This window comes from Mycobacterium interjectum (assembly GCF_900078675.2).
Taxonomy (GTDB): Bacteria; Actinomycetota; Actinomycetes; order Mycobacteriales; family Mycobacteriaceae; genus Mycobacterium; species Mycobacterium interjectum.
On sequence record NZ_LT546237.1, the window covers coordinates 3,035,569 to 3,086,450 of the forward strand.

General features: G+C 68.6%; 47 protein-coding genes and 5 pseudogenes. 18 read left to right on the forward strand and 34 right to left on the reverse strand.

Annotated elements, in window-relative coordinates; all coding sequences use genetic code 11:
• Positions 1-168 precede the first annotated feature (168 nt).
• Complete coding sequence (locus BN4348_RS48920; RefSeq protein WP_066915111.1) at positions 169-1,167, reverse strand: 4-hydroxy-3-methylbut-2-enyl diphosphate reductase; 999 nt, start codon at positions 1,165-1,167, stop codon at positions 169-171.
• A gap of 65 nt (positions 1,168-1,232) precedes the next feature.
• On the opposite strand from BN4348_RS48920, the gene BN4348_RS48925 reads away from it, so the two are divergent.
• From BN4348_RS48925 to BN4348_RS48940, 4 genes are all read left to right on the forward strand, one after another.
• The gene (locus tag BN4348_RS48925; protein ID WP_066915113.1) at positions 1,233-1,835 is read left to right on the forward strand and encodes a lipid droplet-associated protein; all 603 of its coding nucleotides are present in this window, start codon (positions 1,233-1,235) and stop codon (positions 1,833-1,835) included.
• The gene (xseA, locus tag BN4348_RS48930; protein WP_066915115.1) at positions 1,832-3,079 is read left to right on the forward strand and encodes an exodeoxyribonuclease VII large subunit; all 1,248 of its coding nucleotides are present in this window, start codon (positions 1,832-1,834) and stop codon (positions 3,077-3,079) included. The genes BN4348_RS48925 and xseA overlap by 4 nt, the downstream gene beginning before the upstream one ends.
• Entirely contained in the window at positions 3,069-3,305 is a 237-nt protein-coding gene (locus BN4348_RS48935; protein ID WP_066915117.1) for an exodeoxyribonuclease VII small subunit, read from the forward strand. The genes xseA and BN4348_RS48935 overlap by 11 nt, the downstream gene beginning before the upstream one ends.
• 77 nt (positions 3,306-3,382) lie before the next feature.
• On the forward strand, positions 3,383-4,471 hold the full coding sequence (locus BN4348_RS48940) for a 3-beta-hydroxysteroid dehydrogenase (protein ID WP_066915119.1): 1,089 nt from the start codon (positions 3,383-3,385) through the stop codon (positions 4,469-4,471).
• 86 nt (positions 4,472-4,557) lie between these two features.
• Here the strand turns inward: BN4348_RS48940 and BN4348_RS48945 are convergent, their stop codons facing one another.
• From BN4348_RS48945 to BN4348_RS48955, 3 genes are read right to left on the reverse strand one after another with little or no spacing between them, the layout of a single operon-like run.
• Entirely contained in the window at positions 4,558-6,093 is a 1,536-nt protein-coding gene (locus BN4348_RS48945; protein WP_066915121.1) for a carboxylesterase/lipase family protein, read from the reverse strand.
• 14 nt (positions 6,094-6,107) lie between these two features.
• Positions 6,108-6,905: a dienelactone hydrolase family protein gene (locus BN4348_RS48950; protein WP_066915123.1), complete on the reverse strand. Its 798-nt coding sequence runs from the start codon at positions 6,903-6,905 to the stop codon at positions 6,108-6,110.
• Between the two features lie 11 nt (positions 6,906-6,916).
• Positions 6,917-7,591 (reverse strand): DUF4245 domain-containing protein, encoded by a 675-nt coding sequence (locus BN4348_RS48955; RefSeq protein ID WP_066915124.1) that lies wholly within the window; start codon positions 7,589-7,591, stop codon positions 6,917-6,919.
• Positions 7,592-7,600: 9 nt separating this feature from the next.
• Here BN4348_RS48955 and glpX point away from each other — a divergent pair.
• The 3 genes and pseudogenes from glpX (at position 7,601) to BN4348_RS48970 (ending at position 11,160) form a co-directional block, all read left to right on the forward strand.
• Positions 7,601-8,687 (forward strand): annotated as a pseudogene (gene glpX, locus BN4348_RS48960) (class II fructose-bisphosphatase).
• Between the two features lie 26 nt (positions 8,688-8,713).
• Complete coding sequence (locus BN4348_RS48965) at positions 8,714-10,126, forward strand: class II fumarate hydratase (RefSeq protein WP_066915127.1); 1,413 nt, start codon at positions 8,714-8,716, stop codon at positions 10,124-10,126.
• 17 nt (positions 10,127-10,143) lie between these two features.
• On the forward strand, positions 10,144-11,160 hold the full coding sequence (locus tag BN4348_RS48970; protein WP_066915129.1) for a hypothetical protein: 1,017 nt from the start codon (positions 10,144-10,146) through the stop codon (positions 11,158-11,160).
• On the opposite strand, the gene BN4348_RS48975 is transcribed toward BN4348_RS48970, so the two are convergent.
• The 5 genes from BN4348_RS48975 to glyA all read right to left on the reverse strand — a co-directional run bounded on the left by BN4348_RS48975 (position 11,123) and on the right by glyA (position 17,438).
• Entirely contained in the window at positions 11,123-12,607 is a 1,485-nt protein-coding gene (locus BN4348_RS48975) for an adenylate/guanylate cyclase domain-containing protein (protein ID WP_066915201.1), read from the reverse strand. The genes BN4348_RS48970 and BN4348_RS48975 overlap by 38 nt on opposite strands.
• Positions 12,608-12,673: 66 nt before the next feature.
• Positions 12,674-13,549, reverse strand: coding sequence for a polysaccharide deacetylase family protein (locus BN4348_RS48980; protein WP_066915130.1), 876 nt, complete (start codon positions 13,547-13,549; stop codon positions 12,674-12,676).
• A 130-nt stretch (positions 13,550-13,679) separates the two neighbouring features.
• The gene (locus BN4348_RS48985; RefSeq protein WP_066915203.1) at positions 13,680-14,981 is read right to left on the reverse strand and encodes a PhoH family protein; all 1,302 of its coding nucleotides are present in this window, start codon (positions 14,979-14,981) and stop codon (positions 13,680-13,682) included.
• A 263-nt stretch (positions 14,982-15,244) separates the two neighbouring features.
• On the reverse strand, positions 15,245-16,072 hold the full coding sequence (locus BN4348_RS48990) for an acyl-ACP desaturase (RefSeq protein WP_066915132.1): 828 nt from the start codon (positions 16,070-16,072) through the stop codon (positions 15,245-15,247).
• A gap of 85 nt (positions 16,073-16,157) precedes the next feature.
• Positions 16,158-17,438 (reverse strand): serine hydroxymethyltransferase, encoded by a 1,281-nt coding sequence (gene glyA / locus BN4348_RS48995; protein ID WP_066915134.1) that lies wholly within the window; start codon positions 17,436-17,438, stop codon positions 16,158-16,160.
• Between the two features lie 115 nt (positions 17,439-17,553).
• Between glyA and coaA the strand changes: the two genes are divergently transcribed.
• A complete protein-coding gene (coaA, locus tag BN4348_RS49000; protein WP_066915136.1) occupies positions 17,554-18,492 on the forward strand; it encodes a type I pantothenate kinase in 939 nt (312 codons plus the stop codon).
• A gap of 6 nt (positions 18,493-18,498) precedes the next feature.
• On the opposite strand, the gene BN4348_RS49005 is transcribed toward coaA, so the two are convergent.
• From BN4348_RS49005 to BN4348_RS49020, 4 genes are all read right to left on the reverse strand, one after another.
• A complete protein-coding gene (locus BN4348_RS49005) occupies positions 18,499-18,912 on the reverse strand; it encodes a hypothetical protein (RefSeq protein WP_066915139.1) in 414 nt (137 codons plus the stop codon).
• A gap of 202 nt (positions 18,913-19,114) precedes the next feature.
• Positions 19,115-20,206: a methyltransferase gene (locus BN4348_RS49010; protein ID WP_066915141.1), complete on the reverse strand. Its 1,092-nt coding sequence runs from the start codon at positions 20,204-20,206 to the stop codon at positions 19,115-19,117.
• Between the two features lie 48 nt (positions 20,207-20,254).
• Complete coding sequence (locus tag BN4348_RS49015; RefSeq protein ID WP_066915143.1) at positions 20,255-21,628, reverse strand: hypothetical protein; 1,374 nt, start codon at positions 21,626-21,628, stop codon at positions 20,255-20,257.
• Between the two features lie 158 nt (positions 21,629-21,786).
• Positions 21,787-22,575: a (2Z,6E)-farnesyl diphosphate synthase gene (locus tag BN4348_RS49020; protein WP_066915205.1), complete on the reverse strand. Its 789-nt coding sequence runs from the start codon at positions 22,573-22,575 to the stop codon at positions 21,787-21,789.
• A gap of 140 nt (positions 22,576-22,715) precedes the next feature.
• Between BN4348_RS49020 and trhA the strand changes: the two genes are divergently transcribed.
• Positions 22,716-23,462, forward strand: a complete 747-nt coding sequence (trhA, locus tag BN4348_RS49025) for a PAQR family membrane homeostasis protein TrhA (RefSeq protein WP_066915208.1) — start codon at positions 22,716-22,718, stop codon at positions 23,460-23,462.
• 1 nt (position 23,463) lies between these two features.
• On the opposite strand, the gene BN4348_RS49030 is transcribed toward trhA, so the two are convergent.
• The 4 genes and pseudogenes from BN4348_RS49030 to mca form a co-directional block, all read right to left on the reverse strand.
• Positions 23,464-23,847 carry a nuclear transport factor 2 family protein gene (locus tag BN4348_RS49030; protein WP_066915145.1) on the reverse strand — a complete coding sequence of 128 codons (384 nt, stop codon included), beginning with the start codon at positions 23,845-23,847 and terminating at the stop codon, positions 23,464-23,466.
• A gap of 163 nt (positions 23,848-24,010) precedes the next feature.
• Positions 24,011-24,553: pseudogene (locus tag BN4348_RS49035) on the reverse strand (thioredoxin domain-containing protein); the annotation flags it as partial.
• On the reverse strand, positions 24,540-24,833 hold the full coding sequence (locus BN4348_RS49040; protein ID WP_066915149.1) for a hypothetical protein: 294 nt from the start codon (positions 24,831-24,833) through the stop codon (positions 24,540-24,542). The gene BN4348_RS49040 and the pseudogene BN4348_RS49035, both read right to left, overlap by 14 nt.
• Positions 24,830-25,702 carry a mycothiol conjugate amidase Mca gene (gene mca / locus BN4348_RS49045; RefSeq protein WP_066915151.1) on the reverse strand — a complete coding sequence of 291 codons (873 nt, stop codon included), beginning with the start codon at positions 25,700-25,702 and terminating at the stop codon, positions 24,830-24,832. The genes BN4348_RS49040 and mca overlap by 4 nt, the downstream gene beginning before the upstream one ends.
• 143 nt (positions 25,703-25,845) lie before the next feature.
• Here mca and BN4348_RS49050 point away from each other — a divergent pair, with 143 nt between their 5' ends.
• Both BN4348_RS49050 and greA read left to right on the forward strand, forming a co-directional pair.
• Complete coding sequence (locus tag BN4348_RS49050; RefSeq protein WP_066915153.1) at positions 25,846-26,280, forward strand: DUF4307 domain-containing protein; 435 nt, start codon at positions 25,846-25,848, stop codon at positions 26,278-26,280.
• 199 nt (positions 26,281-26,479) lie between these two features.
• A complete protein-coding gene (gene greA, locus BN4348_RS49055; protein WP_066915156.1) occupies positions 26,480-26,974 on the forward strand; it encodes a transcription elongation factor GreA in 495 nt (164 codons plus the stop codon).
• Positions 26,975-27,050: 76 nt separating this feature from the next.
• On the opposite strand, the gene BN4348_RS49060 is transcribed toward greA, so the two are convergent.
• From BN4348_RS49060 to BN4348_RS49075, 4 genes are all read right to left on the reverse strand, one after another.
• A complete protein-coding gene (locus BN4348_RS49060; RefSeq protein WP_066915158.1) occupies positions 27,051-28,217 on the reverse strand; it encodes a cystathionine gamma-synthase in 1,167 nt (388 codons plus the stop codon).
• A gap of 59 nt (positions 28,218-28,276) precedes the next feature.
• The gene (locus BN4348_RS49065; RefSeq protein WP_066915160.1) at positions 28,277-29,062 is read right to left on the reverse strand and encodes an RDD family protein; all 786 of its coding nucleotides are present in this window, start codon (positions 29,060-29,062) and stop codon (positions 28,277-28,279) included.
• A gap of 107 nt (positions 29,063-29,169) precedes the next feature.
• Entirely contained in the window at positions 29,170-30,576 is a 1,407-nt protein-coding gene (locus BN4348_RS49070) for a cystathionine beta-synthase (RefSeq protein WP_066915162.1), read from the reverse strand.
• A 40-nt stretch (positions 30,577-30,616) separates the two neighbouring features.
• Positions 30,617-31,684, reverse strand: coding sequence for an alpha/beta hydrolase (locus BN4348_RS49075; protein WP_066915164.1), 1,068 nt, complete (start codon positions 31,682-31,684; stop codon positions 30,617-30,619).
• Positions 31,685-31,915: 231 nt separating this feature from the next.
• Between BN4348_RS49075 and BN4348_RS49080 the strand changes: the two genes are divergently transcribed.
• The 3 genes and pseudogenes from BN4348_RS49080 to BN4348_RS62905 all read left to right on the forward strand — a co-directional run bounded on the left by BN4348_RS49080 (position 31,916) and on the right by BN4348_RS62905 (position 35,296).
• Positions 31,916-32,884, forward strand: a complete 969-nt coding sequence (locus tag BN4348_RS49080; protein WP_066915166.1) for an SGNH/GDSL hydrolase family protein — start codon at positions 31,916-31,918, stop codon at positions 32,882-32,884.
• Positions 32,885-32,957: 73 nt separating this feature from the next.
• Positions 32,958-34,175 (forward strand): acetyl-CoA C-acetyltransferase, encoded by a 1,218-nt coding sequence (locus BN4348_RS49085; protein ID WP_066915168.1) that lies wholly within the window; start codon positions 32,958-32,960, stop codon positions 34,173-34,175.
• A 217-nt stretch (positions 34,176-34,392) separates the two neighbouring features.
• Positions 34,393-35,296 (forward strand): annotated as a pseudogene (locus tag BN4348_RS62905) (IS5 family transposase).
• Here the strand turns inward: BN4348_RS62905 and BN4348_RS49095 are convergent.
• The gene (locus BN4348_RS49095; RefSeq protein WP_066915170.1) at positions 35,293-36,132 is read right to left on the reverse strand and encodes a Bax inhibitor-1/YccA family protein; all 840 of its coding nucleotides are present in this window, start codon (positions 36,130-36,132) and stop codon (positions 35,293-35,295) included. The pseudogene BN4348_RS62905 and the gene BN4348_RS49095 sit on opposite strands and share 4 nt — an antisense overlap.
• A 232-nt stretch (positions 36,133-36,364) precedes the next feature.
• On the opposite strand from BN4348_RS49095, the gene BN4348_RS49100 reads away from it, so the two are divergent.
• Genes BN4348_RS49100 through BN4348_RS49110 form a run of 3 tightly spaced genes read left to right on the forward strand, consistent with a single transcriptional unit; the run spans position 36,365 to position 39,959 of the window.
• The gene (locus BN4348_RS49100) at positions 36,365-37,402 is read left to right on the forward strand and encodes an enoyl-CoA hydratase/isomerase family protein (protein WP_066915172.1); all 1,038 of its coding nucleotides are present in this window, start codon (positions 36,365-36,367) and stop codon (positions 37,400-37,402) included.
• A 13-nt stretch (positions 37,403-37,415) separates the two neighbouring features.
• On the forward strand, positions 37,416-38,195 hold the full coding sequence (locus tag BN4348_RS49105) for an enoyl-CoA hydratase (protein WP_066915174.1): 780 nt from the start codon (positions 37,416-37,418) through the stop codon (positions 38,193-38,195).
• A gap of 9 nt (positions 38,196-38,204) precedes the next feature.
• Entirely contained in the window at positions 38,205-39,959 is a 1,755-nt protein-coding gene (locus BN4348_RS49110; RefSeq protein WP_066915177.1) for an alpha/beta hydrolase, read from the forward strand.
• Here BN4348_RS49110 and BN4348_RS49115 read toward each other — a convergent pair whose 3' ends face one another.
• Together BN4348_RS49115 and BN4348_RS49120 are read right to left on the reverse strand one after the other, a co-directional pair.
• Positions 39,960-40,397 carry a rhodanese-like domain-containing protein gene (locus BN4348_RS49115; protein WP_066915179.1) on the reverse strand — a complete coding sequence of 146 codons (438 nt, stop codon included), beginning with the start codon at positions 40,395-40,397 and terminating at the stop codon, positions 39,960-39,962.
• The gene (locus BN4348_RS49120) at positions 40,397-40,975 is read right to left on the reverse strand and encodes a cysteine dioxygenase (protein ID WP_066915181.1); all 579 of its coding nucleotides are present in this window, start codon (positions 40,973-40,975) and stop codon (positions 40,397-40,399) included. The genes BN4348_RS49115 and BN4348_RS49120 overlap by 1 nt, the downstream gene beginning before the upstream one ends.
• 188 nt (positions 40,976-41,163) lie before the next feature.
• Here BN4348_RS49120 and BN4348_RS62560 point away from each other — a divergent pair.
• Positions 41,164-41,577, forward strand: a pseudogene (locus BN4348_RS62560) (patatin-like phospholipase family protein); the annotation flags it as partial.
• A gap of 3 nt (positions 41,578-41,580) precedes the next feature.
• Here the strand turns inward: BN4348_RS62560 and BN4348_RS62565 are convergent.
• The 10 genes and pseudogenes from BN4348_RS62565 to BN4348_RS49175 all read right to left on the reverse strand — a co-directional run.
• Positions 41,581-41,994, reverse strand: a pseudogene (locus BN4348_RS62565) (patatin-like phospholipase family protein); the annotation flags it as partial.
• 13 nt (positions 41,995-42,007) lie between these two features.
• Positions 42,008-42,877, reverse strand: a complete 870-nt coding sequence (locus BN4348_RS49135; protein ID WP_066915183.1) for a class II glutamine amidotransferase — start codon at positions 42,875-42,877, stop codon at positions 42,008-42,010.
• 100 nt (positions 42,878-42,977) lie between these two features.
• Positions 42,978-44,033, reverse strand: a complete 1,056-nt coding sequence (locus BN4348_RS49140) for an NAD(P)H-dependent amine dehydrogenase family protein (protein ID WP_066915185.1) — start codon at positions 44,031-44,033, stop codon at positions 42,978-42,980.
• Between the two features lie 97 nt (positions 44,034-44,130).
• The gene (locus BN4348_RS49145; protein WP_066915187.1) at positions 44,131-45,759 is read right to left on the reverse strand and encodes a long-chain fatty acid--CoA ligase; all 1,629 of its coding nucleotides are present in this window, start codon (positions 45,757-45,759) and stop codon (positions 44,131-44,133) included.
• A 143-nt stretch (positions 45,760-45,902) separates the two neighbouring features.
• On the reverse strand, positions 45,903-46,994 hold the full coding sequence (locus tag BN4348_RS49150) for a YncE family protein (protein WP_066915210.1): 1,092 nt from the start codon (positions 46,992-46,994) through the stop codon (positions 45,903-45,905).
• Between the two features lie 402 nt (positions 46,995-47,396).
• Complete coding sequence (locus tag BN4348_RS49155; RefSeq protein ID WP_066915190.1) at positions 47,397-47,735, reverse strand: P-II family nitrogen regulator; 339 nt, start codon at positions 47,733-47,735, stop codon at positions 47,397-47,399.
• Positions 47,736-47,749: 14 nt separating this feature from the next.
• Entirely contained in the window at positions 47,750-49,165 is a 1,416-nt protein-coding gene (locus tag BN4348_RS49160; protein ID WP_066915192.1) for an ammonium transporter, read from the reverse strand.
• Positions 49,166-49,320: 155 nt separating this feature from the next.
• Positions 49,321-50,061, reverse strand: coding sequence for a DUF427 domain-containing protein (locus BN4348_RS49165; RefSeq protein ID WP_084454346.1), 741 nt, complete (start codon positions 50,059-50,061; stop codon positions 49,321-49,323).
• A gap of 23 nt (positions 50,062-50,084) precedes the next feature.
• The gene (locus tag BN4348_RS49170) at positions 50,085-50,360 is read right to left on the reverse strand and encodes a DUF6295 family protein (protein ID WP_066915196.1); all 276 of its coding nucleotides are present in this window, start codon (positions 50,358-50,360) and stop codon (positions 50,085-50,087) included.
• Positions 50,361-50,372: 12 nt separating this feature from the next.
• Positions 50,373-50,882, reverse strand: a 510-nt coding sequence (locus BN4348_RS49175; protein WP_066915198.1) for a dienelactone hydrolase family protein, incomplete at its 5' end; no start/stop codon positions are given.

Sequence of the window (50,882 nt, forward strand, 5' to 3'; positions counted from 1 at the left end):
CGAGCCCCGCCGCCGCCGCGCCGCCCCAACCGGGACCGGCTCCAACACGACACACCACCCGATCTCACAGGTGCGGTACCGCGACTCGGGCCCGGCGGAAGACCCCGGCCCCGCTCGGCGCCGCCGCGCGCCACGCGGCTTTCCCGCGGAGTCCTGGGAGTACGAAGGTTAGCGAGCCGACCTGATCTCGCGGGGCAGCGCGAACACCAGGGTTTCCTGGGCCGTCGTCACCGGCTGCACCACGTCGAAGCCGCACTCGGCCAGCCGCTCCAGCACACCCCGCACCAGCACCTCGGGGACCGACGCGCCGGAGGTGACGCCCACCGTCGTGACGCCCTCCAACCACGCCGGGTCGATGTCGTCGGCCCAATCGACCAGGTAGGCGGCGGCGGCCCCACCGCCCAGTGCCACCTCGACCAGCCGCACCGAATTCGACGAGTTGCGGGACCCTACGACGATCACCAGCTCGCACTCGGGCGCCATCGCCTTGACCGCGACCTGCCTGTTCTGGGTGGCATAGCAGATGTCGTCGCTGGGCGGGTCCTGCAAATTCGGGAAACGCTGGCGCAGCCGCTCGACGATTTCCATCGTCTCGTCCACCGAAAGCGTGGTCTGCGACAGCCAAACCACCTTGTTCTCGTCGCGGACCGTCACGTTTGCCACCGCGCCGACCCCGTCGACCAGCTGCACGTGCTCGGGCGCCTCTCCCGCGGTCCCGATGACCTCCTCGTGGCCCTCGTGCCCGATCAGCAGGATGTCGTAGTCGTCCCTGGCGAACCGCCGGGCTTCGTTGTGCACCTTGGTCACCAGGGGGCAGGTGGCGTCGATGGTGTGCAGGTTGCGTTCGGCGGCCGCGGCGTACACGGTCGGCGCCACGCCGTGCGCGGAGAACACCACGATGGCCCCCTCGGGGACCTCGTCGGTCTCCTGGACAAAGACGGCGCCGGCCTTTTCCAGGGTGTCGACCACGTGCCGGTTGTGCACGATCTCGTGGCGCACGTAGACGGGGGCGCCGTGCTTCTCCAGCGCGCGCTCCACCGTCTCGACGGCCCGGTCCACCCCCGCGCAGTAGCCACGCGGCTCCGCCAGGAGCACCCTCCTGCGGGCTGGGTCGTTGACTACCGAGCTGGCTGCACCGGGAATTCCCATGTCGACAGTCGGTGGCATGACATTGAGGGTACCGGCCGGCGGCGGGCTTGGAGTTGGCCGCAGGTTAAGGCAGGCTTGGACTCATGGCTACTGCACCGTACGGAGTTCGGCTGATAGTCGGCGCGGCGACAGTCGCCGTCGAGGAGACGATGAAGCTGCCGAAGACGATCCTGATGTATCCCATGACGGTTGTCAGCACCGCGGCCCACCTGGTGATGCGGTTTCAGCAAAACCTCGCCGAGCTGGTGATCAAGGGCGACAGCACCCTGGAGTCGATCTTTCCGCCCAAGGACGAGAAGCCGGAGTGGGCGACCTTCGACGAGGACCTGCCCGAGGACGCGATCGACGGGCCCAATGCCGCCGCGCCGGACGGCGGCGACGGCGAGCGCAGGGCCGAGGGACGATTCGCGCTGTACTCGGTCGCCGAGGCGCACGAGGACGCCAGCGCGCTCGTCAAACCGGCCCGGCAGTCGAAGGCCGCCGCCGCGAAGGCGGCCGCGCCGGAACCGGCGGTGGCGACCGAACTCGACTACGCGAGCCTGACGCTGGCCCAACTGCGGGCCCGGCTGCAATCGCTGAGCGTCGACGAACTCGAAGCGTTGCTGGCGTACGAGCAGGCCACCAAGGCCCGCGCTCCGTTCCAGACGCTGCTGGCCAACAGGATCACCCGCGCGAACGCGAAGTGACCCGAGCCAATCCCGACGCGAACTCCGCGGAGAACCCCTTTCCGGTGCGCGCGGTGGCGATCCGGGTCGCGGGCTGGATCGACCGGCTGGGCACCGTCTGGGTCGAGGGCCAGCTGGCCCAGATCACGATGCGGCCCGACGCCAACACGGTGTTCATGGTGCTGCGGGACCCGGCCGCCGACATGTCGCTGACCGTGACGTGTTCGCGCGACCTGGTGGCCAACGCGCCGGTGAAACTCGACGAGGGCACCCAGGTGGTGGTCTGCGGCAAGCCCTCGTTCTACACCGGGCGGGGCACATTCTCGTTGCGGCTCAGCGAGATTCGCGCCGTCGGCGTCGGCGAGCTGCTGGCGCGCATCGACCGGCTACGCCGCCTGCTGGACGCCGAGGGCCTGTTCGACCCGCGGCTTAAACGGCCAATCCCCTTCCTGCCCAACGTGATCGGGCTGATCACCGGGCGGGCCAGCGCCGCCGAACACGACGTGACGACGGTGGCAAGCGCACGCTGGGCCGCGGTACGTTTCGCCGTGCGCAACACCGCCGTGCAGGGGCCCAACGCGGTGGTGCAGATCGTCGAGGCGCTGCATGAACTCGACCGCCACCCCGAGGTCGACGTGATCGTGCTGGCCCGCGGCGGCGGAAGCGTCGAGGACCTGCTGCCGTTCTCCGACGAGACCCTGTGCCGCGCGATCGCGGCGTGCCGCACCCCCGTCATCAGCGCGGTGGGCCACGAACCCGACAACCCGCTGTGCGATCTGGTCGCCGACCTGCGCGCCGCCACTCCCACCGACGCCGCCAAAAGGGTGGTGCCCGACACCGTCGCCGAGCGGCGGCTCATCGATGACCTGCGCCGGCGCAGCGCCCAGGCGCTGCGCAGCTGGGTGTCGCGCGAGCAACGCGCCCTGAACCAGCTGCGCAGCCGGCCGGTGCTGGCCGAACCGCTGACGGCCCTGACCGCACGCGCCGACGAAATCCATCGCGCGCGCTCGGCGGTGCGCCGCGACGTCCGGCGGCTGGTCGCCGCGGAGAGCGACCGCGTTGGCCACCTGAGCGCTCGGCTGGACACGCTCGGCCCGGCCGCCACCTTGGCCCGCGGCTACGCCGTGGTGCAGGCGGTTCCCGACACCGGGTCGCCGACGGTGCTGCGTACGGTCGACGACGCGCCCCCGGGCACCCGGCTGCGGGTGCGGGTGGCCGACGGCGCCGTGGCGGCCGTGAGCGAGGGAGGCACCGATGGCCGCTGACGAGGAGCAGCCGATTACGCCCGTTAGTCGGCTTGGGTACGAAGCCTGCCGGGACGAGCTGATCGAAGTGGTGCGGCTGCTCGAGCAGGGCGGCTTGGACCTGGACGCGTCGCTGAAGCTGTGGGAAAGGGGCGAGGAACTCGCGAAACGGTGCGAAGAGCACTTAGCCGGCGCCCGCAAACGAATCGAGGACGCGCTCGCGGCGAGCCAGCCGGACGAGGGCTGACGGGCGGCCGCGCTGCGAAACCGGCCGCCCGGGCTTTGGAACAGGTTCCAGTTTTTCTCGACTATGCTTCGCCAACTATGGGTGATGCATCACTGACAACCGAACTGGGCCGCGTCCTGGTCACCGGCGGCTCGGGATTTGTCGGCGCCAACCTGGTGACCACCTTGCTCGACCGCGGATACCGGGTGCGGTCGTTCGACCGCGCCCCCTCGCCGCTTCCCGAGCGCCCCAACCTCGAGGTGCTGCAGGGCGACATCACCGACGCGGGCGTCTGCGCGGCGGCGGTGGACGGCATCGACACGGTATTCCACACCGCAGCGCTCATCGAGCTGATGGGCGGCGCTTCCGTGAGCGACGAATACCGTCAGCGCAGCTTCGCCGTCAACGTCGGCGGCACCGAGAACCTGGTGCACGCGGGGCAGGCGGCCGGGGTGCAGCGGTTCGTCTACACCTCCTCCAACAGCGTGGTGATGGGCGGGCAGAACATCGCCGGCGGTGACGAGACGCTTCCCTACACCAACAGGTTCAACGACCTCTACACCGAGACCAAGGTGGTCGCCGAGCGATTCGTCCTGAGCCAGAACGGCGTCGGCGACATGCTGACGTGCGCGATCCGGCCCAGCGGCATCTGGGGTCGCGGCGACCAGACGATGTTTCGCAGGCTGTTCGAAAGCGTGATCGCCGGCCACGTCAAGGTGCTGATCGGGCGCAAGTCGGCCCGGCTCGATAACTCCTACGTGCACAACCTGATTCACGGATTCATCCTGGCCGCCCAGCACCTGGTGCCCGGCGGAACCGCGCCCGGTCAGGCGTACTTCATCAACGACGCCGACCCGATCAACATGTTCGAGTTCGCCCGGCCGGTGGTCGAGGCCTGCGGGGTGAACTGGCCGCGGGTGCGGGTCAACGGGCCACTGGTCCGCGCCGCCATGACCGGCTGGCAGCGCATGCATTTCCGGTTCGGGATACCGGCCCCGCTGCTCGAGCCGCTGGCCGTCGAGCGGCTGTATCTGGACAACTACTTCTCGATCGACAAGGCGCGCCGCGACCTCGGCTACGAGCCGCTGTTCACCACCGACAAGGCGATGTCGGAATGCCTGCCGTACTACGTGGACCTGTTCCAGCAGATGAAAGACCAAGCGCACCAAGCCAAGCCGGCGGGCTAGCACCTGGCACGTCGAAATCGGCGCTGGCGCGCGACTCACTCGCAATTCTTCGCGGCAGCGTCAATCTCGATGACAAGCCGCCAGCCCTATCGGAAGCTCACCATCTGGGTGCCCCATGCCGCCCGGATGGTTGCGTCGACGTCGTTGATGATCGTGTCGCGCTTGTCGATGAGCAGGCAGGCACGATCGGCCTCCTGGTAGGGCGTCCAGTCCGGCTCACCGGCCGGGCCCTCGGGTTTGCCGTGGGTGGCGAAGTTGACCCACCTGGTGCGCACCCGTTTCGAGACCGCCTTGGCGGTCTTGGCGCCGCCGAGCTTCAGGGTCGGGTCCTTCGGCGCCCCGAGATTGCCCCATATGTAAGGCAATTCGGTGGCGTGGGCCGCGTTGACCAGCAGCAGCTTGAGCAACGGGGTCGAGTAGTCGAACCGGTACAGATACACCGGCGCCACGCCGCTGTGCCCCTCGGCCAGCCACACCGAGGGCATCCGGAAGCCGACGTCGGTCGCGATGCTCAAATACCTTGCCTTGCGCCGCAATCCGGAGTACGCCGACACGATCTGCTCCTGGCTGGGCAATTGCAGGTCGGGCTGTTCGGCGGCGATCTGGGTGAACATCGAGGTGATCGCGTGCGGGGTGATGGGCATCAGCGGCGAGCGCATCAGCCGGAACAGCGCCGCCTCGTGCTTGTTGGTTCCGATGATCAACGGGACCGGGTGCGAGCGCCCCTCCTGCGCCAACTTGACCGGGTAGTCGTGCAGCAGCTCACCGTCGACGATCGGGACGAACGCCAGCGTGCCCGGATTGCGCACGGGCACTTCGTCGAACACCTCCTGCGACGCGGCCAGGATCGCCGCGATCGGGGCATCGGGCAACGTCGCGGGGTCGGCTCCGAGCTTGTCGAGGAAGCTGACGGCGACGCGCTCGGCCCGGTCGCGGTCGTACACCGATGTGGCCGGGGAGCTTTGGGCGATCGCGCCGGCGAACAGGCCCTCGGCCGCCGGAGTGGCCAGCAGCGTCGTGACGATCCCCGCGCCGGCGGATTCGCCGAACAGCGTGACCCGTTCGGGGTCACCCCCGAATGCCGCGATGTTGTCGCGCACCCAGCGCAACGCCGCCAGCACGTCGTGCAGCCCGATGTTCGAGTCGAACCGGCGCCGCGCGGTGTTCAGACACGACAGGTCGAGAAAGCCCAGCGCCCCGAGCCGATAGTTGACCGTCACCACCACGACGTCACCGCCGCCGACCACCCGGCGCGCGTCGTAGAGCGGCTGGCTGGCCGATCCCAGGACGTAGGCGCCGCCGTGCAGCCACACCAGCACCGGTTTGGCGTCCCCGGGCGCGGTTCCCCCGCGGGCGAAGACGTTCAGGCTCAGGCAGTCTTCGCCCTGCGGCGCACCGAGATCCAGCGGCATGTTGGGAAAGGCGGGTTGCGGGCAGGCCGGGCCGTAGGACGTGGCGTCGACGACCTCCGCCCAGAGCTTTGGGGGCTCCGGTCGCCGGAACCGCAGGTCCCCGACGGGCGGCGCGGCGTAGCGGATGCCCTTCCAGGTCCTGATTTCGCCGTCGTCGGCACCCCGGACCGGGCCGTGGATGGTTTCGACCACGCGGTAGTCGGTCGCCATGATCTCGAACTTCCCTAACTCAGCCGCTCGGTTAGGAACTCGACTACCCGCTTGCGGGCCTCGTAAGCGGGTTGACCGTCGACTTCGCGGACCTCGTCGGTCAGCACCGAGTGCGCGCCCTTGGCGAAGCCCCCCGCGTTGCCGGGGCCCGAGTCGATCTCGATGACCTCGAACGCGTCGCCAAGCCGTGCCTTGAGCGTCGCGAATCGTTCCCGCGGCACGACGTTGTCCTCGCTGAACCGCAGGGCCATCGCGCACAGGCCGTCGTTGGCGCAGCGATCGGCGACGGTGGCCAGCTCGGACTCGCTCAGCCCCGGGTCGGCGCGCCGCGCCCGGCCCAACGGCAGCGGTACCGACGGCTGGGAAAGCACCGGGGCCAGCACGCTGTCGTCGACGGCGGCGGCCAACGCGAAGCCGCCGGTGAAGCACTGACCGATGACTCCGACGCCCTTGCCCGGCGTCGACGCGTTGAGGTCACGAGCCAGGGCGCGCAGGAACAACGACACCGGCCGCTGCTTGTTGGTCGCGAACGCCGCGAATTCCCTTGCGACACAGGCCCGCGCGATCGAACCGAGGATGTAGCCGCCCGTCTTCGGCTTGCCCGGCTCACCGAACAGGGAGGGCATGGCGACGGTGAAGCCGTTGTCCACCAGGTGATTACCCAGGGCCAGCACACCGGGATGGATGCCGGGGATCTCCGGGATCAGCACCACCCCCGGGCCGGCGCCCTTGCGGTACACGTCGTGGGTGTAGCCGCCGCCGCTGAACGGAGCCACCGACCATCCGGACAGGTCTGCTTCGGGTGCGGTCACGTGCCTTCCCTTCATTGCGCGGGTAGCGGCGGCTGGGATTGCGTCGCCGCCGCCAGCGTACGGAACTGATCGGCGCTACCGGCGCCGGTGATCGCGATCTGGGTGGCCCCGGCCGGACCCGTGAGCCGGGTGGTCCATACCGGCTCGGCGTCGGCCTCGTTCTGGCCGGCGCCCCGGTAGACGACCCAGGTGGTGCCGTCGACGTCGGCCGTCCCGGTTGGATACGCCGACGCGCGGATCGAGCCGACGAGCCTGTCCTCGTCGGCGTTGCTCTGGGTCAGGCTCAGATACATTCCGGTCGGGCTGATGTAGCCGACGGTCGAGGTGGCGGCGTCGAGCCGCTGACCGGTCGAGGGGTCTTTACGGCCGCCCTGGATACCGCCGCGGCCGCCGGAGTTGGCGTGCCAATCGCCGGGTAGCCGGGGCAGCCGGATCGGGAACCCCAGCGTCTGCGCATCGGCCCGCAGGGCACCCGCCGCGTCGTAGGCCGGGATCACCCCTTTGTTGGTCCCGACCGGCTGGAACGAGCACATTCCCACCAGGCCGGCCAGCACGATGCACGCGATCACCAGCGGTATGAGCGACCAGAACATGTCGCGACCGTCCTGCAACAGCCGGGGCTTGGCCGCCCGGGGTGCCGGTACCGGCTCGCCTACCTCGGCGTTCGGCTGCGGCTGCTCGGTCATCTCCCGAGTATCCCAGTTCCCGCAGAGCGATCCGCTTCTGGGACAATCTCCAACCATGACAGCATCGCAGGCTCGGTCGCGCGGCGAAGCACCAGACCGCAACCTGGCCCTGGAACTGGTACGTGTCACCGAGGCCGGCGCCATGGCCGCGGGCCGCTGGGTGGGCCGCGGCGACAAGGAGGGCGGCGACGGTGCGGCCGTCGACGCGATGCGCGAACTGGTCAACACGGTGTCGATGCGCGGCGTGGTGGTCATCGGCGAGGGTGAGAAGGACCACGCGCCGATGCTCTACAACGGCGAGGAGGTCGGCAACGGCGACGGCCCGGAGTGCGACTTCGCCGTCGACCCGATCGACGGCACCACGCTGATGAGCAAGGGCATGCCCAACGCCATTTCTGTGCTCGCGGTCGCCGACCGCGGTGCGATGTTCGACCCGTCGGCGGTCTTCTACATGAACAAGATCGCCGTCGGGCCCGAGTCCGCCGACGTGCTGGACATCACCGCGCCGATCGCCGAGAACATCAAGGCCGTCGCGAAGGTGAAGGCGCTGTCGGTGCGCGATATGACGGTGTGCATCCTGGACCGGCCGCGGCACGCCCAGCTGATCGAGGACGTCCGCGCGACCGGGGCCCGCATCGCGCTGATCACCGACGGCGATGTGGCCGGCGCGATCTCGGCCTGCCGGCCCCTTTCGGGCACCGACATGCTGGCCGGGATCGGCGGCACCCCGGAGGGCATCATCGCCGCGGCGGCCATCCGGTGCATGGGCGGCGCCATCCAGGCTCAGCTGGCCCCCAAGGACGACGAGGAACGCCAGAAGGCCATCGACGCCGGCTACGACCTGGATCGGGTACTGACCACCGAGGACCTGGTGTCCGGCGAGAACGTGTTCTTCTGCGCCACCGGCGTCACCAACGGCGACCTGCTCAAGGGGGTCCAGTACTACCCCGGCGGCTGCACCACCCAGTCGATCGTGATGCGGTCGAAGTCCGGAACCGTGCGCATGATCGAGGCCTACCACCGGCTGTCCAAGCTCAACGAGTACTCCGCGATCGACTTCACCGGCGACAGCTCTGCCGCCTATCCCCTGCCCTGAACCGACACCACCGAGGACTGCTACCCATGGCCGACAGCGCCACCGATACCGAATACCGCATCGAGCACGACACCATGGGCGAGGTCCGGGTGCCCGCGAAAGCGTTGTGGCGCGCGCAAACCCAGCGCGCGGTCGAGAACTTCCCGATCTCGGGCCGGGGTCTGGAGCGCGCCCAGATCCGCGCGCTGGGCCTGCTCAAGGGCGCCTGCGCCCAGGTGAACAAGGACCTGGGCTTGCTGGCGCCGGAGAAGGCGGACGCGATCATCGCCGCGGCGGCCGAGATCGCCGACGGCCAACACGACGACCAGTTCCCCATCGACGTGTTTCAAACCGGTTCGGGGACAAGCTCGAACATGAACACCAACGAGGTGATCGCGTCCATCGCGGCGGCCAACGGTGTGACGGTGCATCCCAACGACGACGTCAACATGTCCCAGTCGTCCAACGACACCTTCCCGACGGCCACGCACATCGCGGCCACCGAGGCCGCGGTGCGCCACCTCATCCCGGCGCTCGAGGTGCTGCACGAGGCGCTGGCGAGCAAGGCCCGCGAGTGGCAGACGGTCGTCAAATCCGGCCGCACCCACTTGATGGACGCCGTCCCGGTGACCCTGGGCCAGGAATTCAGCGGGTACGCCCGCCAGATCGAGGCCGGGATCGAGCGGGTCCGCGCGACGCTGCCGCGGCTGGGCGAGCTGGCCATCGGCGGCACCGCGGTCGGCACCGGGCTCAACGCTCCCGACGGGTTCGGCGCCAAGGTGGTCGAGACGCTGGTCGCCTCCACCGGTTTGGGTGAGTTGCGCCCGGCGACAAACTCTTTCGAGGCCCAAGCCGCCCGTGACGGGCTGGTCGAGGCCTCGGGCGCGCTGCGCACCATCGCGGTGTCGCTGACCAAGATCGCCAACGACGTCCGCTGGATGGGGTCGGGGCCGCTGACCGGCCTGGCCGAGATCCAGCTGCCCGACCTGCAGCCGGGCAGCTCCATCATGCCGGGCAAGGTGAATCCCGTTCTGCCGGAGGCGGTCACGCAGGTCGCCGCGCAGGTGATCGGCAACGACGCCGCGATCGCCTGGGGCGGCGCCAGCGGCGCGTTCGAGCTCAACGTCTACATCCCGATGATGGCCCGCAACATCCTCGAATCCTTCAAGTTGCTGACCAACGTCTCAAGGCTGTTCGCGGAGCGCTGCATCACCGGGCTGAAGGCGAACGTCGAGCACCTGCGCGAGCTGGCCGAATCGTCGCCGTCGATCGTGACGCCGCTGAATTCAGCGATCGGCTACGAGGAGGCCGCCGCGGTGGCCAAGCAGGCGCTCAAGGAGCGCAAGACGATTCGCCAGACCGTCATCGAGCGCGGCCTGATCGGTGACAAGCTGTCGATCGAGGAGCTGGACCGCCGCCTCGATGTGTTGGCGATGGCCAAGGTGAAGGCGGAGGACTAGATGAGGGTGGTTCAGCGATGACGGCTCCCCCGGGCGGGCCCTACGGCCAGGATCCCTACGGGACCAATCCCTATGGGCAGGGCCCCTTTTGGGGCGGCCCGCCGCAGGGCGGCGGCTATCCCCCGAGCGGCCCGCCGCAGGGCGGCCCGCCGCAAGGCGGCTACCCGTACCCGCCGCCCGGTGGCCCCTACGGCAGTCCGCCGGACGCCGGGAATCCCTATGCGGCGGGGCCGTATCCGCCGCAGCAATTCCCCCCACCGGGTCAGCAGGTGCCGCCCGGCTGGCCGGGCGGCCCGTACCCGCCGGGGCCGCCGGGCGGCCCGCGCTCCAAGGCACCGTGGCTGATCGTCGCCGGTCTCGCGGTGCTGGCCGTCATCGCGCTGGTGGTGCTCGTGGTGGTCGGGCTCAGCAGCGGAAACAAGCCGAACACGGCGGCGCCACCGACCGCCCCCTCGTCGACCAGCGCCCCGTCGTCGCAGCCGAACAATTCCCAGCAGACGGCCACGGGCTGCACGCCCAACGTGTCCGGCGGTGACAAGCCGGTCGGCGACACGGTCAGCGCGGGCAAGCTGTCGTTCCCGATCAGCGCGACGCCGGGCTGGATGGGTTTTTCCGACGACCAGACCCCCAACCTCATCGCCGCCGTCGGCGTCGGGGCCGAGGTGCCCGGCGCCAGCCAGTGGATGATGCAGGCCGAGGTCGGCATCACCAACTTCGTGCCCAGCATGGATGTCGCCGCGCAGGCCTCGAAGTTGATCAACTGCGTGGCCAACGGGCCCGGCTACGCCAACGCGACGCCCACCCTGGGTCCGACGAAGACGTCGTCGATCACGGTCGACGGGGTCAAGGCCGCACGAGTGGACGCCGACGTCACGATCGCCGATCCGGCACGCAACGTGAAGGGCGATTCGCTGGTCATCGTCGCGGTCGACACCAAGCCGGTCACCATCTTTTTGGGCGCGACGCCTATCGGCGACGCCGGTTCCGCGGGCATCATCAATGGGGTGGTCGCGGCTCTGAAGGTGAGGAAGTAGCCGGCGCGGAGACATGGGTGGCTTCGGAGCGCCCGCGCAGCACGGTGGAATAGCATTCGGCCCAGTGCGCCCGCTCGGCATCATCGGCGCCGTCGATGGCCGCCGCCGAACACAGGATCCGCCGGTCGGAGGTCTTGGCGAGGTCGGCCAGCCGCGCGGCCTCGTTGACCGCGTCACCGATTACCGTGTATTCATACCGGTTTTCGGCACCGATATTGCCCGCGAAGACGCGCCCCGCCGAGACGCCGATCCCGAAGTCGACCACCGGTAGCCGGCGCAGCTGGGTGCCGAGCGCGCGTGCCGTCGCCAGCGCCGCCGACGCCGGTTCGGCCGACCGCAGCGGCGCCCCGAAGACAGCCAGTGCCGCGTCGCCGGCGAATTTGTTGATCAGCCCCTGATGTTCGTCGACGGCGTCGACGACGATCCGGAAGAAGTCGTTGAGCACCTCGGCAACCTCTTGCGGCGGGCGGCTTTCCCCGCGCTGCGTCGAACCCACCAGGTCGATGAAAAGGACGGCCGCGTCGACCACGTCCCCCGACAGGGAGGCGCCCTCCTGGATGGCGCGCTGCGCGACGTCGGCTCCGACGTGGCGCCCGAACAGGTCACGCAACCGGTCCCGTTCGGCGAGCCCCGTGACCATCCGGTTGAAACCCGTTTGCAGGCGGCCGATTTGGGAGCGTTCGTACGCGCCCACGTGGGTTCCGATGCGGCCGTGTTCGACCTCCGCCATCGCGTCGACGACCTCTCCGAGGGGATCGGCAATGGATCGCGACGTCAGGATCATCGTCGGCAGCCCGAGGACCAGCGCCGCCAGCGACACCACCAGGATCGGCACGTCCAGCGCGGCGGACTTCTCGATCAGCCAGCCGTAGGAGCGCAGCACGACCAGGGTCGCGATCACCCCGATCGGGAGCGCGCTGCAGAGAAACCACAGCAGCACCAGCCGCGCGAACACCCCCGGCACCGCCAGCCGGGGCTCTGCGCCCAGCGTGGCGGCGCCCATGATCGGGCGCAGGGTGCGTTGGGCGAGCAGCATCCCCGTCCCGGCGGCGGCCGGCCCGCCCAGCAGCACGCCCAGCACGATGGGCAGCAGGAGCTGCGCCCCGCCGGCCAGATTCAGCAGCGCGAAGATCGCCCCGGCGGCTCCCCAGGCCAGCACCAGGATCGCCGACTGGCGGCCCGGCATCTTCATCGCGGTTTCCCGCTGTTCGGGCGTCGGCTCATCCCCGGCGACGTACCAGCGCAGCGTGGGAGCCAGGTTCGCCGCCCCGGCCACCGCGACGCCCGCGACGCCCAGCGCGACGAGAACCAGCATCACCGCGGTGTTTTTCTCCGCGAAGTCCGTGTCGGCCGCGACGGACGTGTGCCCCCGCAGCGGAATTAATATCGCGGCCGCGTCGACGAAGGCCAGGATGTAGGCCAGCGAAAGGTCGGTCGCATAGTCAATCGTCAACCTGCGCGCGGACTTTCGCCGCCCCGCCGCTGGAGCCCGCAACCAGCCCGGCTTGATCACCTAGGCGCCGTTATTGGGGCCGCCCGAGTTCTGGCCCGGGATGTCGGTGATCGGGAAGTTGGGCATCGGCTTGGGCGAGGACGTGTTGGGCAACGCAGGGATCTCGCTGGGCGGAATGTCGTGAAGTTGGTTGGCGGGCGGGCCGTTCTCCCGGCTGCCGTAGGTGCTGCCGGGCGCCCTTGGCCCGAGCAGTTCGGTGACCGTCACCAACCGGTAGCCGTTGGCCTTGAGCACCGGGATGAACTGGTACACCAGGTCGACGGTGCTCGAGTAGGTGTCATGGAACAGCACCACCGACCCGGGCTTGATGTACGTCATCAGCATGTAGCGCGTCGCGGCCGTGTTGGAGTCGTTGATCCAGTCGAAAGGGATGACGTCCCAGAGGATTTCGGCGAGGCCGAACTTTCCCGCGGTCTGGCGCACCAAGTCGTCGGACAGCCCGCCGGCGGGACGCCACAGCGACGGGGCGCGGCCGGTCGCGGCGGTGATCGCGTCGTTGGTCTTGGAGAACTGGCCGGCGATGTCGTCGGGCGGGATCGTGGTCATGTTGGGGTGTTCCCAGGTGTGGTTGCCGATCTCCATCCCCGCGTCGGCGATGCGCTTGGCGCCGGCCGGGTTCGCGGCCACCTTGTTGCCGATCAGGAAGAACGTGGCCTTGGCGTCGGCGTCCTTGAGGACCTGCAGCAGCCGGTCGGTGTAGGGCCCCGGCCCGTCGTCGAACGTGAGCGCGATGCACTTGACCACCGAGCAGCTGAGGTTGTCGGCACGCGTCACGTGGCCGGTCAGGCCCCCGATCAGCAGCACCGCGACGGCCGCGACGACGCCAAAAACGGTCCGCCAGTATCGCCAGGCCTGGCTGTCGGGTCGTTTCGGCACCCAGGAAGTTTACCTGGGGCCGGCTGCGCCACCTCGGCGTCGAGGGTGCACTGGGGGCTTTGAGTGTGCGTGTGGGGCGCGATTCGGGCGAATTTCCCCTGCACGCACACCCATAGCCCTGGACGCACACTCAATGCGGTCCGGCGATCTCCTCGAGCATCTCGGTGACCAGCGCGGCGATCGGCGACCGCTCGCTGCGCAGCAGGGTGATGTGGGCGAACAGCGGGTGCCCCTTGAGCTTCTCGATCACCGCCGCGACGCCGTCGTGGCGCCCGACGCGCAGATTGTCGCGCTGGGCGATGTCGTGGGTCAGCACCACCCGGGAGCCGGTCCCCAGCCGGGACAGCACGGTCAGCAGCACGTTGCGTTCCAGCGACTGCGCCTCGTCGACGATGACGAACGAGTCGTGCAGCGAGCGGCCCCGGATGTGGGTTAGCGGCAGCACTTCGAGCATGCCCCGGGACAGCACTTCCTCGAGCACAGCCGGGCTGGCCAGGCCCTCGAGGGTGTCGAAGACGGCCTGTGCCCACGGGCCCATTTTTTCGCTCTCGCTGCCGGGCAGGTAGCCCAGCTCCTGGCCACCGACGGCGTACAGCGGACGGAACACCACCACCTTTCGGTGGGTGCGCCGCTCCAGCACCGCCTCGAGACCCGCGCACAGCGCCAGCGCCGACTTGCCGGTGCCGGCCTTGCCGCCCAGCGACACGATGCCCACCGACTCGTCCAGCAGCAGATCGAGCGCCACGCGCTGTTCGGCGGACCGGCCACGCAGCCCGAACACCTCGCGGTCGCCGCGGACCAGCTGCACCCGTTTGGCCGCGGTGACCCGGCCCAGCGCATGCGAGCTGCCGCCCAGCAGCCGAACTCCGGTGTGGCAGGGCAGGTCCCGGGCCTCGGCGAGGTCGATCTCGCCGTCGGCGAACAGCGCGTCGATGTCCTCGGTGGCCGTCTCGATCTCGCACATCCCCGACCACCCCGAGGCCACCACGTCCTGAGCGTGGTATTCGTCGGCGCTCAGACCTACCGCCGCGGCCTTCACTCGAAGCGGAATATCCTTGCTGACCAACGTAACTCGCTTGCCCTCGGCGGCGAGGTTGGCGGCGCAGCTCAGGATCCGGGAGTCGTTGCTATCGGTGCGAAAGCCCGCGGGCAGCACCGACGGGTCGGTGTGGTTCAGTTCAACATGAAGCGAGCCGCCTTGTGTCCCAACGGGAATCGGCTGATCCAGCCTTCCGTGCTCGAGCCGAAGATCATCGAACAGGCGCAACGCCTGACGGGCGAACCAGCCCAGTTCGTGGTGGTGGCGTTTGGCTTCCAGCTCGCTGATCACCACCAGCGGCACCACCACCTCGTGTTCGGCGAACCGGCTGCACGCCCACGGGTCGGACAGCAGCACGGAGGTGTCGAGCACATAGGTCCGGAGATCGGTCACGAAGCGCTCCTCGAGCGGGAAAGCCCGCGCGGACCCGCACAGGCATGTCGGCGGGAGCCGCAGCACCAGGACCGGGGCCGGTCCTGCCCTCGTCGTGACGGGAGGTGCCGCCCTGGCAGCAAAGCATGTCGCTGGCCATCGAGAACGACGCTACTCTTGTGGCCGCTCGGCCGCCGGGCAGGCGCGCCGAGACCGACACGGCGACACCAAAAACCGGCCGCGGGGCCGCGGCCGGTTTGGGTGAAGACCGGACTTACCCGAACTTAACCAGCACTGAATTGCTTCAGCGCCGGCTCGTCGGCGACGCCCCAGTCGGCGATGCGGTCGGAGATCGCCTGCCGCAGGTCCCCGGGCGTGAAGATGCCCGCGTCGGCGACGTTTCGCACCTTGTCCCGGTATGAGTCGATGTCGGCTCCCACCACCTGGAGCTCCGCCGCGCGCGCGGCGATGGCCGCGATCGTCTCGTCGCGGGTGTACTCCAGGCAATGCGCGACCAGGCTGGCGAACATGTGCTCGTGGCGCTCTTCGTCCCTGCGGATCCGGTCGATGAGGCCGGCCAGGACGGGCTCCTCGATCTTGGCGGCCAGGTTGCGGCAGAAGACGGCGTGGGTGCGCTCGGTGAGGGCCATGTAGACGAGGGTCTCGACCTGACTGTAGGTGTCGGCGCGGTAGCCCTTCATCACGTACTGGACGCGGGCCTCTTCGTTGGCGGTGGGGTCGACCTCGCGGGTCACCACCAGGTACTCCCGCAGCGCGATCGCGTGCAGGTGCTCCTCGGCGGTCCACCGGCCCAGCCAGCGGCCCCACCAATCCTCGAGGATGAAGTGCTCGACGAGTTCGCGGTGATGGCCGGCGAGGTTGTCCTTGAGCAGCAGCAGGATCTCGCAGGCGTCCGTGATGGTCCGCGGCAGCGTCGCCTGGGAAGGGTCCCAGTCGCGTCCGCCCAGGAACGCGAAGTTCTCGCCCTGCTCGAACGGAACGTAGTCGTGGGCGAACCAGATGTCCTCGGTGTTGAGGTGGTTGTCCATGAGCCGCTCGACCACCGGCTCGAGTTCGAGGGTCAGCGCGTTAGGAACAGGTTTCTGTGCCATGCGGTTACTGTAACTCGTAGGTACAGGTGCTGTGAAATTGTTGGCGCGTGTTGCAACCGATTGGTGACTTTCGTCCCTAATCCGGTCAGCGGTCGACCAGCGTCCAGCTCTCGAGTCCCTCATAGAGGGGGAAATCCCTGGCCAGGCGCGTCACCCGTTGCCGCAGCGCAGACACGTCCGCGGAGGCGCCGGCCACCAGGGCCGTCGCGATGATGTCGCCGACCTCGGTGAATTCGGCGTCCCCGAAGCCGCGGGTCGCCAGCGCCGGCGTGCCCACCCGCAGGCCCGACGTCACCATGGGCGGCCGCGGGTCGTTGGGGACGGCGTTGCGGTTGACGGTGATGCCGACCTCGTGCAGCAGGTCTTCGGCAGCCTTGCCGTCGAGCGGCGAGTCGCGCAGGTCGACCAGCACCAGGTGCACGTCGGTGCCGCCGCTGACCACGGAGACGCCCGCCCTGGCGACGTCGGCCGCGAGCAGCCGGTCGGCCACGATGCGCGCCCCGGACAGCGTGCGCTGCTGGCGATCGGCGAACTCGGCGGTGGTGGCGATCTTGAGCGCGACCGCCTTGCCCGCGATGACGTGCATCAGCGGGCCGCCCTGCTGACCGGGGAACACCGCTGAGTTGATGGCCTTGGCGTACTCCTGCTTGCCCAGGATCATGCCGGAACGCGCGCCGCCGAGCGTCTTGTGCACGGTGGTGGACACGACGTCGGCGTGCGGCACCGGCGAGGGGTGCAGGCCCACCGCGACCAGCCCGGCGAAGTGCGCCATGTCCACCCACAACTTGGCGTCGACCTCGTCGGCGATCGACCGGAACGCGGCGAAGTCGAGGATCCGGGGGTAGGCCGACCAGCCGGCGATGATCACCTTGGGGCGGAACTCGAGCGCCCTGGCCCGCACCGCGTCCATGTCGACCAGGTGGGTCTTCGGGTCCACGCCGTAAAAGCCGGCGTCGTAAAGCCTGCCCGAAAAGTTCAGCTTCATGCCGTGGGTGAGGTGGCCGCCGTTGGCCAGGTCCAGGCCGAGCAGGTGCTCGCCGGGCGACATCAGGGCGTGCAGCACCGCGGCGTTGGCCTGGGCCCCCGAGTGCGGCTGGACGTTGGCGAACTCCGCGCCGAACAACGCCTTGGCCCGGTCCCGGGCGATGTTCTCCACGACGTCGACGTGCTCGCAGCCGCCGTAGTAGCGCCGGCCCGGCAATCCCTCGGCGTATTTGTTGGTCAGGACGCTGCCCTGGGCCTGGAGCACCGAGCGGGGCACGAAGTTCTCCGAGGCGATCATTTCCAGGGTGTCCCGTTGCCGGTGCAGTTCTTTGTCGAGCAGCTCGGCGATGTCGGGGTCGACCTCGGCGAGCGGGGCCGACATCACGGACGCGGTAATACGGGCATCAGGTGCGGCAGTCACGGGCGCCAGTCTATCGAGCGTGGTTTTAGCCAGCCCAGCCGTCGGGCGCGCGGCCGCCCCTGCAACACTTGGCACCATGCCGCGGCTTAGCGAGCCGAGCCCGTATGTGGAGTTCGACCGGAAGCAATGGCGTGCGCTTCGTATGTCGACGCCGCTGGCCCTCACCGAAGAGGAACTGGTCGGTCTGCGCGGTCTCGGTGAGCAGATCGACCTGCTGGAGGTCGAAGAGGTTTACCTGCCGCTGGCCCGGCTCATCCACCTTCAGGTCGCCGCCCGCCAGCGGCTGTTCGCCGCCACCGCGGAGTTCCTCGGCGAACCGCAACAAAACCCGGACCGGCCGGTGCCGTTCGTCATCGGCGTGGCCGGCAGCGTCGCGGTCGGCAAATCGACGACCGCCCGCGTGCTGCAGGCGCTGCTGGCCCGCTGGGATCCCCACCCCCGGGTGGACCTGGTGACAACCGACGGCTTCCTCTATCCAAACGCCGAGCTGGACCGACGAAACCTGATGCACCGCAAGGGTTTTCCGGAAAGCTATAACCGCCGGGCGCTGATGCGGTTCGTGACGTCGGTCAAATCCGGCGCCGATTACGCGTGCGCGCCGGTGTACTCGCACCTGAAGTACGACATCATCCCCGGCGCCAAACACGTCGTCCGCCACCCCGACATCCTGATCCTGGAGGGCCTCAACGTCCTGCAGACCGGCCCGACGCTGATGGTGTCGGACCTGTTCGACTTCTCGCTGTACGTTGACGCCCGGATCGAGGACATCGAGCAGTGGTACGTGTCCCGGTTCCTGTCCCTGCGGGGCACGGCCTTCGCCGACCCTGAATCCCACTTCCACCACTACTCGGCCCTGGGCGACACCAAGGCGGTCGCCGCCGCGAAGGAGATCTGGCGATCGATCAACCGGCCCAACCTGGTCGAGAACATCCTGCCGACCCGCCCCCGCGCCACCCTGGTGCTGCGCAAGGACGCCGACCACTCCATCAACCGGCTCCGGCTGCGCAAGCTCTAGCTATAGCTAGGTCGCCAGGCGGCGCACTCCCAGGTACTGCAAACCGGCGAACGCCGCGGTGTAGACGCCCGTGGCCAACGTCGCGGCCACCCCGGTGGCCGTCATCGGCCAGGCTTCGGCGGCCAGGATTGCGGCGAGCGTGAAGACGACGTTCGCAGCGACGATGCCGATCCCGACACGTCGCAGGTTCGGCGCCGCCGCGAGGGTGAACACGGCGAGGCCGGCAAGCACGAAGAACGCGCCCAGCGCGTATTCCTGGCCGGACGTCAGCCCCGTCAGCGACGAAAGCGGGTCGGCGAAGAACGCGATGGCCAGGCCGCACAGGCCGGTCAACGTGGCATCGGCACGCATGGCGAAACGCAGCAGCGAATCGGTCGAGTCGTACAGGGGTCGGGTGGGAAGACCGGAAACTGCGGTCATGTCATTACTCCTCGCGATGGCGGATGGGTCGAACTGGTTTGAACGTGCCGCACGGGGCACTGCCATATCGACTCGTGGCGCTGCCAACTGCTGCCACGCCGAGAATGACCAGCGAAATCGTCGGGCTATTCCCGTCGGCGCCCGCCAAATTCCACACGTGTCTCAAACGGTGGGGTCGGTGGCCTGATCGGTCGCCGGGAGACTAAACCGCGATCGCCTCCAGGACGCTGAACGGTGAAACCGTTTCCACCACGCGACTCAGCTCAAAACCGGAGCGCTCGAGCAGCCGTCCGTATTCGTCCGCGGTGCGCTCACGCGAGGCGGCGCTGACGAACATTTCCAGGTCCAGCCACTTGCCCGCGAACTCGCGGTTGTGTTCCGGAATCACGAGCTCAACGAGCAGCAGATGTTTGCCCGCGCCTGACGACGCCCGCACATTGGACAGGATGTGCACGGCCTGCTCGTCGGGCCAGTCGTGAATGACGTTCTTGAGCACGTAGGCATCGCCGTCGGCTGGTATCTCGTCATCGAAGAACGATCCCTCGGCGATCCGAACCCGGTCCAAGACCCGGTGTTTGCGAAGTTCGGCCGGGGCGTCGAGCACGACATGAGGTTGGTCGAAGAGGACGCCGCGCGCCCGCGGCGCGGCATTCAGCATTGCGGCAAGCAGCCGGCCCCGGCCGCCCCCCACGTCGACGATGGTGGCGTACGGACTGAAGTCGTAGGCGGCGACGAGCGGTGCGATCGAGATTTCGGAGACGCCGGTCATGGCCTGGTTGAAGATTTCCTGCAATTCGGGCTGGCCGGCCAGGTACTCGAAGAGGGACCCGCCCCGCGTTTCGCAGGCGACGCACTCGCCGCGACGGAGACTTTCGCTCAGGTGACTCCAATGCTCGCGATTCTCCGGCGAACCCATCCATCGGGCCCACGCCGCCAGGGATACCTCAGCGTCGCGGCGAAGAGGTTGCGACAGTGGGGTGAGGTCGTAGCGGCCGTCGCGGCGTTGGCGGAAGATCCCGCGCGAGATAAGGGCCCGCATCAGTCGGGTCAGCGCCTCGGGGTCCGCATCAACCGCCGCGGCAAGGTCCTCCGCCGTCAGCGGCCCGTTCGCCAGTGCATCGGCAATGCCGAGGTCGGCGGCGGCCGTAATCGCCTGCGCGACCCAGGCGTTCATGACCATTTCCATCAGCGCGGCGGGCGCGGGAAAGGTCCGGGCGTGGAGCCGGCTCAGGAAATGCCTGGCCACCTCGATGACCCGGACAGCCTTTGCCGGCGGAATCTTGGTTGCAGCCATCGATGCCCCTTGCGTCGGAATACCCTTCCGGGAGCGTAACCTGCGGCGTTACGCCCGTCGCGCCAAGCTGACACGCTCGCGCAGATCGGCCGCGATCAGCCGGGCGGCCGCGTTTTGCCAGTTGTGCAACGAGCGCTGCGGGACCTCGGTGACCAGCCACTGCCACGCCTGCCGGGCGGTGGGGTCCAATCCGGCGGCGGTGGCGTTCTGCGCGTACGCGCGCACGCCGACGACGTAGGGGAAATACAGCGCGTTGTAGTAACGCCACTCGTCGGTGGTGCCGAAATCGCCCGCGTTGCGGGGTTTGAGCCGGGCGATCCCGTCGGCGAGGACGGCCTTGAGCTCGTTGGCCCGCTCCACCGGGTGATCGGGCGCGCCCCGCGCGGCCAGCCGCTCGTCGATCACGGGCAGCGCGGTCAGCGGGCTGGCGACCAGCTTGGTCAGGTCGGCGTAGTGGCCCAGCGCCCGGCGGGTGAGCCGGGCGAAGGTCTCGTCGTCGACGTCGACCAGAGGATCGGCCGAGCGCAGCGGCAGCCCCGCCCCGGTGTGGCGCAGCGCGGCCCGGTCGGCGCGCAGCGAGGGCGACCTGGAGAACGCCAGCCGGTCCAGCACCCCGGCCAGCGGATCGGCCAGCACCTGCACCGTGATCGCAATCGCCAGGGTGCTGAACATCAGCACGGTCAGCACCGTCTGCGTGCTGGGCTCGCGCCGGGTCACGGCCAGCCCGATCAGCGCCTGCCCGCCGAACAGCATGGCCACCGCCGAACTTCCGACGAACGAGCGCAGCATGTCGGCGCGCAGCGCCTGGCCCTCGTCGAAGGCGTCCCACAGCGCCACCGCCACGCCGAGCGCCAGGACGTCGAAGCCCGTCGAGGCCAGGGCCAGCCGGCTGGGCACCAGACCGAGCGGAATGATCAGGATCGCGTTGGCCAGCGCAAAGAACAGGGTCGCCATGACCACCACGCCGGCGACCGGTGTTGGCTGGGCGCGCCGGCGCAGCGCGACGATCATCGCCCCCAGCGTCGATACCGAGATCACGGCCATCATCAGCACGTGACCCGGCCGCAGCGGGCCCTCGACGCTGCCGGCCATCATCGCCCCGAACAAGGTGACCGCGGCGACGCCCCCGATCAGCAGCACCTCACCGGTGCGCACCCGCCAGTGATCGCCCGGCCGCGACAGCTCGACGAGCACCGCGAACCACGCCACGCTGGGGACGGCCACCAGATAGATCTCGAGCCGCCCGAGCACGGCCAGATGCGGGGCATCGACGGAGCGCACCGCGTCCAGCGCCACCACCAAAGCGAAGCCACACAATCCCGCCGCCGCGAGCGCCAGCACCGGCTTACGCGGATCGCGGGCAAGGAGGTACAACCCCAGCCACCCGCTCAGCGTGAACACCACAGCCGACAGCGCAGCCATGCATCCAGTCTGGCACGGGGTCTGATGCGTGCCGACCCGCTGCGCCCGACTGCGCCGCTTGGGTTCGCCGAGCGTGATCTGATGGCGAGAAACTCGAGAAAATCCCGCCCTTAGAGCACGTTCGGCGCGAAAGGGAAGGGCTTGACGAACGGCGCGGGCTACTTGCCGTAGCGGCGGTGCCGTTGGCTGTAGTCGCGCAGCGCGCGCAGGAAATCGACGCGGCGGAACGCGGGCCAGTGCGCCTCGGTGAACCACATCTCCGAGTAGGCGCTTTGCCACAGCAAGAACCCGGACAGCCGCTGCTCCCCCGAGGTTCGGATCACCAGGTCCGGATCGGGTTGCCCTGAGGTGTAGAGGTTTTCGGAGATGCCGTCGACGGTCACCGCGTCGATGAGCTCCTCGGCGGTGGCGCCGTTCGCGAGTTCCTTACTCAGCAGCGCCCGCACCGCGTCGACGATCTCACGCCGGCCGCCGTAGCCGACCGCGACGTTGACGTGGAACGGCGCGGTGGCCGGTGTGGACTCCACCGCGTCGCGCACCCTGCGGGCCTGATCCTCGCCGATCACACCGAGGTCCCCGACGGTGCGCACGCTCCAGCGGTTGGCCGGTGCGCAGATCTCCTCGACCACATCGGTGATGATCTCGATCAGCCCGGCCAGCTCGTCGGGATCGCGCTGCAGGTTCTCGGTGGAGAGCAGATAGACGGTCGTCATTTCGATGCCGGCCTCCTGGCACCACCGCAGCATCTCGGCGATCTTGGCGGCGCCCATCCGGTAGCCGTAGCTGACGTCGTCGTAGCCCGCGTTGCGCGCCCACCGGCGGTTCCCGTCGCACAGCACCGCGATGTGGCGGGGAAGCTCGGATTTGGAGGCCGCCAGACCCTGCCTCAGCCGCAGCTCGTAGACGCGGTACAACGGCTCCTTGAGTCGCGGCGGGATGATCTCCACGAAGCTCACACTACTGTGACCGGCGCCAAATTCCGGCGCGCATTTCCGCGTTGTCACCGCACGTCCGACGACGTCCTGTGACAATTCGCGGCTACTGTTGGTGCAAGGGAGCGACCCGGCAACACGAGGCAATGGGAGTCATGAGCAGCCAGACCGACACGCCGCACGAGACAGAAGCCATCGCGCCCGGTAACCCCGTCGAACAGCTCGTCGAGGGTGCCGCGCAGACCGTGTCCAAGCCGCGCATGCGCGGCTGGATCCACTTCTATTCCGCGTGGCTGGCGATCGTCTGCGGCGCGACCCTGGTGTCGGTGTCCTGGGCGGTGGCATCCACCCGCGCCGGACTGACGACGTTCGCCTACGCCATCGCCACGGTGGCGATGTTCGCCGTCAGCGCCACCTATCACCGCGTCAACTGGAAATCCGTCAAGAGCCGCACCCTGATGAAGCGGCTCGACCATTCGATGATCTTCCTGTTCATCGCCGGCAGCTACACGCCGTTCGCGATGCTGGCCATGCCGCCGGCGGACGGGCGGTTGGTGCTATGGATCGTGTGGGGCGGCGCGCTGGCGGGCGTCGCGCTGAAGGTGTGCTGGCCGTTGGCGCCGCGCTGGGTGGGGGTGCCGCTGTATCTGCTGCTGGGTTGGGTGGCGGTCTGGTATGCGCCGACGATCATCCACGTCGCCGGGGTGGCCGCGATGGTGCTGCTCGCCGTCGGCGGCGCGTTCTACAGCATCGGCGGCCTGCTCTACGGGCTGCGCTGGCCGGACCCGTGGCCGAGGACGTTCGGCTACCACGAGTTCTTCCACGCGTTCACCGTGATCGCGGCGATCCTGCACTACATCGCGATGTGGCTCGCGGTCTTCTACGTCGGCCACCCCGCCTGAGCTATAGCTGCCGCACGTCGGCGGCTGACCAGTACGCCTTCATGGCGGTGACCTTGCCCTGGGCATCGAAGACCATCACGTCGATCGGCTCGATCACCATCTTGTGCCCGCCCGCGGTCATCGTCAGCCGGAACTGAAAGGCCGCCTCGTGGCCGGCCACGCGCAGCGTCACCAGCTCGCATTCGCGCTGCACGTCATTGACCGCGGCGTAGAAACCGCGGATCGCCTGACGCCCGATGTGCACCTCGCCCCCGACCGGGTCCTCGACGGTCGCGTCGTCCGCGTACAGCTCGACGATGTCGTCGGCGCTGCCCTTGGCGACCAGCTCGATGTAGCGGTTGACGGTCTCGGTGATCGCTTGGACCCTGTCGGTGGCGTTCGGCATGGGACGCAGGTTAGCCGCCGGCCTACTGCGCCCAAACACCCAGGGCGCCCGCCAGTTCGGCCGCCCCGGTCACCGGCAGATCGCACACCCGGCCGCGGCACACGTAGGCGGCGTCGGCACCTCCCACCCGGCCCCGGCCGGCCAGCAGCGCCGAGGAGTCCCGTTCGCCGGCGACGACGATCGCCCCGCCGGGCGCCAGCCGNACCGTCTTGCGCAGCTCGCCGGCGATGCGGTCCGACGCCTCCTCGACCTCCCCGCGGCGCTCGCGCCAGGTCGCAGAGACGGCCGAAAGAAGCTGCAGAAAGCCATCTTTCGGGTAGTAGGTGCCGCAAAAGAAGGGCCGGCCGTCGGGCGTCAGGAAACAGGTCATCGGCCAACCGCCCTGCCCGGTGAGTGCGACGGTGGCGTTCATGTAGACCGCGTCGAGGTCCGGCCGCTCCTCGCGGTCGACCTTGATGCAGACGAATCCCGCGTTCATCACCGCGGCCACCTCGTCGTCCTCGAACGATTCGTGCGCCATGACGTGGCACCAGTGGCAGGCGGCGTAGCCGATGGAGAGCAGGATCGGCACGTCGCGGGCGGCGGCGTCCGCCAGCGCCTCCGGCGTCCACTGCCGCCAGTGCACGGGGTTGTCGGCGTGCTGGCGCAGGTAGGGGCTGGTGGCCAGCCCAAGGGTGTTCGTTCCGGCGGACTCAGCCGGGCTCATCGCCGGGTCCTGGCGCCCGCGCGGATCCGTTCGGCCGCCCCGGCGGCGGGTCTTCGCCGACCGCGTCGGTGCCCTCGTCGGCGGCCTGATCGGGTTCGGGATGTTCGGGATCGAACGTTTTGGGCACCTTCTTCAGTTGCCGGTTCATCGACCGCAACAGGAACAGGGTCGCGATCAGCAGCAGCACGACGACCAGCAGGCCCACCGGGCTGGCCTTGCCGAAATCGGGGCCGTGGTTGTGGGGACCGTCCGCGATCACCCCGATCAGGAAGTGATTCACCCGTCGCCCTCGATTCCGGCGAACAGGTCGTCCTCGGGGAACTTGACGGGGACGCGGGAGCGGGCCAGCTCGAATTCCTCAGTCGGCCATAGGCTTTGCTGCCATTCGATGGGCGCGGCGAAGAATTCGGCGTTCGGGTCGATCTGGGTGGCGTGCGCGCGCAACGCGTCGTCGCGCTGGCTGAAGTATGCCGAGCACTCGACGCGCGTCGTCACCCGGGACTCGAACGGGTCGTGCTCGGGATCCCAGTGCTTGAGCCACTTTTGGAACGGCCCCTCTTGGCCGCGCTTGACGAACTCGTCGTGCAGCAGCTGCATCCGCGCGCGCAGGAAGCCGTGGTTGTAGTAGAGCTTGGACACCGTCCACGGCTCGCCGGCGTCCGGGAAGCGGGCGTAGTCGCCCGCCGCCTCGAAGGCGCCGACCGAAACCTGGTGGCAGCGAATGTGATCGGGGTGAGGGTAGCCGCCGTTCTCGTCGTAGGTGGTGATCACGTGCGGCCGGAATTCGCGGACCACACGTACCAGCGCCTCGACCGGTTCCTCGAGCGGCACCAGCGCGAAGCAGCCGTCGGGCAGCGGGGGCGGCGGGTCGCCCTGGGGCAGGCCGGAGTCGACGAAACCCAGCCAGGTGTGCTCCACGCCGAGGATCTCGGCGGCCTTCGCCATCTCGTCACGGCGGATCTCGGCCATGTGCTCCAGCACATCGGGCAGGTCCATCGCCGGGTTGAGAATCTCGCCGCGCTCGCCGCCGGTCAGGGTCACCACCAGCACGCGGTGACCCTCGTCGGCGTAGCGGGCGAGGGTGGCCGCACCCTTGCTGGACTCGTCGTCGGGGTGGGCGTGCACCGCCATCAACCGCAGTTCGCTCACGTGCCCCCTCAAGTTGTCCGAGTCGGTTCGCTGGTCGCCCCTGCAGGGCTATAAGAGCTAGAAGCGACCTTATAATTCCAGTTCCGATCGTTGCATCCTGTCGGCCGGTGTCCGGCAGCCCACTCACCTAGGCATACCCAGGCATGACCGAAACCCCCCTTCCGCGCCCCGAGGCCCGCTACGGCCGGTCACGGCTGTCGCGCGTGTCCCGGCGCCGCGTGGTCATCGGCCTGGCCGTGCTGGTGGTCGCGGCCGGCGTCGGCGTCGCGGTCGTCGGTTACCAGCGGCTCGGCACCAGCGACGTGGCGGGCACGCTGGCCGGTTACCAGGTGGTCGACAACGAGACCGCGTCGGTAACGATCAGCGTGACGCGATCCGACCCCTCGCGGCCGGTGGACTGCATCGTGCGGGTCAAGGCCAAAGACGGCAGTGAGACGGGCCGGCGCGAAGTGCTGGTGCCGCCCTCCGAGGCGGCCACCGTGCAGGTGACCACGACGCTGAAATCCTCCCAACCGCCCGTGATGGCCGACATTTACGGCTGCGGCACCAACGTGCCCGGCTACCTGCGAGCCTCCTGACCGCACGGCAAACGAGAACGGTGAATATCGAGTCATCAACTGTTTGCGCGGTGGTAACATGGGTGAATGCACGGTTCCTGCTGGGACCGTGTATTGCTGCATTAATGGCCGTGGGAACGGAGCGGCGGTAGCCCCAAGCAGCGGGGTTCACAGGCTTACGCGGATACGCGGAACATACAGATACGAGGAGCACGACAAGATGACGGATACTCAGGTGACCTGGCTGACTCAGGAGTCACATGACCGACTGAAGGCCGAGCTCGACCAGTTGATCGCGAATCGTCCGGTCATCGCCGCGGAAATCAACGACCGCCGCGAGGAGGGTGACCTCCGCGAGAACGGCGGCTACCACGCCGCCCGTGAAGAGCAGGGCCAGCAGGAGGCCCGCATCCGCCAGCTGCAGGACCTGCTCAACAACGCCAAGGTCGGCGAAGCGCCCAAGCAGTCCGGCGTCGCGCTGCCCGGCTCGGTGGTCAAGGTCTACTACAACGGCGACAAGTCCGACAGCGAGACGTTCTTGATCGCCACCCGCCAGGAGGGCGTCAACGAGGGCAAGCTCGAGGTCTACTCGCCGAACTCACCGCTGGGCGGCGCCCTGATCGACGCCAAGGTGGGCGAGACCCGCAGCTACACCGTGCCCAACGGCAACACCGTCGAGGTCACGTTGGTCAGCGCGGAGCCCTACCACTCCTAGTCTTTCCCAACGCGAGCGTGCACAGTTGTACGCGCCCGCCCGGCGTGTCGCGTACAAACACGCACGCTCGGCGTCGTTAGGCCAGCGCCTGCTCCAGGTCGGCCAGCAGGTCGGCGGCGTCCTCGATGCCGACGGAAAGTCGCACCAGGTCATCCGGCACTTCCAGTTGCGAGCCGGCCGTCGACGCGTGCGTCATGGCGCTGGGCAGCTCGATCAGCGACTCCACCCCGCCCAGGGATTCGGCCAGGATGAAAACCTCGGTGCGGGCACACAGCTCCTCGGCGGCTCGCCGCCCGCCCCGCATGCGCACCGAGACCATGCCGCCGAAGCCGCGCATCTGCCCCGCCGCGACCTCGTGCCCGGGGTGGCCGGGCATTCCCGGGTACAGCACGGCGCTCACCGACGGGTGCCCGGCGAGGAATTCCGCTACGGCCGAGGCGTTTTCGCTGTGCCGCTGCATCCGCAGCACCAGCGTCTTCAGGCCGCGCATCGTCAGGTAGGCGTCGAACGGACCGGGCACCGCACCGGCCCCGTTCTGCAGGAACGCGAAGGCGTCGTCCAAGTTCTGGTCGTTGGTGATCAGCGCGCCGCCCACGACATCGGAGTGGCCGCCGATGTATTTGGTGGTCGAGTGCAGCACGACGTCGGCGCCCAGCGTCAACGGCTGCTGCAGCGCCGGCGACGCGAAGGTGTTGTCCACCAGCACCTTCGCGGAGCTCTGTTTGCCGATGTCGGAGATGGCCGCGATGTCGCCGATGGTCAGCAGCGGATTGGTCGGCGTTTCCACCCAGACCAGCCGGGTCTGCGGGGTGATCGCGGCGCGGACGGCGTCCAGGTCGGACAGCGCCACCGGCGTGTACTTGACGTTCCACATGGTGAACACCTTGTCGATCAGCCGGAACGTTCCGCCGTAGGCGTCGTTGGGGATGACGACGTGGTCGCCGGGGCGCAGCATCGCCCGCAGGGCGCAGTCGGTGGCGGCCATCCCGGAACTGAACGCGCGCCCGAAGGCGCCCTCTTCGACCACCGCCAGCGAGGCCTCCAGCGCGGCCCGCGTCGGGTTGCCGGTGCGCGCGTATTCGAAGCCGCCGCGCAGACCACCGACACCGTCCTGGGCGAACGTGCTGCTGGCGTAGATCGGGGCGTTCACGGCGCCGGTCGCCGGATCGGGCCGATAGCCGGCGTGAATGGCTTTGGTGGCCAACCCCTGGAACCGGTGGTGCCGGCTACGGTCCTCGCTCATCGAGGATCAGCCTAGTGCCACCCTCCGGCGGACCGATGCCGACCGAAGGCCGCCCTCGGTCAGGCCCCTTCGATCGGCAGGCACACCGTCGTCATGATCTTGTCCGCCAAAGTCTGCCGCTTGGCGTCCCAGAGCGGGAACAGGTAACCGATGTAGCAGATGATCTGGTCGACGAAGTGCGCGAGCTGGCGCACGACTGACATGCCGAAGCCGATCGGTTGGCCGGTGACCTCGCTGACCACCTTGAACTTCATCACCGCCTTGCCGATGCTCGAGCCGGTGGTGCCCTGGCGGTAGCCGTAGTTCCAGACCAGGTAGGCCAGCGCCAGCAGGACGGTCAGCCAATAGAGCAGCATGCCGATGCCGCTGGGCTGGCTGACGCAGTACTGGTTGACGCTGTACTGGTTGATGTCGCTGACGCACGACTGTTCCGTGGTGAGGGCCTGGATGAGCACACCGATGCCGACCAGGACGGCGGCCGGGATGTTGTCGATCAGGAACGCCAGCACCCGGGTCACCCACGGCGTGTAGGACTCCGGCGGCAGGGCGCGGATCGCCGGCCCGGGGGGCGGCGGCGCATAGCCGCCCGACGGCGGGGGCGGCCGCGGGCAGGGGCGGCCGCCGGGCGGCGGCGGCGGAGACTGCGGACCGCCGGGCCCAGGGGGTGGCTTGGAAGGCCCGCCCGACGNGCGGATCGCCGGCCCGGGGGGCGGCGGCGCATAGCCGCCCGACGGCGGGGGCGGCGGCGGGTAGGAGCCGCCGCCGGGCGGCGGTGGCGGAGACTGCGGACCGCCGGGCCCAGGGGGTGGCTGGTAAGGCTCGCCGGACGACGGTTGATCGGTCATGGACAACCCTCCACTGAGTTAGCTGAACCAGGCCGCATTACAGTACCTGAGGGCCGGGTCCGTGAAGCGGATAGGCGAGATTTGCGCCACGGACACTCGGCGCTCCGCTAACGTCGGCCCGACGTTGCGCGGGGCGGCTCCGACAGGAAGCCCAACAAGTCGTACCGGGTGATGACGCCGACCGGTTTGCCCTGCTCCACCACCATCAGCGCGTCCCAGTCGCGCAACGCCTTGCCGGCCGCGCTGACCAACTCGCCGGCGCCGATCATCGGCAGCGGCGGGCTCATGTGCTGTGAGACGGCGTCGGCCAGCTTCGCCCGGCCCTCGAAGACGGCCGACAGCAGCTCGCGTTCGGACACGCTGCCGGCCACCTCGCCGGCCATCACCGGCGGCTCGGCGCCCACCACAGGCATCTGCGACACCCCGTACTCGCGCAGGATGCCGATGGCGTCGCGCACCGTCTCCGACGGATGGGTGTGCACCAGGTCGGGCAGCGCGCCCGATTTGCGGCGCAGCACGTCGCCCACGCTGAACTCCTCCGTCGAACCGTCCAGGCGGGCCCGCAGGAATCCGTAGGACGACATCCAGGCGTCGTTGAAGATCTTGGACATGTATCCGCGCCCGCCGTCGGGCAGCAGCACCACGACCAGCGCGTCGGGCCCGGCTTCCTCGGCGACGCGGATCGCGGCGACGACCGCCATCCCGCACGACCCGCCGACCAGCATCGCCTCCTCGCGGGCCAGCCGCCGCGTCATGTTGAACGAGTCGGAGTCCGACACCGCGATGATCTGGTCCGGCACCGTGCGGTCGTACGCGGCCGGCCAGAAGTCCTCGCCGACGCCCTCGACCAGGTAGGGCCGACCGCTGCCGCCCGAATACACCGATCCTTCCGGGTCGGCGCCGATGACGCGGACCCGCCCGCCGGACACCTCCTTGAGGTAGCGGCCCGCGCCGGTGATCGTGCCGCCGGTGCCGATGCCGGCGACGAAATGGGTGACCTTGCCGTCGGTGTCGGCCCAGATCTCCGGGCCGGTGGTCGCGTGGTGGCTGGCCGGCCCCTCCGGGTTGGCGTACTGGTCGGGCTTCCAGGCGCCGTCGATTTCGGTGACGAGCCGGTCGGAGACGCTGTAGTAGCTGTCCGGGTGGTCGGGCGGCACCGCGGTCGGGCACACCACGACCTCCGCGCCGTAGGCGAGCAGCACGTTGCGCTTGTCCTCGCTGACCTTGTCGGGGCAGACGAACACGCACTTGTAGCCCCGGTGCTGGGCGACCAGCGCCAGGCCGACGCCGGTGTTGCCCGATGTGGGCTCGACGATGGTGCCCCCGGGCTTGAGCTGCCCGCTGGCCTCGGCGGCGTCGATCATCTTGACCGCGATCCGGTCCTTGGAGCTGCCACCGGGGTTGAGGTATTCGACCTTGGCCGCCACCGTGCCGGCGCCGTCCGGGACGACCGAGTTCAGCCGAACCAGCGGCGTCCCACCGATGAGGTCACTGATGTGCTGCGCGATCCGCATGCGTTCATCGTGTCAGGCGGGTTCGGGCGGCGCACACTCGCTAGCCGGTGGCCTCGCGGATGTAGTCGCCGATCTGGCGCAGCGACCGGATCGCCTCGGGGACCAGCGGTGCGGCCAGCTGGAAGTCGTGCACCTGCCCCGGCCAGACCCGCACCTCGGCCGGCACGCCCACCGCCGCCAGCCGCGACGCCGCCAACTGCGCGTCGTGCAGCAAGACCTCGGATCCGGAAACGTGGATCAAGGTCCGGGGCAGGCCGGGCTTGATGTGTTCCAGGGGCTCGTAGATCTCCTCGGGCTTGCCGTCGACGACGTTCTTTTCGGCCGCGCTAGCAACCAACTGTACGAGCGCGTCGAACGCGTTGGCGGAGAACATCGCGTCGCTTTTGATGTTGGGGTGGGCCTGCTTGCATTCCTTTGCTAGCTGTAGCAGTGGGGAGATCGCCACCAGCGCCGCCGGCTCCTCGCCCTCCTCCTGGAGGCGTTGCGCCAGGGCCAGCGCGAGGTACCCGCCGGCGGAGTCACCGGCCAGCACGATCTGGTCCGGCTGGAAGCCGCGCTCGCGCAACCATCGGTAGGCGTCGTGGCAGTCGGCCAGCGCCATCCCGACCGAATGCTTGGGCAACAGCCGGTAGTTGACCACCAGCACGGGCGTGTCAGCAAATTCCGACAGGGCCTCGACGAGCCGGCCGTGGGAGTTTGCTCCACAGGTCAGGAACGCGCCGCCGTGCAGATACACGACGACCCGGCGGGTGCCGTCGGCGGGCAGCACCCCGGGCGCGCGCACGAGCTGCGCCGAAGCATTGGGCAAGTTCACGGTCTCGCGGACGGTCGCGGAAACCGGGAGCAGGACGCGGGCGGCGACGTCGATGAGGCCCCACGGCCAGGGCCAGTTGGGGGCGTGGCTGCCGACGGCCAGAACCGGCCGAATCGTGAGCCGCGACGCGAGGTTGGCTACCCGCGCAGCAACGCTCGGCCCGGACTCGAGTACCTCGACCGGTGCGCCATCGCTGATGGCAAATCTGCGTGCCTCAACTCTACGTTGCTTGAGGGCCTCGTGTGGCCGAACGGTATTCCGGGGTGAGCCGGATACCTTGCTGGGTGCGGTCATGCTCAACACTTCCTACGCCGTTGTAGTGCGATACAGCATGTGACGAGGCAGCTAAGCGTCCGGTTCAGCCCGAGTTCCAGGGCGTTCAGCCAACCCCTAAAAAGTAGCTTGACAGGCGATACTGGGTAGAACGTTTGAAGAATCTGATTTGATACCACATTTGATTCACACCGTGACCGCATTGTTGATAAGCCGCCCGCGCAAACCCCGGAGCGGATCTAAACTGATTTCGTGACCATCCGGGTGCCGCGTCGTTCGACGATCGCCCTGGCCACAGCGGGCGCGCTCGCCTCGACGGGTACGGCCTATCTGGGCGCACGCAACCTGCTCGTCGGCCAGGCGGCGCACACGCGCACGGTCATACCGAAGGCCTGGGACATCCCGCCGCGCGCCGACGGTGTGTACAGCCCCGGCGGCGGGCCCGCGCAGCGCTGGCAGCGCGACATGCGCGTCGACACGCATCTGATGATCTTCGGTGACTCCACCGCCACCGGGTACGGGTGCACGAGCGCCGAGGAAGTGCCCGGCGTGCTGATGGCGCGCGGGCTGGCCGAACGGACCGGCAACCTAGTCCGCCTGAGCACCAAAGCCATCGTTGGCGCCACGTCGAAGGGCGTCGCCGGTCAGGTCGATGCGATGTTCGTGGCCGGACCGCCGCCGGACGTGGCCGTGATGATGCTGGGGGCCAACGACGTCACCGCCCTCAACGGCATCAGCCAGTCGGCGCAGCGGCTGGCGCTGACCGTCCGCAAGCTGCGCTCCCGGGGGGCCGTCGTCGTCGTCGGCACCTGCCCCGACCTGGGGGTCGTCAGCGCCATCCCGCAACCGCTTCGCTCGCTGGCGCACGCACGGACGACGCAGCTCGCCCGCGCCCAGACGGCCGCCGTCCGCGGGGCCGGCGGCGTGCCGGTTCCCATGGCGCAGCTGCTGGCACCCCGATTCCGCACCCAGCGCGAGCAGATGTTCTCCGCCGACGGGTTCCACCCCTCGCCGACCGCATACGCGCTGGCCGCGGACGCGCTGCTGGTGGCGGTGTGCGACGCGTTGGGCATAGCGGCCGCGAGCCCGGCCCCCGAGGTCCCCATGCCCGCGAGCGCGCCGGTGCTGGGCCCGGCACACACGCGACTGAGCATGATGTCCCGGCTGTGGCGGCGCCCGGCGGCCGCCCCGTCTGCGTGGGCTCCGGTCGCCACCGACTAGATTTGTTCTGGCCCGTCGGGGTGACCCAACACCCGCCTACGAAGCGAGCCCGCATCCGCTGGAAGGAACAGCCATGCCCGAAGCCGTCATCGTCTCAGCCGCCCGCTCGCCCATCGGCCGCGCCATGAAGGGGTCGCTGGTCAGCATGCGACCCGACGACCTTGCCGCCCAGATGGTGCGCGCCGCGCTCGACAAGGTGCCCGCGCTGAACCCACACCAGATCGACGATTTGATCCTGGGCTGCGGCCTGCCCGGCGGCGAATCCGGCTTCAACATGGCTCGGGTCGTCGCCGTCGAGCTCGGCTACGACTTCCTGCCCGGTACTACCGTCAACCGGTACTGCTCGTCGTCGCTGCAGACCACGCGGATGGCGTTTCACGCGATCAAGGCGGGCGAGGGCGACGCGTTCATCTCCGCGGGCGTGGAGACCGTCTCGCGCTTCGGCAAGGGCAACTCCGACTCCTGGCCCGACACCAAGAACCCGCTGTTCGACGAGGCCCAGGAGCGTTCGGCGGCTGCCGCCGCGGGCGCCGACGAATGGCACGATCCCCGCGCCGACGGCAACCTGCCCGACGTGTACATCGCGATGGGCCAGACCGCGGAGAACGTCGCCATCATGACGGGCATCAGCCGCGAGGACCAGGACCGCTGGGGGGTGCGCAGCCAGAACCGGGCCGAGGAGGCGATCAAGAGCGGCTTCTTCGAGCGCGAAATCACCCCGGTGACCCTGCCCGACGGCACCACCGTCAGCACCGATGACGGCCCCCGCGCGGGCACCACCTACGAGAAGGTTTCCGAGCTCAAGCCGGTGTTCCGACCTAACGGCACCATCACCGCCGGCAACGCCTGCCCGCTCAACGACGGCGCGGCGGCGCTGGTGATCACCAGCGACACCAAGGCCAAGGAGCTGGGCCTGACGCCGCTGGCGCGCATCGTGTCCACCGGTGTCAGCGGGCTGTCGCCGGAGATCATGGGGCTGGGCCCCATCGAGGCGTGCAAGAAGGCGCTGGCGCGGGCCGGCATGTCGATCGGCGACATCGACCTGTACGAGATCAACGAGGCGTTCGCGGTGCAGGTGCTGGGCTCGGCGCGCGAGCTCGGCATGGACGAGGACAAGCTGAACGTGTCGGGCGGGGCGATCGCCCTGGGACACCCGTTCGGCATGACCGGCGCGCGCATCGCCACCACGCTGATCAACAACCTGCAAACGCACGACAAGACGCTCGGCCTCGAGACGATGTGCGTCGGCGGCGGCCAGGGCATGGCGATGGTGATCGAGCGGCTGAGTTAGGCCACGGCGCGGGGCGGCGGGTGTGAAATCAGGACGGCGACACGCCCCCGGCAAACCGCGCCGCCAGCGCACGCGCAACGCGGTCAAGGCACAAAAAACCGGCACGCCCGCGGGCGTGCCGGTTTTCCCCGTCAGAGCCGGGGCTAGGGCGTGTCTCCCATATGGGGGTTAGTTTTGACGGGATGCTGTGGGGGTGACGACGGTTTCGCGGTTTCGGTTGTTCAATGACGCTCAGTGGGGACTGATTTCGGGGTTGCTGCCCTCGAACGAGGGACGGCGGGGGCATCCCTTCGGCGATGACCGCCGGGTCGTAGAAGGCATCATCTACCGGTATCGGACCGGTGTTCCGTGGCGGGATCTGCCGCGATCGGAGTTCGGGCCGTGGCAGACGGTGTGGAAACGCCATCGCCGTTACGCCGCGGACGGCACCTGGGACCGGGTACTGGTGAACCTGTTGGCGATGGCTGATGCCGACGGTCAACTCGACTGGACGGTGTCGGTGGACGCCACGATCAACCGGGCTCATCAGCACGCGACGAACACGACACGACCCGATCAGGACACAGGGGGCTGGGTCGAATTACACGAATCTGCCGCTGGCCGGGTGTGAACCCGCAGGTCACGGCATCGGACGGTCTCGAGGCGGGTTGACCACCAAGATCCACACTGCCGTCGACGGCAATGGCCGTCCGCTGGCCGTCGTGGTTACCGGCGGGCAACGCAACGATCAGGCGATGCTGGCCAGCGTGCTTGATGAGATCGTCGTGCCCCGCCTCGACGGGGGCCGCGCGCGCTCACGACCGGATGCGCTCATCGCTGACCGGGCCTACTCCAGCGGTGCAGCCCGACGGATGCTGCGTGGCCGCAAGATCACCGCGGTCATCCCGCAGAAACGCGACGAGATTGCCGCACGGCAGCGACGCGGACAAGCCGGTGGCCGACCACCGGGGTTCGATGAAACCCGCTACAAGCAACGCAATCTCGTCGAACGATCATTCGCGCTGCTCAAACAATGGCGCGCGCTAGCCACCCGCTATGACAAACTCGCCATCGTTTACCGCGCCGCAGTCGTCCTCAGCGCATGCATCACCTGGACCCGCCATATGGGAGACACGTCCTAGTCGTTTTGCAGGTAACTGAGCAGGCGCAGGATCTCGAGGTACAGCCAGACCAGCGTCACCGTGAGGCCCAGCGCGATGCCCCAGGCCGCCTTCTCCGGCGCGCCGGCGCGGATCATCTGGTCGGCCGCGTCGAAGTCGATCAGGAAGCTGAACGCCGCGATGGCGATGCACACCAGCGAGAAAATGATCGCGATCGGGCCGCCGCTGCGCAGGCCCAGGCCCGTGCCGCCGCCGACGTGGAACATCGCCAGCACGAAGTTGCCGAGCATCAGGAACAGCACCCCGAACAGGGCGGCGACCACCATCCGCGTGAACTTGGGCGTGACCCGGATGGCGCCGGTCTTGTAGACGACGAGCATCCCGAAGAACACGCCGAAGGTGCCCAGCACGGCCTCGCCGATCAGCGCGCCGGCGTTGGCGTTGGAGACCTGGAAGTTGGCGAAGACGAACGAGACGGCGCCGAGGAACAGCCCCTCGAGAACGGCGTAGCTGAGCACGATCGCGGGGTTGTCCTGCTTGCGGCCGAAGGTCGCGATCAGCACCAGACCCAAGCCGCCGAGCGCGCCGATGAGGGTCAGCGGCATTGCCAGCGCGACGTTGGACGCCACCAGGAAGTAGGACACGATGGCCGCGGCGGTCAGCACGGCCAACGTCATGCCGGTCTTGGTGACGACGTCGTCAATGGTCAGCGGACGGGAAGCTTTGGTCTCCTGGTAGGGAGCCGTATAGGGGTCGGCCTGCTGGTAGTAGCCGGGGGCGGCTCCAGTGCCGAATTGCGCGTAGCCGCCCTGCTGCTTGGGCAGCGAGCGAAATACCGGGTTACTTGTCTCCCGCACCGTCGGATCCTCTCTTATGGCTGTGAGTTCGAGCTCACCGAACACTTGCTCAACGACCAGCGGGTCGCCAGGGTTCCCAACGGACCTGCTGTTTTCTCGGCGTTTCGAGGCTATTTAAACGGGCTCTGTTGTTGTCGTCCTGTCAAACATAAACCTTACCCGCGGGCATCGCTTCAGTCGTGACGATCTAGATTGCTGGTCGAGACCGGGCGGCGATTGGGAGGCTGGCGCGTTGAGTGACGAATCCGATGAGGTGCTGACGCGAGTCGAAGGCGGCGTCGGGCTGATAACGCTCAATCGTCCCAAGGCCATCAACTCGCTCAATCAAAACATGGTGGACGCGTTGAGCGCCGTGCTCACCCGTTGGGAAAACGACGACGCGGTGCGCGCGGTGGTGCTGGCCGGGACGGGCGATCGCGGCCTGTGCGCCGGCGGCGACGTGGTCGCGGTCTACCACAGCGCCCGCAAGGACGGCGTCGAGGTACGGAAATTCTGGCGCGACGAGTACCTGCTCGACGGCCAGATCGGCAGGTTCGCCAAGCCGTACGTGTCGTTGATGGACGGCATCATGATGGGCGGCGGCGTCGGCGTCAGCGCGCACGGGAGCGTGCGGGTGGTGACCGAAACCTCAAAGGTGGCAATGCCGGAGGTGGGCATCGGGTTCATCCCCGACGTCGGCGGGGCGTTTCTGCTTTCGCGGGCCCCCGGCCAGCTCGGCCTCTACGCCGCCCTGACCGGGGCGCCGTTCTCCGGATCCGACGCCATCGCGATGGGATTCGCCGACCACTACGTGCCACACGGCGAACTCGACGCGTTCGCCGCGGCGATCGTGGCCGACGGCATCGACAGCGCGCTGGCGGCCCACGCAATCGAGCCACCACCGAGTGAGCTTGCCGCGCAGCGGCATTGGATCGACGAGTGCTTTTCCCGCGACACGATGGAAGACATCGTGGCCGCGCTGCGCGGTCATGACGCCGGACCGGCTAACGACGCCGCCAACCTGATCGCGACCCGCTCCCCCATCGCCGTGTCGGTGGCGCTGGAGGCGGTGCGCCGGGCCGCCAGGATGCAGACGCTGGAAGACGTTCTGGTCCAGGACTATCGGGTGTCGTGCGCGTCGGCGCGTTCACACGACCTGGTAGAGGGCATCCGCGCGCAGATCATCGACAAAGATCGCAATCCGAAGTGGTCGCCGGCGACGCTGGCCGAAATCACCGCGGCTGACGTCGAGGCGTATTTCGCACCGGTCGACGACGACCTGACTTTCTAGAAAGGCGGTTCGGGTGACCGATAACTACGAAACCATCCTCGTCGAGCGCGATCAGCGAGTCGGGATCATCACGCTGAACCGGCCGCAGGCGCTCAACGCGCTCAACAGCCAGGTGATGCGCGAAGTCACCAGCGCGGCAACCGAACTGGACAACGATTCGGGCATCGGGGCGATCGTCATCACCGGTTCGGCCAAGGCGTTCGCGGCCGGTGCCGACATCAAGGAGATGGCCGCCCTGACCTTCGCCGACGCGTTCGACGCCGATTTCTTCGCCGCCTGGGGCAAACTGGCCGCCGTCCGCACCCCCACGATCGCCGCGGTGGCCGGTCACGCGCTGGGCGGTGGCTGCGAGCTGGCGATGATGTGCGACGTGCTGATCGCGGCCGACACGGCGAAGTTCGGCCAGCCGGAGATCAAACTCGGCGTGCTGCCGGGCATGGGCGGTTCGCAGCGGCTCACCCGCGCCATCGGCAAGGCCAAGGCCATGGACCTCATCCTGACCGGGCGCACCATCGACGCCGCGGAAGCCGAACGCAGCGGCCTGGTTTCGCGGGTGGTACCGGCCGACGACCTGCTGACCGAGGCCAAGGCCGTCGCCACCACCATTTCGCAGATGTCGCGCTCGGCGGCGCGGATGGCCAAGGAAGCCGTCAACCGCGCCTTCGAATCCACGCTGTCCGAAGGGCTTCTCTACGAGCGCAGGCTGTTCCATTCGACATTCGCGACCGAGGACCAGTCCGAGGGAATGGCGGCATTCATCGAGAAGCGGCCCCCCAACTTCACCCACCGATAGGACGCTTCGATGAGCGAGCCGAGTCCGGCGACCACCGCGCCCGAAGACGAAGCCGACCGCGAGGCCGGGCCGGAGGCCAAATCGGAAACCGGCGAGCCGCGCGAACCACGCTCGCCCAAGAGACCTTGGTGGGTAAGGCATTACACCTTCATGGGGACCACGGTCGGCCTGATCTTCATCTGGTTCTCGATGACGCCGTCACTGCTGCCGCGCAGCGCGCTGTTTCAGGGACTGGTCAGCGGGATCTCCGGCGCGATCGGCTACGGGTTCGGAGTGTTCGCCGTCTGGCTCGTCCGCTACATGCGCACCAAGAACTACAGCCCACCCGCGCCGCGCTGGGCATGGATGGTGATGATCCCGGTCGGCGCGGTCGGCGTGGTGGTCATGGCGATCCGGTTTCACGTCTGGCAAGACAACGTGCGCGATCTGATGGGTGTCCAACACCTGCACTGGTATGACTATCCGATCGCGGGCGGGCTGTCGCTGGTGGTGCTGTTCGCTTTGGTCGAGCTGGGCCAGTTCATCCGGTGGCTGGTCCGCTTTCTGGTGGAACAGCTGGATCGCATTGCGCCGTTTCGCCTTTCGGTAACCATCGTCATCATCTTGCTCGTGGTGCTGACCATCACCCTGCTCAACGGCGTCGTGCTCAAGTTCGCCATGCGCACCATGAACAACACCTTCGCGTCGGCCAACAACGAGATGAATCCCGATACCGCACCTCCGAAAACCCCGCTGCGCTCCGGTGGCCCGCAGTCGCTGGTGTCATGGGACTCGCTGGGCCATCAGGGCCGCATCTTCGTGCAAGCCGGCCCGACCGTTGCCGAACTCAGCGCGTTCAACGGGGCTCCGGCCGCCGAACCGGTCCGGGCCTACGCCGGGCTGAACTCCGCCGACGACATCACGGCGACCGCGGACCTGGCGGCACGTGAGTTGCAGCGCACCGGCGGGCTGCAGCGCGCCGTCGTCGCGGTCGCGACCACCACCGGCACCGGCTGGATCAACGAGGCCGAAGCCGACGCGCTCGAGTACATGTACAACGGCAACACCGCGATCGTGAGCATGCAGTATTCCTTCTTGCCGAGCTGGCTGTCGTTCCTGGTGGACAAGGAGAACGCCCGCCACGCCGGCCAGGCGCTGTTCGAGGCGGTCGACAGGCTGATCCGGCAAATGCCCGAGGCTCAACGCCCCAAGCTCGTCGTGTTCGGCGAGAGCCTGGGATCGTTCGGCGGAGAGGCGCCGTTCATGAGCCTGAACAATGTCCTGGCGCGCACCGATGGCGCGCTGTTCAGCGGGCCGACGTTCCAGAACACCATCTGGACGGATCTGACCGCCACCCGGGACGCCGGTTCGCCGGAGTGGTTGCCGATCTACAACGACGGCAAGAGCGTCCGATTCGTCGCCCGCCCAAGTGATTTGGGGCGCCCCAACACGCCATGGGACCACCCGCGGGTGGTCTATTTACAGCACGCCTCCGATCCGATCGCGTGGTGGACCCCCGACCTGCTGTTCGCCAAGCCGGACTGGCTTCGGGAAAAGCGCGGGTATGACGTGCTGCCCGAAACCTATTGGATCCCGGTGGTGACCTTCCTCCAGGTCACCGCGGACATGGCGGTGGCCGTCGACGTGCCGGCCGGACACGGCCACCACTATGTCGCCGACGCGGCCGACGGCTGGGCCGCTGTGCTGTCGCCGCCCGGTTGGACCGACGCAAAGACCGCCAAGCTGCGCCCCTTGCTCCATTCCGATGCCACCTCCACCGGGTAGCTAGAGCCAGCGGCGAACCGGGCTGCCCGTGCGCGCCAGCACCCCCGGGCCGGTACCACCGATCAACTCGTCGAGGACACCCGATCCGGCCAGCGCGTGGTAGCCGCCGATGACGTCGGTGGCGCGGTGCAGCCCGATGTCGAGCAGCGCGGCCGCGGCCAGGCTGGACGTGTAGCCCTCCGAGCAGACGATCACCCATTCGACGTCGTCGTCGACCGCCTCGGGCAGCTTGGCGTCGCTGGTCGGGTCGCAGCGCCATTCCAGGACATTGCGTTCGATCACCAACGCGCCCGGCAGCTCGCCCTCGCGGAGGCGCTGGGCCTGCGGCCGGATGTCGACGAGCACGGCCCCGCGCCGCAGCGCCTCGGGCAGCTCGGTGGCGCGAAGGCGGCGAAACCGGCGCCGGGCCGATCTCAGGACAACGTCGATGCGGCTCATCAGGATCCCTCCGGTCGGTCGGTCAGTTCGGTGCGCTCGCGGCGCAACCTGTTGCGGTCGGTGACCTCGTAGTACGACATCGCGGTCAGTGGCGGCGAGTAGGCGTGCACGCTCAGGGTCGGCGCCACCGCTCGCGGCGCCTTTGTCGCCGGCCGCGGAACGGGCCGGGGCGCCCACACCACGTCGTGCACCCAGCCCAGCGGGAACCCGGCCTGGTCGCCGGCGTCCAACCGGCGCCGCCGCAACCCCTTTCCGTCCCACCGGAATTCGCTGAGTGAACCGGACACGACGGTCAGCGCGCCCAGCGATCCGCCGTGGTCGTGCAACTCGGTGGCGTGCCCCGGCACCCAGCTGATCAGCCAGATGTCCAGTTCCTCGTCGCCATGAATGCGGGTGAACCAGCGCTTGGAATCCGGCACCCCGCCCCTGGGCAGCAGGTGGTCATAGCGCCCGCTGAGGAAGTGGTCGGCCGCCTGGTCGGTGGCGTGCAGCAGGTCGGGCACCCGCAGCCGGGTGGGTCCCGACGCGGGCTTGAGGGGCGACGACACGACGGCAGGCGTCGCAAAAGAAACGGGCATTCGAGGAGCTCCAGGGTCAACGGATGGGCAAGCGGCGGCGTGTTAGGGCCGACAACACTCGCAAAATCCGAAGCGCTCCATCACGGTCGCCAGTGTTGCATAGATTGAGACCGTGCGCCGTTGCCGTCATCGCCCCGGGCAGCGGGGCGGGCTTGCCGTCGCGGCGCTTCTGTTGGCGCTCACGGGCTGCTCGCACGGCACGCCCGGCGGCACGGCGNACGATCCTGCGGCTGCTGGACCCGTCCATCAGCGCGGCCGGCGTGCTGCGGGCCGGGAAGATCCTGGACGCGGTGCGCGACATCCTCGGGCCGGTGTCCATCGAGGAGCTCCCCATCCCCTACACCGCCGTCGCCACCGACCTGCTGGCCGGCAAGTCGGTGTGGTTTCAGCGCGGCCCCCTCGACGAGGCGATCCGCGCGTCCATCGCGATTCCCGGGGTGATCGCGCCACACGCGTTCGACGGGCGCCTCCTGGCCGACGGCGGCATCCTCGACCCGCTGCCGATGGCGCCGATCGCCGCGGTGAACGCCGACCTGACCGTCGCGGTCAGCCTCGGCGGCAGCGAGGCCGGCGGCGTCGAAGACCACCGCGACGCGGAACCGGGNTGACGGCAGCCGCTGGGCGATCACCCGGCGCCGGACGGGCTCGGCAACCGTGTCGGTGGCCAACGCCACGGCGCCGATCCGCCGCATCTGCTGTCTTGTCCTGTCCGGCGCCTCGTCGTACGGTTCGGCCAGGGCGGTCAGGAAGACTTCGGTGATGTCGTCGATGTCGACGCCGGAATCGATCTCGGCCGACGCCTCCGCGACTTGCCGGTCGTACAGGGCCTCCAGCGGGCAGCCGCTGCCGATCTGCGCGGCGACGGCCGAACCCGCCGAGGTCCCCACCAGCACATCCGAATCCAGCAGCGCGCGGGCCGCCGCGGGCGCCTCGTCGGCGATTCCGCGCAAAATTCCTGTCTCCCAAGCGATTCCCGCTATCCCGCCACCGGCCAGCACGAGCGCGCGTCTGGTTGTCACGTCCGGGCCTAAATCAGCGCTGCGCCCACTGGACCTGCCCGTCCACGTCGGCCGGATGCAGCGGATGCGTAGGCGGGTCGGGCAGCACCACGCTGCGGGTGATCTGCAGCCCGGCGTTGACGTGGACCAGCTCCCCCGGCTCCAGCAGGCGCCAGCGCGGATCGTCTGCCATCGGTTCGCTGGCGAATATCACCGACGAGCGGGTGCACAGGTGGTCCGACTGCGCGCGGATTCGGTGCGTGCGGAGGTCGAATTCGGGATCGGCCGCTCCCGATGTGTGTTCGTAGCGCCGATCCAGGACGTACAGCTCGCGCGTGTCCGGGTAGCGCAGTGCCCACATGTCGGTGGCCGTGCTGAGCAGGATGTTGACCGCGTAGATGGGCACGTTCGCCGCGAGCCACCGCGCGGCGTCGACCAGGCCGGCGGTCTCGTCGCCACCGCGGGCGCGGATCGAGCCGGTGATCAGCGCGAACACCCGCTCGGAATCGGTCTCGCCCAGGACCAGGTCAGCGGTGCCGAGCCCGCGCAGCCGGCCGTCGATGTCGTCGAGCCCCTCCAGCACGCCGTTGTGGGCGAAGATCCGGCCTTCCTGCAAAAACGGGTGGGTGTTGCGGACCTCCCGTGACCCCGTCGTCGCGTACCGCACATGAGCGACGAAGGTGGTGCCGGTCAGCTCGTGCGCCTCGGTGGCGAACTGGGTGTCGTGCCAGGCCGCGATGGGTTCCTTGTACAGCTGCGGCCGGCCGTCGGCGTCGAACACCCCCAGGCCGGTGCCGTCCGGGTTCCTGCGGCTCTGCTGGGACAGGCTGTCCGGGGCGTTGAGCAACCAAAAGGTCGCGGTGCAAACGTCCGTCCCGGCGTGCAATCCAAAAAGTCGGCACATGATTCCGACCGTACCGAAGGCGGCTCCGCGCGGCTTCGCGACACATAACCAGCTGCGCGGACACGCCGAAGCGCGTCGCAACGGATTATGCCTGGCGGCGTTACCGCGCCAACCCGGGCGCGGCCCGGCCGGTGATGAGCGGCAGATCGAAGAAACCTTGAATCCCGGCCGGGGCGGCGCAGGTGGCGGGCACCGCGTTGACGCAGTGCGCGGCGGTTGCGACGATCCCGGGATTGCTCTGCAGGCCCGCCTCCACGCTTTCCGGCTGCCAGCCCTTGACCGTCACGAACGTGTCCGGGTTGCCGCGCACCTCGATCTCGTAGCGCTCCCCGCCGGGGCCGAACGACCAAGGGGGGTCGAGGTTTTCGGACCCCATCAGCCAGTTCACCGTGATCCGCACCACCACCGCGTCCCCCACCAGCGCCTCCCAGTGGAAGCGGCGCCCGGCGACCTGACCGGGCTCGATCGCCCCGATCGGCGAGTCGATCGGCGCGGTGGCCACGGCCACCTCCTGCGCCGACCGGATGGGACCGGCGGCGAAACCCAGCTGGTCGACGCAGAGCCGGACCGACTGGGTGAAGCCGCCGTCGAGCAGCTTTTGCATCGGCCCGGTCAGCGCGCTGTCGGGCGTCCCGCCGAAGCCCATCACGTAGCGCAGCACATCCGGCGCTGCGTAGGTGCGCAGGTCGGAAAACTCTTCGGCGCGAACGAAAGTCACGCCGGTCGACATCACCGACAACAGCAGCGGAAACAGCTCGGTCGCCGCGCCCGGCCCTATCCCCGCACCGTGCAGCGTCGCATTGCCGGCCTGCGCCGCGACTTCCAATGGGGCGCCCTCCTTTTCGCTCGGGTAGAACCACCCGAGCGGGCTCACCACGTTCTTGCCCGAGCGCAGCAGCGCCGCCACCTCCTCGACGTTGGGCAGCAAGGGCGCGTAGATCACCGCGTCGGCGGCCAGCGCGAGCACCTCGTCGATGCTGTTGGTCGCCGTGACGCCCAGCGGCGGCATGCCGATGATCTCGCCGACATCCTTGCCCGCCTTGGCCTCCGAATGCACCCAGCAGCCGGCGAGTTCGAGCTCGGGATGTTCCAGCACGCCCTTGATGGCCGCGGTGCCCACCGATCCGGTCGCCCACTGAACGACGCGCAGGGTCATGTACGCACCTCACCTTCCCAGTCGCGAGCAGACAGAGAATCGCACGTTTGGATGCGGAATGCTGCGATTCTGCGTCTGCTCGCGCATCAGAGCCCGTTCAGTCGCGCGCCTCGACCACCCAATAACCGTGCTCGGCGTATCGCGCCCGGATGGCCTTCTTGTCGTACTTGCCCACGCTGGTGCGCGGAATCTCGTCGACGAACGTCCATCGCTCGGGCAGCCACCACCGGGCCACCTTGCCCGCGAGGAACTTTCGCAGGTCTTCGGCGCTCACCGACGAGTGTTTGGCAACGACGACCGCCAGCGGTCGCTCCTGCCACCGCTCGTCGGGCACCCCCACGACGGCGGCCTCAAGCACCTGGGGGTGCCCGATGAGGCAGTTCTCCAGCTCGACCGACGAGATCCATTCCCCGCCGGACTTGATGACGTCCTTGGCCCGGTCGGTCAGGGTGACGAAGCCGCGGTCGTCGATGCGGCCGACGTCGCCGGTGCGCAACCAGCCGGAGTCGAACTTGGACTCGTCACGCCCGAGGTAGTAGGAGCCGGCGATCCACGGGCCGCGGACCTCGACCTCGCCGACGGCCTCGCCGTCGCTGGGCAGCACCGCGCCGTCGTCGTCGACGATCCGCATCTCCACCCCGCCCACCGGCTGGCCCTGCGTCGCGCGGAACGCCCAGTGCTGATCCTCGGGGGTTCCCGGCGGCGGCCACGCCATCGTGGCCATCGGCGAGGTTTCGGTCATGCCCCAGAGCTGACGGATCTGGACGCCGTGCTTTTCCTCGAACGTGCGCATCAGCGACACCGGGACGGCCGAGCCGCCGCAGACCACCAGGCGCAGCGACGACATGTCGTGCTCGGGGTCGTCCTCCAGGCGGTGCAGGACGTCGTTCCAGATGGTGGGCACGGCGCCGGCCACCGTGGGCCGCAGCTTTTCGACCATGCCGATCAGCGAGCGGGCGTCGAGGTGACGATCGGGGAGCACCAGGTCGGCGCCCGCCAGCAGCGCCGCGTACGGCAGCCCCCACGCGTTGGCGTGGAACATCGGCACGACCGGCAGCACGCTGTCGATGGCCCCAACGCCGATGCCGTTGGTGGTACATGCCGCCATCGCATGCAGGTAGCTCGAACGATGGCTGTAGACAACACCTTTCGGGTTGCCGGTGGTGCCGCTGGTGTAGCACATGGCGGCCGCGGACCTCTCGTCGATCTCCGGCCACGTGAAGTCGGGGGATTCGGCGTCGATCAACTCGGCGTAGCTCAGCACGGTCTTGCCGGATTCCTGCAGCGGGGTGGGGTCGCCGTCCCCGACCATGATCACCGTCTGCACGGTCTCGAGTTCGCCGAGCACCGGGGCCAGCAGTTTGACCAGCGACGCGTCGACCAGCACGACCCGGTCCTCGGCCTCGTTGGCCACGTAGGCGATCTGCTCGGGGAACAGGCGGATGTTGAGGGTGTGCAGGACGGCGCCCATCGACGGCACCGCGAGGTAGGCCGCCAGGTGTTCGGCGTTGTTCCACATGAACGTCGCGACGCGCTGATCCCCGCTAACACCGAGGCGGCGCAACGCGTTTGCCAGCTGGGCGGCCTGCTGCCCCAACTCGCGATGGGTGATGCGCCGGTAACCGTCACCGGTGGCGGTGGTGACCGTACGCGCTCCGTGGACGCCGCAGCCGTGCCGCATGATCGCGGCGATGGTCAACGGAAAGTCCTGCATCGTGCTGTCCATCGAGGTACCGCCTCACTCTCTCGGCGCAACACCGCCACCTCTGCGGTCGGGCGAATGCTATCGCCGCATGCGGCTTTGAGAAAACGGGTTGCCCCGACAATGTGCGTTTTAAGCGCGAGTTGTCGGGTTTGCCCGGCGAAGCGTCAGGCCAGGGCCGGTTCCGGCAACTCGGGCACCACCCACTCGGTCGGGGCCTGGCTCTCGTGCACCGACGTCTCGATGCCCAGGGCGACGATCGAGGCGACCGGCGCCACGGTGACGGTGCCCGCATAGTCGGCGATGTAGAGGTATTTCGCGTCGGCGCTTTCGACAATGCACGACGGCTGATCGGCGACCCCGATGGTGCCGATGACGTCGTGCGTGAGCGTGCACAACACCGTGATGCCGTCGTCGCTGACCAGGTAGGCACGGTCGCCGTCGCCGCTGAGCGTCAGGCCGGTCAGAATGCCGATCTCGCCGATCTTGCGCGTCCCGGTGACCTTGGCGGTGCGGGTGTCGACGACGTCGATCACCGCGCCCAACTCGGGAGCGCAGCTGGCCACGTACGCGAGCGCGCCGTTGGGGCTGAGCGCGACGTCGCGGATGGGCAGGCCGATTTCGACGGTGCCCACCACGCGCGACCGGGACGGCGCGCGGGTGTCGATCACGACGAGCTGGCCGCCGGCCGGCCCGTTCGTGGCGACATACAGCCGGCCCCCGTCGGCGCTGGCCCGCACGCATTCGGTGGTGGTTCCCGCCCGGTTCGCCCATGCGACCTCCGCCACGCGGCCGGTCCTGGCGTCCAGGACGGCGACATCCGCGCCGCGGGCGCCGTTTCGGCTCGCGTAGACGTACTCGCCGTCGGGGCTCACCGCCAGGTCGCTCACGCTGTGCGCCAGCGGATGGGTCGCCACGACCGTGTTGGTCGGCACGTCGATGACCCCGATCGAGTCGTAGGCCGATGTCACGGTGCTGACGTACGCGCGGTTGGTGTTGCGGCCCGCCACGGCGAGCGCGAAGGGCTCGGGCAAGTCCGCAACGGTGTGCACGACGCGGCAGGTGTCGGTGTCGATGACCGAGACGCTGTCGCCGGCGTGGTTGGTCACCATCAGCCGGGTGCCGTCGGGGCTGGCGGCGATGCCGCTGATCGGACCCTGGTGCACGGCGATCTGGACGACGATCGGGAACCCGGCCGCCGCTCCCAACTCGATGACTTCGCCGCCTCCGGGCTCATTTCGGTGGTTCACTGCGAGCATGCTGGCACCGCCTTTGCTGTCTTCGTAGTACGTCCGGATCCCTCGGTGGGCGCCTCGCGCCTCGCACGAACCGGACCCCACCACCCGTAGATGGCTGCTTGAAGACAAATTTTACCGAGCGAATTACGGGCAAAAAGAATTCGACGTCGGCGCTGTCGGAAACATCACGTCGCGCGCGCCACCAACGCTTAGACTCTTTTCATCGACGACGCCGGGAGCCGCCCGCTGGCGAACCAAATCCACTGATCTGCCAGGGGATTCGCGTACTGGGCTAACACCAGACGCCGCATCATGGTCGATGCCGATAAATAAGGGTCTCTTAGAATTGGGCCGAAAGAGGCAAATGTCACATTTCGCCGATTCGCGCGCGCCATTCGGGAATTAATTCGCTGACAACGTCCCTCACAGCGCGTCGTGGTCGCGTTCGCCGGTCCGGATGCGGATCACCTTCTCCAGCGGTGAGACCCAGACCTTGCCGTCGCCGATCTTTCCGGTGCGGGCCGCGCCCATGATCGCCTCGACGACCCGCTCGGCGATCTCCTCGTCGACGAGTACCTCGACACGGACCTTCGGCACGAATTCGACTTTGTACTCGGCTCCGCGGTAAACCTCGGTGTGCCCGCGCTGCCTGCCATACCCCTGAACCTCGGTGACGGTCAGGCCCAGCACCCCGACGGCCTCCACGGCGTGCCTGACGTCATCGAGCGTGAAGGGCTTGACGATCGCGGTGACCAGCTTCATGGCGCCTCAGAGCCTCAATCGTCCACCGGTTCGGCGGGCTGGGAGCTCACCGACCCGGCGCGCGTTGCCCCTATCGGCTCAACCAGCCGGCCCGTGACGAGCCCTTCGTCCGGGTAAGCCTCTTCGTCGTGCACGCCGACGTCACCGGATTCCAGGACCTCGTCGGGCATCCGCAACTTCATGAACAGGCCAAGCACCTTCAGGATGACGAACGTGACGAGCGCATCCCAGACGATGACCGTGGCCGCGGCGCCGGCCTGGATCAGGATCTGTTTGGGGTGGTGGCCGTAAAGCCACCCGGCGGTGGTCACGTCCTGCCCGGCGCTGCCGCCCAGGTATTCGACGATGTGCGGGTCGGCGAGCACCCCGACGAGCAATCCGCCGGCCAAGCCCGCCACGCCGTGGGTGTGGAAGACACCCAGGGTGTCGTCGACCTTCTTGAACGGCCTCGTCCTGCCCAGCCAGTTCCACGACATCCAGACCAGTGACGAGGCCACGAAGCCGATGATCATCGCGCCGAAGCTGTTGACGAAGCCGGCCGCCGGCGTGATGGCGACGAGTCCGGTGATCATGCCGTTGACGCCGCCGAGGAACGTCGGCTTGCGTTGCTTGCTCGCGAAGATGTCCCAGATCACCCAGGTGAGTAACGCGACGGCGGTGGCGAGGTTGGTGTTGAGCACCGCCAGCGATGCGTCGGCGCCCGAGAAGTACGGGTCACCGCCGTTGAACCCGTTCCAGCCGAGCCACAGGACGCCGGCGCCGACCGCGGCCAGGGGAAGGTTGTTCGGCACGGCGCGCTCCCGGTCACGCGCCAGCCGCGGGCCGATCACCGCGGCGGCGACGAATCCGCTCGTTCCGGCGGCGAGGTGGATCACGTACCCGCCGCTGTAGTCCAGGGCGCCCGCGTGGGCCCACCAGCCCCCGCCCCACAACAGGAACGCGTTCACCGAGTAGGCGAACGTCGACCACAGCGGGACAAAGATCAGCCACACCTTGAAGTTCATCCGGCCGATCACGCTGCCGAGAAACAGCAGCGGGGTGATCGCGGCGAACACGAACTGGAAGTAGGCCAGCGTGGTCTCGGAGAACCGGAACGACGGCATGCTGCCGTCCAGCAGCGGGATATAGGCGATCTGCTGGTTGTTGCTGCTCAGGATCGTCCTGGGCTTCCCAACCGCCGACTGCAGAATGCCGGGGCCGAGCTTGAGCGGCTCGCCGAAGCCCATCTTGAAGCCCCACAGCACCCAGACGACCAGCACCAGCGAAAACCCGGTGAACGCCATCAGCATGGTGTTGACGGCCCACTTCTTCTGCACGATGCCGCCATACAGAACGGCGATGCCCGGGATGCTCATCAGGCCGACCAGAGTTGCCGCCACCAACTGCCAGGCGTTGTCTCCGGGGTTCAGCCAATCGGGATAGGGCAACATGGTTCAGACACACCCCAATTCGAGCCAAAGGCTTTAAATCAGCTGCGGTGCGAAATGACGCCGTAGACGGGTGAAGCGTCGGCCTGCAATGTTTCGGCCGTGTGTTCGGCGGTTTAAATATTGATTTCTTTCGGTGCGCCGCAGCCGCTCACGTGCTAGCTGAACTGGGTCCGGGGCCTGGACAGGGCCACTCCATCGACGATGATGTCGAGTTTCTCGTTGTAGAAGGCCACCAGGCCCGCGATCTGCCCGACCGCGGGCAGCGGGTAGTGGTAGGTCCACGCCAGGTCCGGATGCGTGGTGTCGCCGGCCCGCACCGACCAGTAGCCCGACGTCACTCCCTTGTACGGGCACAGCGTCTGGGTGGAGCTGGGTTCCAGGTGCTCGAACGCGACGTCGGTCGGATCGATGTAATACCTTGTGGGCAAACCCGTTTCGAATAGCAGCACCGGAGATCCGGTGTCGGCCAAGACGATCCCGTCGAGCTCGACCCGTACCTGGCGGTGGGAGCGCAGCGCGTCGACCCGCGAATACGGGTTGCGGGGGTGGCCGTAGATCGGCTCGTCCTCCTCGAACCACCGCAACGGCTCCCATTCGAAGCGCACGGTGCCCGCCACCGGACCGTCACCGGCGTCGAACACCCGCGCCGCCGAGGGATGCGTCCGGCCGGCACCGACCAGGGAGTACAGCCGCGACGGACCGAGCTGCACCTTCTGCGGGTGGTCCTCGTCGACCAAAAACCCCGTGCGCACATCGTCCAGCGGGATGTAATACGCGGGGTAGTAAGGCAATTCCCACACGTAGCGGGCGGCGGTGGTGTCGAACACCAGCTGGTGGCCGAGGTAGCCGCGAACCCGGCGCGGCGCGGGCTCGACGCGTCCGCGGGCGGCGGCCATCTCGGGGTAGTCACGCTCGGCGGTCACGTCTGGTCCCTGGATGCCAGCCCGGCCGGGGCGTTGGCGATCGCTCGGTGGATGGCGTCGGCGAGCGCCAGCGCGCTCTCCTCGGTGAGCTCGAGTGCGACCCGCGCGGACGGGCCCAGCTCCGGGTTGATCACGTCGATGTTGACCGTGTGGCCGTACGGCGCGTGCACGGGGTGGTCGACGTACACGGTCGCGCCGGCGGCGCCGAACCACCCCGTCGCCCCCTTGCCGCTGCCGTCGATCTGCAGGTGTTCGGTGAGGTAAGTGCACATGCCTTGGGAAACCTAGCCTTTCAGGTGGGTCGCGAAGAACTCATCGATGCGGCGCCAGCCGTCCACCGCCGCCTCGGGCCGGTACGCCGGCCGGTCGACGGAGAAGAACGAGTGGCCCGCGCCGTCATAGGAGTGAAACTCGTGCGGTTTGTCGAACTTGGTCAGCTCCGCGTCCAGGGTGGCCACCGCGGGCGGTGCGGGGAAGCGGTCATCGGCCCCGAACAGCCCCAGCAGCGGGCAGCTCAGGTTCGCCGCCAGATGCAGGATCGGTTGCATCGCCTTGGGCATGCCCTCGGGCAGGTCCTCCACGATGAACGCGCCGTAGCAGTCCACCGCGGCGTCGAACTGCAGCGAGCACGCCGCCAAAAACGCGTGCCGGCCGCCCGAGCAGTGCCCGATGACCCCGAACTTGCCGTTCGCGCCGGGCAGCGAACGCAGGTGCTCGACCGCGCCCGCGACATCGCCGACCAGACGTTCGTCGGGCACCCCGCCGGCGGCGCGCACCGTCGCGGCCGCGTCGTC

Excerpts from the sequence above, each read along its gene's own strand:
- BN4348_RS48920 (WP_066915111.1), bottom strand. The coding sequence starts at position 1,167 with ATGCCACCGACTGTCGACATGGGAATTCCCGGTGCAGCCAGCTCGGTA.
- BN4348_RS48925 (WP_066915113.1), top strand. The coding sequence starts at position 1,233 with ATGGCTACTGCACCGTACGGAGTTCGGCTGATAGTCGGCGCGGCGACA.
- BN4348_RS48935 (WP_066915117.1), top strand. The coding sequence starts at position 3,069 with ATGGCCGCTGACGAGGAGCAGCCGATTACGCCCGTTAGTCGGCTTGGG.
- BN4348_RS48940 (WP_066915119.1), top strand. The coding sequence starts at position 3,383 with ATGGGTGATGCATCACTGACAACCGAACTGGGCCGCGTCCTGGTCACC.
- BN4348_RS48945 (WP_066915121.1), bottom strand. The coding sequence starts at position 6,093 with ATGGCGACCGACTACCGCGTGGTCGAAACCATCCACGGCCCGGTCCGG.
- BN4348_RS48955 (WP_066915124.1), bottom strand. The coding sequence starts at position 7,591 with ATGACCGAGCAGCCGCAGCCGAACGCCGAGGTAGGCGAGCCGGTACCG.
- BN4348_RS48965 (WP_066915127.1), top strand. The coding sequence starts at position 8,714 with ATGGCCGACAGCGCCACCGATACCGAATACCGCATCGAGCACGACACC.
- BN4348_RS48970 (WP_066915129.1), top strand. The coding sequence starts at position 10,144 with ATGACGGCTCCCCCGGGCGGGCCCTACGGCCAGGATCCCTACGGGACC.
- BN4348_RS48990 (WP_066915132.1), bottom strand. The coding sequence starts at position 16,072 with ATGGCACAGAAACCTGTTCCTAACGCGCTGACCCTCGAACTCGAGCCG.
- glyA (WP_066915134.1), bottom strand. The coding sequence starts at position 17,438 with ATGTCGGCCCCGCTCGCCGAGGTCGACCCCGACATCGCCGAGCTGCTC.
- coaA (WP_066915136.1), top strand. The coding sequence starts at position 17,554 with ATGCCGCGGCTTAGCGAGCCGAGCCCGTATGTGGAGTTCGACCGGAAG.
- BN4348_RS49005 (WP_066915139.1), bottom strand. The coding sequence starts at position 18,912 with ATGACCGCAGTTTCCGGTCTTCCCACCCGACCCCTGTACGACTCGACC.
- BN4348_RS49010 (WP_066915141.1), bottom strand. The coding sequence starts at position 20,206 with ATGGCTGCAACCAAGATTCCGCCGGCAAAGGCTGTCCGGGTCATCGAG.
- BN4348_RS49015 (WP_066915143.1), bottom strand. The coding sequence starts at position 21,628 with ATGGCTGCGCTGTCGGCTGTGGTGTTCACGCTGAGCGGGTGGCTGGGG.
- trhA (WP_066915208.1), top strand. The coding sequence starts at position 22,716 with ATGAGCAGCCAGACCGACACGCCGCACGAGACAGAAGCCATCGCGCCC.
- BN4348_RS49030 (WP_066915145.1), bottom strand. The coding sequence starts at position 23,847 with ATGCCGAACGCCACCGACAGGGTCCAAGCGATCACCGAGACCGTCAAC.
- BN4348_RS49050 (WP_066915153.1), top strand. The coding sequence starts at position 25,846 with ATGACCGAAACCCCCCTTCCGCGCCCCGAGGCCCGCTACGGCCGGTCA.
- greA (WP_066915156.1), top strand. The coding sequence starts at position 26,480 with ATGACGGATACTCAGGTGACCTGGCTGACTCAGGAGTCACATGACCGA.
- BN4348_RS49060 (WP_066915158.1), bottom strand. The coding sequence starts at position 28,217 with ATGAGCGAGGACCGTAGCCGGCACCACCGGTTCCAGGGGTTGGCCACC.
- BN4348_RS49070 (WP_066915162.1), bottom strand. The coding sequence starts at position 30,576 with ATGCGGATCGCGCAGCACATCAGTGACCTCATCGGTGGGACGCCGCTG.
- BN4348_RS49075 (WP_066915164.1), bottom strand. The coding sequence starts at position 31,684 with ATGACCGCACCCAGCAAGGTATCCGGCTCACCCCGGAATACCGTTCGG.
- BN4348_RS49085 (WP_066915168.1), top strand. The coding sequence starts at position 32,958 with ATGCCCGAAGCCGTCATCGTCTCAGCCGCCCGCTCGCCCATCGGCCGC.
- BN4348_RS49110 (WP_066915177.1), top strand. The coding sequence starts at position 38,205 with ATGAGCGAGCCGAGTCCGGCGACCACCGCGCCCGAAGACGAAGCCGAC.
- BN4348_RS49115 (WP_066915179.1), bottom strand. The coding sequence starts at position 40,397 with ATGAGCCGCATCGACGTTGTCCTGAGATCGGCCCGGCGCCGGTTTCGC.
- BN4348_RS49120 (WP_066915181.1), bottom strand. The coding sequence starts at position 40,975 with ATGCCCGTTTCTTTTGCGACGCCTGCCGTCGTGTCGTCGCCCCTCAAG.
- BN4348_RS49135 (WP_066915183.1), bottom strand. The coding sequence starts at position 42,877 with ATGTGCCGACTTTTTGGATTGCACGCCGGGACGGACGTTTGCACCGCG.
- BN4348_RS49140 (WP_066915185.1), bottom strand. The coding sequence starts at position 44,033 with ATGACCCTGCGCGTCGTTCAGTGGGCGACCGGATCGGTGGGCACCGCG.
- BN4348_RS49145 (WP_066915187.1), bottom strand. The coding sequence starts at position 45,759 with ATGGACAGCACGATGCAGGACTTTCCGTTGACCATCGCCGCGATCATG.
- BN4348_RS49150 (WP_066915210.1), bottom strand. The coding sequence starts at position 46,994 with ATGCTCGCAGTGAACCACCGAAATGAGCCCGGAGGCGGCGAAGTCATC.
- BN4348_RS49155 (WP_066915190.1), bottom strand. The coding sequence starts at position 47,735 with ATGAAGCTGGTCACCGCGATCGTCAAGCCCTTCACGCTCGATGACGTC.
- BN4348_RS49160 (WP_066915192.1), bottom strand. The coding sequence starts at position 49,165 with ATGTTGCCCTATCCCGATTGGCTGAACCCCGGAGACAACGCCTGGCAG.
- BN4348_RS49165 (WP_084454346.1), bottom strand. The coding sequence starts at position 50,061 with ATGGCCGCCGCCCGCGGACGCGTCGAGCCCGCGCCGCGCCGGGTTCGC.
- BN4348_RS49170 (WP_066915196.1), bottom strand. The coding sequence starts at position 50,360 with ATGTGCACTTACCTCACCGAACACCTGCAGATCGACGGCAGCGGCAAG.